The sequence below is a fragment of the Cryobacterium sp. Y11 genome (assembly GCF_002929535.1).
Lineage (GTDB): Bacteria > Actinomycetota > Actinomycetes > Actinomycetales > Microbacteriaceae > Cryobacterium.
This window is the reverse complement of record NZ_PJJO01000061.1, coordinates 1-57671: the sequence shown is the minus strand read 5'-3', so window position 1 is coordinate 57671 and position 57671 is coordinate 1. Positions and strand designations below refer to the sequence as shown.

Sequence of the window (57671 nt, the reverse complement as noted above, 5' to 3'; positions counted from 1 at the left end):
GATCCAGCCTCGGCCACGAGCGTTCCAGAAAGTTCGGCGAGCCTGGTCACCACGGCGGCGCTGGCAACGTCTCCGGCCGAGTGCCCGCCCATGCCGTCAGCAACAGCAAATAGCGGCGGTGCGGCAAGCAGACTATCTTCATTGACCTCGCGGCGATGGCCAACATCGGTCAACGCAGCCCAAGCCAGCGTTAACGTCGTTGCGACGCTGGGTAGTTCAACGCGAAAACCGGTCGAACCTTGACCAATCTGGGTCACGGGCGGTGCCTTCCGAATGTGGGGCGCCAAGTCGGCCCCGCCGTTCCAACGTTCACCGAAGGACTTGAATCATAATATCGTCACCGTTCGTTGACACCGTACCGGCCTAGTGTCCGATATAACTCATCACGTGCTTGATCCGGGTGTAGTCCTCGAAGCCGTACATCGAGAGGTCCTTGCCGTAACCGGAGTGCTTGAAACCACCGTGCGGCATCTCGGCAACGATCGGAATGTGCGTGTTGATCCAGACGCAGCCGAAGTCGAGGTGTTTGGCGAAACGCATCGCCCGCCCGTGATCGCGGGTCCACACCGACGACGCGAGCCCATATTGCACGTCGTTGGCCCAGCGCAGCGCCTCCGCCTCATCGGTGAACCGCTGCACGGTCATCACCGGGCCGAAGATCTCCTGTTGTACCGCCTCATCGGTCTGCAACAGCCCACTCACGATGGTTGCCTCGTGAAAATAGCCGGTCATGCCGATGCGATCGCCGCCGAGACTGAGCACAGCGTGGTCGGGTAGCCGGTCAATGAAACCGGTGACCTGGGCAAGCTGGTTGGCGTTGTTGACCGGTCCGAACAGGATTCCTGCCTCACTAGGCGCTCCGGTGCGCGCGTTGTCCCGGGCATAGGCGGCGAGCGCGGCGACGAATTCGTCGTGAATTCCGGCTTGCACGAGCAGCCTGGTCGCCGCCGTGCAGTCCTGACCGGCGTTAAAGAAGCCCGCCGCGACAATGCCGGCCACGGCGAGGTCGATATCGGCATCGTCGAACACAATCACCGGTGCCTTGCCGCCGAGTTCCAGGTGCACGCGCTTGAGGTCGTGGGAGGCTGCCGCGGCCACGGCCATTCCGGCCCGCACCGAACCGGTGATCGACACGAGCTGTGGAATCTTGTGGTCGATCATGGCGGCGCCGGTCGAGCGATCGCCGGTGATCACGTTGAGCACGCCGGCCGGCAGAAATTCCGCCGCAACCTCGGCCAGCAGCAGCGTCGCACTCGGGGTGGTGTCTGAGGGCTTGAGCACGGTCGTGTTTCCCGCGGCGAGCGCTGGAGCGAACTTCCAGACCGCCATGTTCAACGGGTAGTTCCACGGTGTGACCTGACCGACGACGCCGATTGGCTCGCGGCGAATGAAGGAGGTGTGGTCGGTCATATACTCGCCTGCCGCGCGGCCCTCGAGGTTGCGAGCGGCTCCCGCGAAGAACCGAATCTGATCGACCGAGAGCAATATCTCGTCCTCGACCAGGGTGGAGCGCGGTTTGCCGGTGTCGAGCGACTCGGCATCGGCAAATTCCTCGGCGCGCGCCTCGATCGCATCCGCTATGCGAAACAGTGCCAGCTGCCGAACAGCCGGGGTCGTCTCACCCCAAATTTCGAAAGCGGATGCCGCAGCCCGGTAGGCCGCATCGACATCTGCCCGGTTCGACACCGGACTACTGCCGTAGACCACCTCCGTCGCGGGGTCGACCAGGTCGAATCGCTCTGCCCCGATCGACTCGGCGTAGCGGCCATTGACGAAGTTGCGTAGTTCGGGGGCGCCCATGCGGCCCAGTGTACCTATTTCGGTTTCATGCGCATTCAGATTCACAAATGAAATCCGCAGTAATTTGTATTATGTGCGACGGATTCACTTGCCGAAGTACATTTTGACTGACACAATCGATGCATGAATGGTCAACGGCGAAGCCACCCGCCCAAGCCGGCCCAGCTCGACGATGTGTCAAAAAAGATCATCGAACAGCTGCAGGTCGACGGACGTCGGTCCTACGCGGAGATCGGCAAAGCCGTCGGTCTCAGTGAGGCCGCTGTGCGGCAACGCGTGCAGAAGCTCACCGACTCCGGCGTCATGCAGGTCGTCGCCGTCACCGATCCGATGCAGCTCGGCTTTTTTCGCCAGGCCATGATCGGCATTCGGGCGTCCACCGACACTCGCATTCTCGCCGAGCAGCTCGCGGCAATTGACGCCGTGGACTACGTCGTTCTCACGGCCGGCACCTTTGACATTCTCGCCGAGGTCGTCTGTGAAGACGACGACGAGCTGCTCGAACTGCTCAACTCTCAGATCCGCAACCTCGACGGAGTCCTCTCCACCGAGACATTCGTTTATCTCAAACTCCACAAACAGTTCTATAACTGGGGAACACGGTAAAAAATGACGCTCACCACACCCACCGAAGCCTCGACCGCTTTCAGTGACGCTCACAATGCCGAGCTGCAGCAGAAGGCCAAGGACCACCTCTGGATGCACTTCTCTCGTCAGTCGGTGATGGAATCCGGTGCGGGAGTTCCCATCATCGTCAAGGGCCAGGGCCACCACATCTGGGATTCCCAGGGCAAGAAGTACATCGACGGCCTGAGCGGTCTGTTCACGGTCAACGCCGGACACGGACGCAAGCGCCTGGCCGAGGTCGCCGCGAAGCAGGCCGAGGAACTCGCCTTCTTCCCGATCTGGTCGTACGCGCACCCGAATGCAATCGAACTCGCGGACCGCCTCGCCAGCTACGCCCCCGGCGATCTCAACCGTGTCTTCTACTCCACCGGAGGCGGCGAAGCCGTCGAGACAGCGTTCAAGCTCGCCAAATACTACTGGAAGCTGATGGGTCGACCCACCAAGCACAAGGTCATCTCGCGCAACGTGGCATACCACGGCACTCCGCAGGGCGCGCTGGCCATCACCGGCATTCCCGCCATGAAGGAAATGTTCGAGCCGGTCACCCCCGGTGGTTTTCGCGTTCCCAACACGAACTTCTATCGCGCCGACGAGATGAGCCCTGGCCTCGGCCTCGGCGACAACCTCGAAATGTTCGGGCAGTGGGCTGCGAACCGCATCGAAGAAATGATTGAGTTCGAGGGCCCGGAAACCGTCGCCGCCGTATTTCTGGAGCCGGTGCAGAACTCCGGTGGCTGCTTTCCGCCGCCGCCCGGCTACTTCAAGCGCGTGCGCGAAATTTGCGACAAGTACGACGTGCTCCTGGTAGCCGACGAGGTCATCACGGCATTCGGTCGCATCGGCAATATGTTTGCCTCGACGACCTATGATATTCAGCCCGACATGATCACCTGCGCCAAGGGCATGACGAGCGGATACTCGCCGATCGGCGCGACCATCATCAGTGACCGCATCTACGAACCGTTCAAGCACGGCGACACGACGTTTTATCACGGCTACACCTTTGGCGGCCACCCGGTTTCCTCGGCTGTCGCCCTGGCTAACCTCGATATCTTCGAGGAGGAAAAGCTCAACGAAAACGTGCGCGAGAACTCGCCATTGTTCCGCAAGGAGCTCGAGAAGCTCCTCGACCTGCCGATCGTCGGCGACGTGCGCGGTGCCGGCTACTTCTTCGGAATCGAGCTGGTCAAGGACAAGGGCACCAAGGAGACGTTCAACGATGACGAGTCCGAGCGTTTGCTCCGCGGTTATCTGTCGAAGGCGCTGTATGAGGCCGGACTGTATTGCCGAGCGGATGACCGTGGCGACCCGGTTGTTCAGCTCGCTCCCCCGCTGACCATCGGCCCGAAGGAATTCGCCGAGATCGGTGAGATTCTGCACGGTGTGCTCTCGGACGCGCCGAAGTACATGTAGACCATTCGCCGCGACCCGCCCCTGCATCCAAACGGATGCCGGGGCGGGTCGCGTGTGGTCGTTACTAGGTCAACCACCCACGGCGCGCTCGTCTTCGTCGTCGTCTAGGTCGCCTTCTAGATCGTCGTCGTCGTTCTCGTCGTTCTCGTCGTTAAAACCGTCGTCCACGTCGAGGAAATAGTCGTCCTCCTCGAAACCATCAACAGCGTCGTCAGCCTCGAACCGAAGCTCCTCATCGCCCGCTGATTCATCGTCATCGCTGCGCGGCACCGCGAACGCCCACTCCGGCAGGTGTCCCGAGGCGAACAGCAGCTGAAGTAGGTTCGCCATGCTGTACCGCGAGTCGATGGCGAGTGCCTGGTCAACGAAGAATCCGGCCACCGAACCGCTGCCGAGCGCCCAGGACAGCCAGGCCAGCATGCAGAGCGGCGCCGGCCTGGCCGACCGCGGAGCCATCGCGACCACGGTGCGCAGCAGGGTGATGGCAATGCGAATACGGTCGACATCTGGTCTGTCTCGTCGGAGGCCAATCATGATGTCGCTGGTGTGCTGCGCACCGGGATCACCCAAGTTGATCTCATCGGTGACGATATCGTCGAGGCTTCGACCGGTTTCGTGTTGGAGCAGAGCGTAATGCTGGTTGATCTCCTGGGCACGCACACCCTCCTCGCGTCCAAAGGCAAATTGCACCATGATCTGGTCGCGATTCGGCGGTGATTGGACGAGCACCAGCAGCGCTGCCGCATCATCTTCGGTCGGCGGAGTGCTCCAGGTCAATGCGGCCTCGGCGATCGCTACCGGGTCGAGCAACACACCGAGGGTCGGAAACAACGTCGGAGCATTCTCGGCCCGAGCGAGCAGGTGGCGGTACCGCCGATAGATCCGGGCCAGGCGTTCCTTGGACGCCAGGTTGACGCCGACAGGATCCGCGCCGTTTTGCAGCGTACCCAGCGGGCGTTCGGGAAACGTCGCCGGCTGCTCGTTCACCGGTGACGCAGCAATATCACTGAGCGGATGCCCGCCAGCCGGGCACTCCGGGTCGAGGTAGCTGCCCCAGGCATCCGCTGCCACACACAGCGAGTCACGCAACAGAAATCCGCTGAGTTCGAGCCGTCGATTCAAAATATCCGCAAAACGCTCACCCGGAATTCCACGGACTCCGACGAAGGATTCGTCGGAATACATGACGGGTACAACAGCGTCGACGCCAGGAATTTTACACAGCATCCCGGCCAGCGTCGTTGCAATGCGTTTGTACACCTTCTGCGATGCACCGTCTTCTGGCAGGTTGAAGCGCAACGCGCCGCAGGTGCGGTTGCCGCGAAACGCGACGAGGACCGCGCTGGTCTCGGGCAGAAAACCGAGCAGCTGGGGAACGAGTGCCAGAAAGTCCTGGGCCTTCTGGGCTTTGACGATGGTTGGTTGCATGCCGACACTGTGCCCGGTTCCGGCTCAGCTGCGTCACGGGCGGCCGGGATCTGTAGAATTCTGGCCGAAACCGTTCCGGTGGAGGAGCCGTTACACCTCGTCGGCGACCGGCGCCGCGAACTGCGCGGCGTACAACGCGTGGTACGCACCATTCGCGGCGAGCAGTGCCACGTGGTTGCCCTGCTCCACAATGCGTCCTGACTCCATGACGAGAATCACGTCCGCGTCGCGAATCGTCGACAACCGGTGCGCGATCACGAAGCTCGTGCGCTCCGCCCGCAGCGCGCTCATCGCCTTCTGCACGAGCACTTCCGTGCGCGTATCGACCGAGCTGGTCGCCTCGTCGAGGATGAGCACGCTCGGCTTGGCCAGGAACGCCCGAGCGATGGTGAGCAACTGCATCTCGCCGGCGCTCACGTTGCTGCCCTCATCGTCAAGCACGGTCTCGTAGCCATCGGGCAGGGAATGCACGAAGCGGTCAACATAGGTGGCCTTGGCGGCGGCGAGAACGTCGGCCTCCGTCGCATCCGGTCGGCCGTAGGCGATATTGTCGCGGATCGTGCCGCCGAACAGCCAGGTATCCTGCAGCACCATACCCATGCGGCGACGCAGGTCATGCCGGGTCATGGTCGACACGTCGACACCGTCGAGCAGGATGCGCCCGGCATCGATGTCGTAGAACCGCATCATGAGATTGACCAGGGTGGTCTTGCCGGCCCCGGTCGGTCCGACGATAGCGATGGTCTGCCCCGGCTCAGCGATCAGGCTCAGTTCCTCAATCAGCGGCTTGTCCGGCGCGTAGCGGAACGACACGTTCTCAAAGACCAGACGGCCGTGCACCTCGGCTTGGCCCGTGGTTGGCGCAGTTGCAGGTTCTGGGTCTTCGCTTTGCTCGTCGGCGTCGAGCAGGTCGAACACCCGTTCAGCGGATGCGACGCCCGACTGCAGCAGGTTCGCCATCGACCCCAGCTGTGCGAGCGGCTGGGTGAACTGGCGGGAATACTGAATGAACGCTTGAACGTCACCGAGCTGCATAGCACCGGAGGCGACCTGCAGACCGCCGACAACCGCGATGGCAACGTAGACGAGGTTGCCAATGAAGGTCATCGCCGGCATGATCATGCCGCTGATGAACTGCGCGCCGAAGCTCGCTTCGTACAGCTCGTCGTTCTTCGCCCTGAACCGCGCGTCGACCTCTTTCTGCCGTCCGAATACCTTAACCAGGGCGTGGCCGGTAAACGTCTCTTCAATCTGCCCGTTCAGCTCGCCGGTGTTGGCCCACTGTGCCACGAACAGCTTCTGCGACCGCTTCGCGATGACGGTGGTGATCACCAGGGTGATCGGCACCGTGACGAGCGCAATCAACGCGAGCAGCGGCGAGAGGATAAGCATCATCACGATGACGCCGATCACGGTGAGCAGGCTGGTCACCACCTGGCTGAGCGACTGCTGCAGGCTCTGCGAGATATTGTCGACGTCGTTGGTGACCCGGCTGAGCAGCTCGCCGCGCGGCTTCTTGTCGAAGTAACTCAGCGGCAGGCGGTTGATCTTCGCCTCGATCTCCTCGCGCAGCCGGTACACCGTTCGTTGCACGACACCGTTGAGCACGTAGGCCTGCATCCAGCTGAACACGCTCGAGAGTACATAGAGCGCGAGCGCCCACAACAGCACGGTAGAGAGCATGGCGAAGTCGATGCCGAGGCCAGGGGTGAGCGTCATACCGCTGAGCATGTCGGCCTGGGTGGTATCACCGGATGCCCGAAGACCAGCGATCACGTCGGCCTGGTTACTGCCGCTCGGCAGGGGCTTCGAGATGACGCCGGAAAAAATCAGGTTGGTGCCCTCGCCGAGCAGACGCGGGCCGAGCACCGAAAACGTGACGCTAATCACGGCGAGGGCGAAGACGAGGGCCAGCCAGAGGCGTTCCGGCCGCAGTTTTCCGAGCAGTCGTTTGCCGGAGGCGGTGAAGTTCATCGATTTCTCGACCGGCAGGTTCATGCCGCCGAAGGGGCCCCCGCCGCGCTGCGGACGCGCAGCCGGCTTGTCGTCGGCGTGGGTCTCGCTCATGCTGCGTCCTCCGCGGTGAGCTGGGATGACACAATTTCTTGGTACGTGGTGTTTGACTCGAGTAGTTGTTCGTGAGTTCCCCGACCGACGATGCGGCCGTCTTCGAGCACGAGAATCTGGTCGGCCTCGATGATGCTCGACACTCGCTGGGCGACGATGACCATCGTCGCCCCGTCGGTGCTCTGTTTGAGGGCGAGCCGCAGGCGGGCATCCGTTACCAGGTCAAGCGCCGAGAACGAGTCGTCAAAAATGTAGAGTTCTGGCCGTTTCACCAGGGCTCGGGCAATAGCGAGGCGCTGGCGCTGGCCGCCAGACACGTTGGTGCCGCCCTGGGCAATCGGTGCGTCGAGTCCGCCGTCCATCTCCGCGACAAACTCCCGCGCCTGCGCGATGGTCAGCGCCTGCCAGAGTTCGTCGTCGCTCGCATCCGGTTTGCCATAGAGCAGGTTGCTGCGCACGGTGCCAGAGAAGAGGTACGGCTTTTGCGGGACGAGACCGATACTTCCCCAGAGCAGGTCGGGGTTGAGCTCACGCACGTTGACGCCGTCAACCAGCACGGAACCGCTCGTGGCGTCGAACAGTCGCGGCAGCAGATTGACCAGCGTGGTCTTGCCGCTGCCGGTGCTGCCGATAATCGCGGTGGTTTCACCGTGGCGGGCGATGAAGCTCACGTTCTGCAGCACCGGCTGTTCGGCGCCGGGGTAGGCGAAGCCCACGTCGAGCAGTTCAAGCTCACCGTGGCCGACTATCACGTTCACCGGGTTCGCCGGCGGCACTACACTCGACGAGGTTTCGAGAACCTCGCCGATGCGGTCGGCTGAGACGGCGGCACGCGGAATCATGACGGCCATAAATGTTGCCATCATGACGGCCATGAGAATCTGCATGAGATAGCTGAGGAAGGCGATCAGGGTGCCAACCTGCATCGAACCGTCTTCGATGCGGAACGCACCGAACCAGATCACGGCAACGCTCGATACGTTCAGCACGAGCATGACGATGGGGAACATCAGCGCCATCAATCGGCCGGAGCTGAGTGCAACGTCGGTGACGTCCTGATTGGCCTGGGCAAATCGGGCGATCTCTTGCGTCTCGCGCACGAACGCCCGCACGACACGCATGCCGGTGAGCTGCTCCCGCAGTACCCGGTTGACGGTGTCGATGCGGGTCTGCATCTTGCGAAATAACGGCACCATTCTCACCACGATGAGACCCACCGCGATGAGCAGAATCGGCACGCTGACGGCGATCAACCAGGACAGCTGCACGTCCTGACGGATCGCCATGATCACACCGCCGATGCTGAGAATCGGCGCAGAGACCAGCAGCGTGCACGTCGTCAGCACGAGCATCTGCACCTGCTGCACGTCATTGGTGGAGCGGGTAATGAGCGACGGCGCGCCAAAGCGGGCGACCTCCTGCTCGGAGAATTCGCCAACCCGGCTAAAGACGTCGCCACGCAGATCACGACCGACCTTCATGGCTACCTTGGCCCCGAAGTACACGGCCACAATCGCGCAGATGATCTGGCCGAGGGTGATGATCAGCATGACGCCGCCGACGCGCAAAATATAGCCGGTGTCGCCAGTGGCCACACCCTCATCGATGATGTCGGCATTCAGAGTGGGCAGAAAGAGAGACGCGATCGACTGAGCCAGTTGAAAGACGATCACCCCGGTCAGCAGCTGCCAATACGGCCGCAGATAACGCAGGAGCAAGGACCACAGCACGTAATTCTCCTCGCGAAACTGTCTAGATGCGTGAAACGGCCACGTGCCAGTCCGGATTAGTCGGCGCAGCTACCTCTGATGCCATCCTGCACTCTTTCTGCCGCCTCGTCGATCGAAACATTGCGCTCCTAGCAAAAAAATCGCTGACTATTGCACAACTGCACATCGAGCGTTCAGGCAAAGAGGCCCGAAATGTAGGCAACCTCATCGGCACTGGGCTGCCAGGCTGTTGCGGCCGTCGCGTTGTGAATGATCTGCTCTGGCTTGGTCGCGCCGGCAATGACGCTGGTCAGTCCGGGCTGGGCCAGCAGCCAGGCAAAGGTCGCCGTGAGCATGCTCACCCCGCGCGCGTCGCACCAGTCCTGATACTGCTCGATCACGTCCCACGGGGCGTCGTCGGCAAGATGGCGGCGAATCATCATGATTCTGCTGTCGGCCGGTCCACCACTGCGCGAGAACTTGCCGGTGAATAGTCCGTTGTAGAGGGGAAAGAATGGCAGAAAACCCAGGCCGAAGGCGTTGACGGCCGGAAGGACCTCTTCTTCGATATCGCGCACCAGCAGGCTGTACTCGTTCTGGCTCGAGATAAATTTGGGATGCCCATTCATTTGCGCGGTAAATTCCGCCTCAGCAATCTGCCAGCCGGCCAGGTTGGAATGGCCGATGTAGCGAATCTTGCCCGCGGTGATGAGGTCGTCGAGCGTCGCGAGGGTTTCCTCGATCGGCGTCGACGGATCGGGCGCGTGCAGCTGGTACAGGTCGATCCAGTCGGTCTGTAGTCGACGCAGCGACGCCTCAACGGCCAAACGGATGTATCGGCGCGAGCCACGCGCGTTCCAATCGGGCCCGTTGCGCCCACCCATATCCATACCGAATTTGGTAGCGAGCACGATTTGATCGCGCTTGCCGCGCAGCGAGTGCCCCATCAGGGTCTCACTCAGTCCCCGTTCGGCACCATAGATGTCGGCCGTGTCAAACAAGGTCACCCCCGCTTCGAAGGCCGCGTCAATGACGGCCGTCGTACCATCCTGCCCCTCCGTCGCGGTGCCGGTGCGCCCGAAGTTGTTGCACCCGAGTCCAATCGTCGACACGGTCAATCCGGAAGAGCCAAGTCTGCGATATTCAATCTGAGCCATCCCTACAGAATAGGGCCGTTCCGGCGGCTCGACGCCAACCTGCACCCTCCTCCACACCCGCACGGCCGTCGACCTTATGCACCAACGTCCGAACCCCGCGAGGTCAACCGGGAGTGCGCGGCTACAGTCGAAGTATGACCTCGATTTCTCCCGCTCTTCTTCGTCTGCCGAGCCCGCTCGGGCGGATCGAGCTCACGGCCGACGATGACGGCATCCTCTCGCTCTCGATCGAAACCGACGGGCACCTTCCGCTGGACGAAACCGCCGAGGCTCCCTCACCGGTGCTACACCGCGCGGCCGAGCAGTTGGCCGAGTACTTCGCCGGTACCCGACACTCTTTCGATCTTCCCGTGCACCTGACCCGCGGTACCGAGTTTCAGCGCACCGTCTGGGCTCGCCTGGCTACCGTAGGCTTTGGAGAAGTCATCTCCTACGGAGCCCTCGGCAGCCAGATCGGTCGCGCCGGATCGGGTCGCGCTATCGGTGGTGCCGTCGGCGCCAACCCGGTGCCGATCATCATCGGCTGCCACCGGGTGCTCGCTACCAGCGGTCAGATCACTGGGTACAGCGCCGGCCAGGGAATCCCCACCAAGGCCTGGTTGCTCGATCACGAAGGAATCGTGCACCACTAGCCGTCCCTCTCGTAATGTACTAGCGCACCGTATAGATTGTCGACGTGGCCGGCTGCCCCTTGCTGGCCAGGTGCTGCTCAACGAGAAGCTGCAGTTCACCAGGCACGCCCGGTTGCACCTGTATTCCCACGGATTCTGCCCACTCGATCAGTTCGCCAACGGTCGAAAAGTTTTGTCCGTTGTCGATCAAGGCCCGCGTGAATTCGCCCTTGGACTTCTTGTTGAAGTGGTTGAGCGCGCGTTTCTGGCCATCTCCGGCGTCGGCGACAACCCGCAGATAGATCGAGTTAGGGCGCACCGGGCGGGGCCCCAGGGCGACGTAGGCTTCGGAACGCAGGTCAAGCAGCAGGCCGTCGGTGTGGCTGAGCAGCTTATGCACGTCGGTGCTCCAGTGCTGCCTCAGCGAGTGCGTGTTCAACGTCAAGTCCGGCACCCTCGAGTCGTGCGACAGTCGATACGCCGGAATCGGATCTAGAGCGGCGAGCGGTCCAAGCAACGCCGAATGCACCACCACGTGGGCGTTCGCGAACTCACGCTGCGCCGCCGACAGGGTCGCAGCATCCAACCCGTCAAAGAGCACCCCGGTGTAGCGGTCGATGACCGGCAGGGTTGGCGACCGCAACAGCTCGAGGTTGCGGTCAATTTCGAACAACTGGGTGCGACCGAGTTTGAGGGCGGCTATGGCAGCTTCCGGATGCCGCGACAGGGCAACCAGCGCCCGCGCGAGCGTTCGACGTTTCGCGTTCAGGGACGGATAGGCCAGTAAAGACCAGCTGAGGGGTACAGCTTCGCCGCCGGAGCGTTTCGTCTCCGACGGCGGTAGCAGTATCAACAACGGTATGGCTAGGCTTTTTTACAAGGAACTAACGAGCTCAGCCTTGCGAGCGACGACGGTCACGATGTCATTGTCGACGGACAGAAAGCCATCTTCAGCCTTCGCGATCACCTTGGAACCATCGGCCAGGGTAACGCGAACGTCGCCAACGGCCAGAATTGCCAACATCGGCTCGTGACCGGCAAGAATACCGATCTCGCCCTCGACGGTCTTGGCGACAACCATCGTCGCCTCGCCGGTCCAGACCTGCTGGTCGGCCGACACAACGCTGACGGACAGCGACTTTGCCATGGTTAGTCGTTCTCTTTCTGAATCTGAGCCCACTTCTCTTCAACGTCGTTGATGCCACCGACGTTGAAGAAGGCCTGCTCAGCCACGTGGTCGAAGTCACCGTTGGCAATAGCCGTGAATGACTCGATGGTGTCCTTGAGCGGAACTGTTGAACCCTCAACACCGGTGAACTTCTTCGCCATGTAGGTGTTCTGCGACAGGAACTGCTGAATACGACGAGCACGAGAAACCGTGACCTTGTCTTCTTCAGACAGCTCGTCAACACCAAGAATCGCAATGATCTCCTGGAGTTCCTTGTTCTTTTGCAGAATGGCCTTGACGCGGACGGCCGTGTTGTAGTGATCGGCACCCAAATAGCGGGGGTCGAGGATACGACTGGTCGACGTGAGCGGGTCGACGGCCGGGTACAGTCCCTTCGACGCGATCTCGCGCGACAGCTCAGTCGTAGCGTCAAGGTGAGCGAACGTGGTCGCCGGAGCCGGGTCGGTGTAGTCGTCGGCGGGAACGTAGATCGCCTGGAGAGAGGTGATCGAGTGTCCACGAGTCGACGTGATGCGCTCCTGCAGGATGCCCATCTCGTCGGCCAGGTTCGGCTGGTAGCCCACAGCAGACGGCATGCGACCGAGCAGGGTGGAGACCTCTGAACCGGCCTGCGTGAACCGGAAGATGTTGTCGATGAAGAGCAACACGTCTTGCTTCTCAACGTCACGGAAGTACTCAGCCATGGTGAGGGCCGAGAGCGCAACGCGCAGACGCGTTCCCGGCGGCTCGTCCATCTGTCCGAAGACTAGGGCGGTCTTGTCGAAGACGCCAGCTTCTTCCATCTCGGCGATGAGGTCGTTGCCCTCACGGGTACGCTCACCGACTCCGGCGAACACCGACACTCCACCATGGTCCTGCGCAACGCGCTGGATCATTTCCTGGATCAAAACGGTCTTGCCGACTCCCGCACCACCGAACAGGCCGATCTTTCCGCCGAGAACATACGGAGTGAGAAGGTCGATGACCTTGATACCGGTCTCGAACAGCTGGGTCTTGGACTCGAGCTGGTCGAAGGGCGGTGGCTTGCGGTGGATGGGCCAGCGCTCGGTGATCTCGATCTTTTCGCCCGGCTTGGCGTTGAGCACATCGCCGATAACGTTGAAGACCTTGCCCTTGGTGACGTTTCCAACGGGAACCGTGATGGGGGTGCCGGTGTCTCGCACTTCCTGACCACGAACAAGTCCGTCGGTCGGGTTCAGCGCGATAGCACGGACGAGGTCGTCACCGAGGTGCAGAGCAACCTCAAGCGTGATCTCGTTTGACTCATCACCAATGGTGATCGTGGTCTTCAGGGCGTTGTAGATGCCGGGGATCGAGTCGTGCGGAAACTCGATGTCGACAACGGGGCCAGTGACACGGGCGATGCGGCCGACCGAGCCGGCCGTGTCCTCCGCCCGGACTGGCGCGATTGCGGTGTCAGTCATTGCTCTCTCTTCTCTGCCCATGGGACATGTGAACTACTTCTTGGCGGATGAGAGCGCATCGGCTCCACCCACGATCTCGGAAATCTGCTGGGTAATCTCGGACTGACGCGCGTTATTCGACAACCGCGTGTAGTCCGTGATCAGCTTGTCGGCGTTATCGCTGGCCGACTTCATCGCCTTCTGACGGCTGGCATGTTCTGACGCCGCCGACTGCAGCATGGCGTTGAACAAACGACTCTCGATATAGACCGGGAGCAGGCTGTCCAGAACGGTTTCCACGTCTGGTTCGAACTCGTAGAGCGGCAGAACCGCGTTACTGCTCGGTTCTTCAACACCCTCGACGACCTCGAGTGGAAGCAGCCGAACAACTTCGGGAACCTGCGTAACCATGCTCACGAAGCGGTTGTAGACGATGTGAATCTCGTCGACTCCACCATCGGCGTAGTCCGTAAGGAACGAACCGAGCAGGGCCTCACCGATTTCTTTGGCAGTTTCGAACTGGGGCTGATCGGTGCCGCCGGTCCACACTCGCTCCGACGCGCGCCCCCGAAAGGTGAAGTACGCGATGGCCTTGCGTCCGACCAGGAAGTAGACGATGTCTTTGCCCTGGCCACGCAACAACTCGCTGAGCGACTCCGCTTCACGAAGAACCTGCGAGCTAAACGCGCCAGCCAGACCCCGGTCGGAGGCAAAGATAACGACCGCTGCGCGCTCAATTTTCTCTGGCTCAGTCGTGAGCACGTGCTGGACGTTCGAGTACGTGGCCACTGCCGAAACGGCACGTGTCACTGCACGCGAATACGGGGTTGACGCAGCGACTCGCGCCTGCGCTTTCTGGATGCGCGAGGCGGAGATCAGCTCCATGGCCCGAGTGATCTTCTTGGTCGTCTGGGCAGACTTGATCTTCTGCCGGTAGACGCGAAGTTGCGCTCCCATGTGTCTGCTTCCTTGTCTTTCAGTTTGGTGTCGTCATTTGTAGTGCGAGTCGCGTGAACGACTAGCGGCGGTGCTTGACGATCTTTTCCTGGTTGACGTCTTCGGCAGCGATGGCCTCAAACTTTTCCTTACCCACCGAGGCGAGCGGCTTGCCCTCGCCGGTTTGGAACTCAAGCTTGAACTTGTCGACACCAGCAGTCAGCGCGGCAACGGTCTCGTCGGAGAGAACGTTCGTCTCGCGCAGGTTCTTCAGAATCTCGGTGTTGCGACCCAAGAAGTCGAGCAATTCGCGCTCGAATCGCAGAACGTCGGGAACCGGTACCTCGTCGAGCTTGCCGTTGATGCCGGCCCAGATCGAAACGACCTGGTCCTCAACGGGGTACGGCGAGTACTGCGGCTGGCGCAGCAGTTCGGTCAAGCGAGCACCGCGCGCGAGCTGACGACGACTGGCCGCGTCGAGGTCGGAGGCGAACATCGCGAAGGCTTCAAGCGAACGGTACTGGGCGAGCTCAAGCTTGAGCGTTCCGGACACCTTCTTGATCGACTTAACCTGCGCGTCGCCACCGACACGAGAGACCGAGATACCCACGTCAACAGCTGGGCGCTGGTTGGCGTTGAACAGGTCGGACTGTAGAAAAATCTGGCCGTCGGTGATCGAGATCACGTTAGTCGGAATGTAGGCGGCAACGTCGTTGGCTTTGGTCTCAATGATCGGGAGACCGGTCATCGATCCGGCGCCGAGGGCGTCGGACAGCTTGGCACAACGCTCGAGCAAACGGGAGTGCAGATAGAACACGTCGCCGGGGTACGCCTCGCGTCCCGGCGGGCGACGCAGCAGCAGCGAAACAGCACGGTAAGCCTCCGCCTGCTTGGACAGGTCATCGAAGACGATGAGTACGTGCTTGCCGGCGTACATCCAATGCTGGCCGATGGCCGAACCGGTATACGGTGCGAGGTACTTGAAACCGGCCGGGTCGGAAGCGGGCGCCGCAACGATGGTGGTGTACTCCATCGCTCCGGCATCTTCGAGCGCACCCTTCACCGAAGCGATGGTGGAGCCCTTCTGTCCGATGGCGACATAGATGCAGCGCACCTGCTTGTTCGTGTCGCCGGACTCCCAGTTGGCCTTCTGGTTGATGATGGTGTCGATCGCGATCGCGGTCTTGCCGGTCTGACGGTCACCGATGATGAGCTGACGCTGGCCGCGGCCGATCGGGATCATGGCGTCGATGGCCTTGATGCCGGTCTGCATGGGCTCGTGCACGCTCTTGCGCTGCATAACGCCGGGAGCCTGCAGCTCGAGGGCACGGCGTGCTTCGCTGACAATTTCGCCGAGGCCGTCGATTGGTGCGCCGAGCGGGTCGACGACGCGACCGAGGAAGGCATCACCAACGGGAACGGAAAGAACCTCTCCGGTGCGGTGCACCTCCATACCCTCAACAACGCTAGCGAACTCGCCGAGCACGACGACTCCGATCTCGTCTTCGTCGAGGTTCTGGGCCAGGCCCAGCGTGCCGTCGGCGAATTTGATGAGCTCGTTGGCCATCACGCCGGGCAAGCCCTCAACGTGGGCGATACCGTCGCCGGCCGTGGTGACATAGCCGACCTCCGTCGTTGACGTCTTGTTCGGCTCATAGGACTTCACGAAGTCCTGGAGAGCGCCACGGATCTCATCGGGGCTGATCGTTAGTTCTGCCATCATCTTCCCTTTTCTGTACGGCTGCACAGGTTCTGTCTCTTCCAGGACGTTGCCGCCCTGCGTCTTCTTATCGTGCTGTGATTGTGGTGTTACTGATCGCGCTGGTACCGCATCAGCAGTGCTTAGCGAACGAGCTGCAGTCGCAAATCGGCGAGGCGAGTTGAGATGCTGCCATCGATGACCAGGTCACCGATTTGTACGCGAACCCCGCCAACCAATGCCGGATCAACGATCTGGTTGATGCTGAGTGAGCGTCCGTGACGTTCTTCAAGACTCTTCTTCAAACGGTCTAACTGGACAGGCGAAAGAACACTCGCCGACGTGATGGTGGCAATCGCACTGCCAGACTGGTCCGCTACAACGGATGCCGCCTGTCGCAGCAACTCGCCCATGCGGCGGCCGCGAGGCTGCTGCACCAGGTGCCGAACGATAGCAAGAGTTTGACCGGATACCTTGCCGGCCAGAAGTTTCTCGACCAGGGCGGCCTTGGCGTCACTCTTGCCGAGTTTGCTGGCCAGGGCCAGTTCCAACCCTGCGTCTGACGACACTGCTGTGCCGAATTCAAACAGTTCACTCTCGATCGATGTGCCGGTAGAAACAGACAGGGCGGATACCCGCAAGCCCAATTCTTCAATTCCGGCCAACAGATCATCGTGGCTGGACCAGCGCTCGGAGACGACGCCCGCAAGCAGGTCGAGCGCACGAGGTGTCACGCCCGCACCGAAAACGGCGCGAACGAGGGTGACCTTAGCTGCCGTATCCGCTGCCGCGTCGCCGAGCGCCGACAGAAGTTGCGACGACGAACCGATAACGCGCCCGGCACCGAACAGGCTTTCAGCCGTCGCCAGATCAGTCGTGACCCCCGGGACGGACAGTGCCGCCCTCGATGTGGCGAGTGCTTCTCTGGTGGCGCTTCCCATGTGCTAAATCTTTCCGGCTGTAGGAGCTGCTGCTTGCGACGGCACTTCGCTGGCTTCGAGTTCGGCCAGGAAACGCTCGACAATGGCGCTCGCCTTAGCATCGTCGGACAGGCTCTCACCAATGACACCCGAGGCGAGGTCAATGGCGAGGGTGCCTACCTCGCTGCGGAGGGACACAACGGCGGCCTGACGTTCGGCTTCGATTTGCGTTTTGGCACTGGCCGCGATGCGGCCGGCTTCGACCGCAGCCCGCTCCTTGTGCTCAGCGACAATACGCTGGCCGTCGGTGCGGGCCTGGTCACGAATGGCACCGGCTTCCGCACGAGCGTCAGCGAGCTGAGCCGTGTACTGCACCAACATAGCTTCAGCCTTGCGCTGGGCGTCGTCGGCCTTGGCCATGTTGCCTTCGATGGCGTCTGCGCGGTCATCGAGGAGCACCTGCATCTTCGGTAGTGCGATCTTCCAGAAGAAGAACAGAATGACAAAGAAGCAGACCGCCGACCAGATAATGTCGTACAGCTCCGGGATAAGCGGATTCTTCTGCTCAGCCGCGGCAGCGGCAATCACGATGTGAAGCAACATACCTCCATGTTAGAAGTGAAAAAGGAGGACTAAGCGAAGATGAAGTACGTCGCGATACCGATGAACGCGAGCGCCTCGGTGAATGCGATACCGATGTACATCAGAACTTGGAGGCGGCCGGCGAGCTCCGGCTGGCGAGCGACACTCTCGACGGTCTTGCCGACAAGAATACCGATGCCAATACCCGGACCAATGGCAGCCAGGCCGTAGCCGACCGTAGCAATGTTTCCGTTGATTTCTGCAAGAACGGTGATTGCGTCCATGTGTGTTTCCTTCCGTGATGGCGAATAAGGCAAGTGCCGAATTCGTTGTTAGTGCTCCTCAGCCAGCGCGAGCTGGATGTAAACAGTGGTGAGAATGGCGAAGATATAAGCCTGCAACACGGCTACCAGCAGCTCGAAGAGCGTGAAAGCCAACCCGAAGACCAGAGTCCCGCCGCCTAACAGCTTGAGGCCCCCATCTGCCGTGAAGAAGAAAAACTGTGTGGCAGAGAAAAGGATGACCAGCAGGAGGTGACCCACGATCATGTTCATCAGGAGTCGAAGTGTAAGCGTGACCGGACGCACGATGAACGTGGAGATGAACTCTACGGGCGTGAGGATGATATAGAGGAACTTCGGAACTCCGGGCGGGAAGAGTGCGGTGCGGAAGAACCCAATGCCGCTCTTCTTCACACCGGCGTAGATGAACGCGACGTACGCGACACCGGCGAGAAACAGAGGCACGCCGATAACGGAGGTTCCCGCGATATTCAGACCGGGGATAATGCCGGTGATGTTCATGAACAGGACCATGAAGAAGACGGTCGTGATCAGTGGCAGAAAACGCTTGCCATCTTTTTTACCCAGCAGGTCTTCGGCAATACTGACGCGAACAAAGTCGAGTCCCATTTCGGTCAGGCTTTGGCCGCGGGTCGGGATGATCTTCATGCGGCGAGTACCGAGCCAGAAGACCAGCATCAGCGCCGCGACGGCGAGGAACCGAATCAGCATGATGCGATTGATTTCAAAGTTCGTACCCGCGAAGAAAATAACCTCGGGGAAGAACTCATTGATGGTAGGACCGTGGAATTCACCGTCGCCGGTGGCAGACGGAACCATCAGGTTTACGGCGATTTCTAGCAGCGCTTTCTCCTGTTTCGGGGCGGTGAGCTCTGCTCGCGCATCGACGAATATGGACAGGTTTACGACGCAGTGAAGCGTCTGCAAACCGGGGTGGGATCAGTATTTACTGTAGCAAAGATCAGGCGCTGAGCCGAATCGAGAGCAGGATCCAGAGGTGCATGGGTTGACGGGTTAGTCCTCGACCGGCGCGGCGGGCAGGATGGCATCACTGGCATAGGTCATACGGCTCTTCGCCACAACGACGGCATCAACTACGAGGGAGCCGATTACTCCGGCAATGATGCAGCAGAACAGCACTATTGGGTGGATCCACGCCCGGTCTTGCAATAGCATCGTCAGCGCCAGAAACACCACGAATTTAAGCAGCCATCCGCCCAAGATGATTCCGAAGAAGCCGCCGATGGCTGACTCACTGCCTGCCACACGATTGGCCAGCAGGATGCTGCCGGCGGTGATCCCCATGAAGGCGACCGACATGACCGTTCCGATCAGGGCGCTCAGCACCCCGGTGCCGCCGTCGACAGCGAAGCCGATGACGGAACCAATCATGGCGATGGCGATGGCGACCCAGGCGCCGTAAATCAGGATGCGCCGCAGCACCGGAACGGACGACGGCGTGATTCGGGCGGGCGGGTTGGTGCTGGTCATGCGTTCTCCTCGGCAGGCGCCGCCGTTGGGCGGTCGCTCGTGTTGGTTGGATGGCTTGTGGTGGTGCCACCGCGGGACTCGTCGTGATCTCTTGCGCTCTGATCGAGCGGGTCGAGGAGCGAGGTTGGCGTTGGGACGGGCGCTGACTGGCTGATCCACTCGGCGGCCTTGCGGCGTCCGAGCGGTGCGAGCGTGACGATCGTGCAGATGAGCAGTGATACGACCAGAAAGATTGTCGCATAGCCCGTTGGAAGACCGAGGTAGACCGGCAGGAGGTAGTAGAGCAGGCATCCGATCGATGCTGCCGCGCTCCAGCCGTAGAAAATTAGCACGGCATGCAGGTGGGAGTGTCCCATATCGAGCAGGCGATGGTGCAGGTGTTTTCGGTCGGCGCTGAACGGTGATTTGCCGGCGTGCACGCGACGGATCACGGCGAGTCCGAAGTCGAGCAGCGGGATGATCATAATCGCCACAGGCAGGAGGAGAGGGATGAAGGCCGGGAAGAGCTGGGAACGATCGATCGCCGTGACGTCGATCTGCCCGGTGATGGCGATCGCGCTCGTGGCCATGAGCAGGCCCACTAGGAGTGCACCGGCATCGCCCATGAACATCTTGGCCGGATGCCAGTTCAACGGAAGGAATCCGACGCAGGCACCGACCAAAATGGCGGCGATCAACGAGGCGAGGTTGAAGTAGTTGGTCGGCGAGGTGTCTCGCACGAGCAGGTAGCTGTAGAGAAAGAACACTCCGTTGGCGATCAGGGCGACGCCGGTGACCAATCCGTCGAGGCCGTCGATGAAGTTGATCATGTTCATCACGACGACGATGGCGACGACCGTGACAACGATCGACGTCCGGCCGCTCCAGAGCGTGAGACCTCCGATCGGCAGGGAGTAGATCTGCACGCCCTGCCACGCCACTAGGCCGGCGGCAATGAATTGGCCGGCAAGTTTGGTCATCCAGTCGAGGTCCCAGATATCGTCGGCCACCCCGACGAGCACGATCAGCAGCGCCGCGCCGAGGATGGCCAGGATCTGTTGCGGGTCGGCGAAGACCAACCGCATCGGTGCGAATGCCCCGGCAGTGAGGTAAGCAACGCCGAAGGCGACGAGGATGCCGAGGAACATGGCGATGCCGCCCAGGCGCGGCGTCGGGCGGGTGTGCACATCACGTTCGCGAATCTTCGGGTAGAGCCGGTACTTGTGGCTGAGCTTGTAGACGATGATCGAAAACACGAAGGTGACGATTGCCGAGACGAGTGCGAGCAGAACGAATAGGGTCATGGACTACCGGTCAGTGTCGCGTTCGTCCGGCCCAGGAGCGACGAGGGTGGGAGCGGCATCCGTGTTGACGGCCGGCGCTGCGGCAAGTACGTCGCCGATGACGGCGGCGATCGCGTCGCGCGTAATGACCCCGGCACGCACAATGTGTAGCAGACCGCCGTTAGCCTCAAAACCGGTCGCGTCGACGATGGTCGAGGAACCATCTCCGGTCTGACCGAACACGCTGGCATAGGTTTCACCGGACTTGCCGCCGTCGAGATAGATCTCGACGCTCTCGCCGAGTGCCGCTTCGGCCGACTGTGCGTCGAGAGCGGCCGGCATACCACTGAGGTTCGCGCTGGAGACGGCGAGCGGTCCGGTTACAGCCAGTAGGTCAAGCGCGATCTGATTGCTCGGCATACGCAGGGCCACCGTGCCTCGGGTTTCGCCGAGGTCCCAGACCAGTGATGGCTGGGCGTTGACGATGACTGTCAAACCACCAGGCCAGAATGCGGCGACCAGATCGCGCACCGGCTGCGGCACGTCCACTGCGAGGGCGTCGAGGGTGGGGATGCCGGGAATGAGAACGGGTGGCGGCGACTGGCGACTGCGTCCCTTGGCGTCGAGGAGCAGCTGCACCGCCTCGGCGTTAAAGGCATCGGCCGCGACGCCGTAGACGGTGTCGGTGGGAATCACGACGAGGGCACCGCTGCCTATGGCCGTGCGCGCCAACGCGATGTGCTCTTGGTAGCTGGACTGGCTCGTGTCTGGCTGACTCGTGTCCGAGTCGCTCGTGCAATCGTAGATACGTGTCATTTCCGACAATTCTATCTCAGCGAGGTTGTGAAGAGCGGATGCCGTTGCCTCAGGGTGCGAATTGGCGCTTTCAGGGATGCAGCGCAGTCGTGGCACGATCACGGCTGGTGTAGTCGGGGTGGGTTGCGGGTGCACGCCAGCCATCGTCGGCCAGCAGTGCACGAATGGCTTCCCCCTGCTGTTCCCCGTGTTCAATCACAAGCACGCCGCCGGACCGCAGCAGTCGGAGGCCGGTGGCGGATACCGCACGAATAACGTCGAGGCCGTCCGGTCCGCCGAACAAGGCGTGGGCGGGATCGAACAGGCGCACCTCTGGATCACGCGGTATGGCATCCACTGGGATGTAGGGCGGGTTGGAAATGACGACCGCGACGGTGCCGTTGAGTTCGACGAATGCGTCGGCGAGGTCGCCGAAGGCCAGGGTGAGGTTGTCGGCGGCGACCTCGGCAAAATTGCGGGTGGTCCACGCGTATGCCTCGGGCGAGTTCTCTACCGCGAAGATGCGGGCATGCGGCACCTCGGTGGCCAGGGCGAGGGCAATGGCGCCGCTGCCCGTGCCGAGGTCGACGCCGATCGGTTCAGCGTCGGGCATCCCGCGCAGGGCATCGATGGCCAGTTGGGCGACCTGTTCGGTTTCGGGGCGCGGCACGAAAACGCCAGGTCCCACGTTGAGGTCAAGCGCCCGAAACGGAGCACGGCCTGTTATATGTTGCAGGGGCTCGCGGGCGCTGCGGCGGGCCAGCAGGAGGTCGATGGCGGCAGCATCCGCTGCACTGATTGGTTTGGCCATGATGCTGGCGGCCTGTACCTCGCCGCGACTCTGGCCGAGCACGTGACCGATCAGCAGATCTGCATCAACCTCCGGGTCGGTGATTCCAGCGGCAGTCAGCCGGGCAATCGCCTCATTTCGCAGGGAAGTGACGGTCGTGGGTGGGGCAGAGTCTGAAGAGGTCACGTAGTGAAATGTAACGCACCCGGGCGCTAGTGGTCGAGGGCCATAGGCTGGACAACGCCCACCTACCCAATTTTATTTGAATTCCGCTGAATTTCACCGAACGAAAGTTGCTCACGTGCCCAAGATCTATTCCGACATCACCGAAGCCGTTGGTGGAACCCCCCTCGTCAAACTGAACCGTTTGACCGCTGGGCTCGGCGCTACCGTTCTGGCCAAGCTCGAGTTCTACAACCCCTCGAGCAGCGTGAAGGACCGCATTGGCGTCGCCATCATCAACGCGGCCGAGAAGGATGGCTCGCTGAAGCCGGGCGGAACCATTGTTGAAGCCACCAGCGGGAACACGGGCATCGCCCTCGCCATGGTCGGCGCGGCCCGCGGCTACACCGTCATTCTGGCCATGCCGGAGACGATGAGCAAGGAACGCCGCGTCATGATGCGCGCCTACGGCGCCGAGATCGTGCTGACCGCGGGTGCCGACGGCATGCGCGGTGCGGTCGAGAAGGCCGCCGAGATCGTTGCGAACACTCCCGGCGCTGTTTTGGCGAGCCAGTTCACAAACCCGGCCAATCCGGCCATTCACCGGGCCACGACCGGCGTGGAGATCTGGAACGACACCGAGGGCGCGGTGGACATTCTCGTTGCCGGAATCGGAACCGGCGGCACCCTGTCGGGTGCTGGAAACTATCTCAAGGAGCAGAAACCGGGCCTCAAGGTCGTCGGTGTTGAGCCCATCGACTCCCCCATCCTCTCCGGAGGCAAGCCCGGCCCACATAAGATTCAGGGCCTCGGCGCGAACTTCGTGCCCGAAACCCTCGACCGCAAAGTTTATGACTCGATCACCGACGTGACCCTGGCCGATTCGCTCGCCACCGCCCGTGTCCTCGGTACCGCCGAGGGAATCCTCGGCGGTATCTCCGGTGGCGCAGCCGTCTGGGCCGCGCTCGAGCAAGCGAAACTACCCGAAAATGCGGGCAAGACCATCGTCGTCATCGTTCCGGGATTCGGTGAGCGCTACATCTCGACCGTGCTGTACGAAGACCTGCTGGACTAAGCGAAGGCCGTCTGCCCTTTCATGAATCCCACGTTCCTATGACTGTATTCGGGCGTATCCGTGAAGACATGGCTGCCGCGCGCACCCACGATCCCGCAGCGCGCAGCAACACCGAGGTGTTTCTTGCCTACAGTGGGCTGCACGCGGTCTGGTCGTATCGCATCGCGCACCGTCTCTGGCGCAGCGGACTGCACCTGCCCGCACGCCTGCTGTCACAGCTGACCCGGTTTCTGACCGGAATTGAGATTCATCCGGGGGCAACCATCGGGCGCCGCCTCTTCATCGACCACGGCATGGGTGTTGTGATCGGTGAAACGGCGGTGCTCGGCGATGATGTGATGCTCTACCACGCGGTAACGCTGGGCGGGAAGAGCCGTCACGGGCACGCTCGTGGTGTGCGGCGGCATCCGCATCTCGAAGACGGCGTCACCGTGGGCGCCGGAGCCAAGGTGCTCGGCCCGATCACCATCGGGGCCTGGAGCACGATCGGCTCGAACGCTGTCGTGACGAAGAATGCTCCGCCCAGGTCGCTGCTCGTTGGCGTTCCAGCAACAATTCGCCCGCAGTCCTCCGCGACGGTCGAGTCCGCGCGAGGAGGAACCCTCGAACCCGAGTATTACCTCTAATCCGCCCCACTCCAACACTATGGACGGGGCCTGGGCCGCGTCCATAGGCCCAGTTTATAGACTGGGCCCGTGGACGGGGCCTGGGCCGCGTCCGTTTAATGGGATTACTCGGGGTCGCCTAGCTCGGCTAGGCGGGTTTCTTCGTCGGCGTGGATGCAGGAGTCGATGACCGGGCCGAGAGCGCCGTTCATGACGGCGTCGAGGTTGTATGCCTTGTAACCGGTGCGGTGGTCGGCGATACGGTTCTCGGGAAAGTTGTATGTTCGAATACGCTCGGAGCGATCCATGGTTCGAATCTGACCCTTGCGCACCAGCGAGGCCGCCGCGTCGATCTCTTCCTGCTGACGAGCCAAAACGCGCGCCCGCAACACACGCATGCCCGCTTCCTTGTTTTGCAGCTGCGACTTCTCGTTCTGCATCGCGACGACGATTCCGGTCGGAAGGTGGGTGATGCGCACGGCAGAGTCGGTCGTGTTGACCGACTGGCCACCAGGACCGCTCGACCGATACACGTCGATCTTGAGGTCGTTCGGGTGCAACTCAACCTCTTCAGGCTCGTCTACCTCGGGAAAAACGAGCACGCCCGCCGCTGAGGTGTGGATGCGTCCCTGCGACTCGGTCGCCGGCACCCGCTGTACGCGGTGCACGCCGCCCTCATATTTGAGGTGCGCCCATACGCCCTCTGCTGGATCGCTTGAGTTGCCCTTGATGGCGAGCTGAATGTCTTTAATGCCGCCCAGGTCGCTCGAAGTCTGCTCAATGATCTCGGTCTTCCAGCGATTCGACTCGGCGTAGTGCAGGTACATGCGCAGCAGATCGGCGGCGAACAGTGCCGATTCCGCGCCGCCCTCCCCCATCTTGATCTCCATGATCACGTCGCGCGCGTCGAGTTCGTCGCGAGGAATCAGCAGGCGGCGCAGCTTCTCAGCCGTGACATCTAGCTGTACAACGAGACCCGGAATCTCTTCGGCGAAAGCAGCATCCTCGTCGGCGAGTTCGCGAGCGGCCTCAAGGTTATCTTCAACCTGTTTCCACTCGTGGTACGCGGCGATGATGCGGCTCAGCTCGGCGTAACGCCGGTTGACTTTCTTCGAACGGGCCGGATTCGCGTGTAGCTCCGGATCCGCCAACTGCGACTGTAGGTCGTCGTGCTCGGCCAACAGCGTGAGGACGGATTCGAACATTATTTGTCCTTGTCTGACCCGTTCAGGGTCGGCATCGACTTCTGAACCTGCATGAGGAATTCCACGTTCGAGGAGGTCTCCTTGAGGCGGCCGAGAATGAGCTCGAGTGCCTGCTGCTGCTCGAGCCCGGCGAGGGCGCGGCGCAGCTTCCAGGTGACCTTGACTTCATCCGCGCTCATCAGCATTTCTTCGCGGCGCGTGCCGGAGGCGTTCACATCGACAGCCGGGAAAATGCGCTTGTCGGCCAGCTGGCGCGACAGACGCAGTTCCATGTTGCCGGTGCCCTTGAACTCTTCGAAGATGACCTCGTCCATTTTGGAACCGGTCTCTACCAAAGCAGAGGCGAGAATGGTCAGCGAGCCACCGTTCTCGATGTTACGGGCAGCACCGAAGAAACGCTTCGGCGGGTACAGAGCGGATGCGTCGACGCCACCGGAGAGAATACGACCGGATGCCGGGGCAACCAGGTTGTACGCACGGCCCAGGCGGGTGATCGAGTCGAGCAGCACGACGACGTCGTGGCCCAGCTCAACCAGACGCTTGGCGCGCTCGATGGCGAGCTCGGCGACCGTGGTGTGGTCTTCGGCCGGACGGTCGAAGGTGGAGGCGATGACCTCACCCTTCACCGTGCGCTGCATGTCCGTGACCTCTTCGGGACGCTCGTCGACCAGAACAACCATGAGATGAACCTCGGGGTTGTTGGTGGCGATGGCGTTGGCAATCTGCTGCATGACGATGGTCTTGCCGGCCTTGGGCGGTGCGACGATCAGGCCGCGCTGGCCCTTGCCGATCGGGGCGACGAGGTCGATGATGCGCTGAGTGAGCTTGCCGGGTTCGGTCTCGAGGCGCAGTCGTTCCTGCGGGTACAGCGGCGTGAGTTTGTGGAAATCGACGCGGGTAGCGGCCTCGTCAACGGTCTGGCCGTTGATCGAGTCGACCTTGACGATGGCATTGTACTTTTGACGACCGGACTGGTCGCCCTCGTGCGGCTGGCGGATGGAGCCGACGACGGCGTCACCCTTGCGCAGGTTGTATTTCTTGACCTGGCCGAGTGAGACGTAAACGTCGCTCGCACCGGGCAAGTAGCCGGAGGTGCGCACGAACGCGTAGTTGTCGAGCACATCGAGGATACCGGCGACGGGAATGAGGACGTCGTCGTCGTTGACCTCTGGCTCGAAGTCGTCACCCTGGTTCGGGCCGCGACGCTTGCGGTCACGGTATCGGTTGCGGTTTCCGCGACCGTTCATGTCGTCGTCCAGGCGGTCGGGGCCCTGGTTGCGGTCCTGACCCTGATTACGATCTTGGCCACGATCGTTCTGACCCTGGTTACGATCCTGACCACGATCGTTCTGACCCTGGTTACGATCCTGACCACGATCGTTCTGGGCCTGGTTACGGTCAGCCTGGGCCTGCGCACGTTCTTGATTGCGTTCCTGGTTGCGTTCGTTGCGCGCCTGGCGCTGGCTCTGCGCACGGGTCAGGCCCTCGTCGTTCGAGCCATTCTGGCCATTCTGGCCGTTCGAGCCGTTCTGATTCTGGCTGCGATCGGTGGCCGGGGCATTCTCAACCTGGTTACGATCAGCGCCGCCACGGCTACGGCTGCGGCTACGTCCCTGGCGCGGTGCGTTCGAGTCGTCGGTCGAATCGACGGATTCGCCGCCTGCCTCGACCGGCGGGGCTGCCACGTCGACGGCCGCATCGACCGGCGCGCTGTCGTCGGTGCCGGAATCGGTCGCCGCAGCGTTACGCTGCGATGACGCCCGGCGGGACGGACGGCGTGCCGCCGGTGCGCTCTCGGTCGCTGCAATCTTGGCCGGCGCAGTCTCAGTCGCTGCACCGTCGGTCGCTGCGCCGTCAGTCGAAGAGTCAGCAGCGTTGATGACGAAGGCGACAGCGCCCTCCGACTGAACGGGAGCGACCTGCACGCGCTTGCGCGCCTGGCGAACGGGCTTAGTGGTGGCCGAGTCGGTTTCAGAAACGGATGCCGCGGCATCCGTTGTCGGCGCACTGGCCGCAGCGCCGCGGGCATTGCGAGCAATACGGGAGCCAGCGGCCGGAGCGTCGGGAAGGATGATGCCGAATCCGGTGCTGGCGTCGGCATTGACGTGGGACTTGGCTGGAGCAGCGGTACCGGTGCTGGCACGACGCGGTGCACGCTTGCGCGGAGCAGCCTCGATAGCCTCGGCCAAGCTGTCGATCGGTGCAGTCTGGAGCGGGGCACTCTCGATCGCTGCGCTTTCGGGTGCAGGCTCAACAACTACGGACTCGGTGGGAGCAGACTCAGTGGGAGCGGACTCAGTGGGAGCGTCGGCGACCGGCGCGGCGTCGACGGGAGCGGCGGTCTCGGCCGGAGCAGCGGTGCTGACCTGGTCGGTGCTGACCTGGTCGGTTGTGGCCTGGTCTGTGGTGGCCTGCTGCGTGCCGGAACGAGCCGTGGTAATTGCTTCCACGAGTTCTCCTTTACGAAGTTTGGACGCACCGGAGATGCCCAGTTCAAGGGCCAGAGCTTGAAGCTCGGACACGCGAAGGGTACTCAGGCGGGGAAGTTCCGAGCCAGTGGCGCGGAGGTTGACATCAGTCACGAAGGGGATTCCTTTCCCCTGCCGAACAAAAATTCAGGTCAGGAGAGATGTATGCAGCGAGAATGCGCTGCGGGTGATCCAATCCGACAATGGAGGGGATTGGTGTAAACACCCACCGCTACGCAAAAAATCGCAAAAGCAGTGAGGTACAGGGAATGCACCGGAGAAGATGTCGCGTTGAGCGGTTTCTATCGGGTGCACAATAACCATAGCACTCCCCCGGCACCCGGCCCGCCACGAGCGGGCTGGTTAAGCCGCGCTCTGCTGGACGAGCGGCTGCACGGTAGCGCCCTGCACATCAACGGCAAGCATGAGCGCCCGCCACGGGGTATCCGAGTGCTTCGCCACGAGTTCTGCAGCGACCAGGCGCTGACCGGGATCGCTCGCGAGCACGAGAATGGATGGCCCGGCACCGGACACAACGGCGGCGAAACCGGCAGCGCGCAGCAGGGTGATGAGCTTGTTTGTTTCGGGCATCGCTGCGGCACGATAGCTCTGGTGCAGCTTGTCCTCGGTTGCAGCGAGGAGCAGCTCCGGGCTCTGGATGAGCGCTGCGATCAGCAGTGCCGAGCGCGACACATTGAAGACGGCATCTTCGTGCGGAACCGAAGCCGGCTGCAGGCTGCGCGCGAGCGCTGTCGACATCTCCTGCTCCGGCACAAAGACGAGCGGCTTGACGCCGCGGTGCACCATAAGCTTCTTGTGCCGCGGACCCTCTGGGGTAGTCCAGGCGATGGTCAGACAACCAAACAGGGCTGGCGCGACGTTGTCGGGGTGGCCCTCCATCTCGGTGGCGAGCACGAGCAGCTGCTCGGCGTCGATGTCGACGATGCCCTCGAGTAGCCCCTTGGCCGCCATGATGCCCGATACGATGGCCGCGCCGGAGGAACCGAGCCCGCGCCCGTGCGGGATGACGTTGTGCGCGACGATGTTGAGCCCGGGCAGGGGCTGGCCGACCGCTTTAAAGGTGTGCATGATGGCCCGCACGACAAGGTTGCTCTCGTCGGTGGGTACCTCACCAGCACCGACGCCGTGTACCTCGACAAACACGCCGGGAGCACTGCGCACCGTGACCTCGAGCTGGTCATACTTGGCCAGCGCGAGGCCGAGCGTATCGAAGCCGGGACCAAGGTTGGCCGTAGTGGCCGGAACCTGCACCGAGACGGCACGCCCCATCAACGAGACAGGAGCGGTCATGCCTTGCCCAAGCCGAGCACACTGGCGATTTCGGCGGTGTCTACCGGAACAATGGTCGGCACGACGTCGGAACCATCCGCGGTGCGCAGCGCCCACTGCGGATCCTTCAGGCCATGGCCGGTGACGGTGATCACGACGGTCGAGCCCTTCGGAATGAAACCCGCCTCTGCCCGCTCAAGAAGACCGGCGACGCCGATAGCGGATGCCGGTTCCACGAAAATTCCAACCTCAGCCGAGAGGATGCGGTGGGCTTCGAGAATCTTCTCGTCGGTAATCGCGCCGAAGTAACCGTCGCTCTGCTCGCGTGCGCTCAGCGCGAGATCCCAGGACGCCGGGTTACCGATGCGGATGGCGCTCGCGATGGTGTCTGGTTGTTCGACGCGGTGGCCGAGCACGATCGGGGCGCTGCCGGAGGCCTGGAAGCCGAACATGCGCGGCAGCTTCGTGGTGGCGCCGCGGGCGACCTCTTCACTGTAGCCACGAAAATAGGCGGTGTAGTTGCCCGCGTTGCCCACCGGAACGAACTGAAAGTCGGGGGCGTCGCCGAGCACCTCGACGACCTCGAAGGCCGCGGTCTTCTGGCCCTCGATGCGGTCGGGGTTGACCGAGTTGACCAGGTGCACCGGGTAGTTGGTGGCGAGGTCACGCGCAATATCGAGGCAGTCATCGAAGTTGCCCTGCACCTGCAACAGCTGTGCGTTGTGTGCCACGGCCTGGCTGAGCTTGCCCATGGCGATCTTGCCCTCTGGCACCAGCACGGCGGCCGTAATGCCGGCGTGGGTGGCGTACGCGGCGGCGGATGCACTGGTGTTTCCGGTCGAGGCACAAATGACGGCCTTCGCGCCGTCTTCCATGGCTTTGGAAATGGCCATGGTCATGCCGCGGTCCTTGAACGACCCTGTCGGGTTCATGCCCTCGAACTTGATCCAGACCTTGGCTCCGGTGCGTGCGGAGAGCGCTGCGGCGGGAATGAGCGGCGTACCACCCTCGCCGAGTGTGATGATGGGGGTTGCGGCAGAGATGTTCAGCCGATCGGAGTACTCGTTCAATACTCCGCGCCACTGACGGCTGACAATTGTGCCGGTATTCGTCTGGCCGGGACTGGTCTTGCTTGGGCTGAACATCAGACTCCTTCAACTCTCAGTACGGATGCAACTTCGGTGACAACGCTGTTGGTGGCCAGGTCATGCACGGTGGCGGCGAGTGCGGCCTCCGTTGCGTCGTGGGTTCCTATTACTAGGGTAGCCGTGGCCGAGCGTGCTGCACGACTCTTCGTCGCCATCACCGCCGGCGTCATGGACTGCTCCACGAGTGCCAGAGACACCTTGCGCTGGCCGAACACGCTCGCGATGGTCGCGAGCACGCCGGGCTCGTCGGTGACTTCGAGGGTCACGGCATAGCGGGTGGTGACTCGGCCAATGTCAAACACAGGTAGGGCGGCGTGGCTCGACGCGGCAACTCCTGGTCCGCCAGCAACATGGCGCCGCGCGATCGAGACAACGTCGCCGAGCACGGCCGAGGCCGTTTCAACTCCCCCGGCTCCGGCGCCGTAGAACATGAGGCTGCCCGCCGCTTCGGCCTCGACGAAGACGGCATTGTTCGCGCCGTGCACCGCGGCAAGCGGATGACTGCGCGGCACCATCGCCGGGTAGACCCGCGCCGAAACGCCATCCACACCGTTCTCATCGGTGACCCGTTCACAAATCGCGAGTAGCTTCACGACATAGCCGGCCTTGCGGGCCGATTCGATCTGCGCTGATGTGATCGAGGTGATGCCCTCCCGGTAAACGGATGCCAACGGCACCGTCGTGTGAAAGGCCAGACTCGCCAAGATAGCCGCCTTTTGCGCCGCGTCATAGCCACCAATGTCTGCGGTCGGATCCGCCTCGGCGTAACCGAGCGCCGTAGCCTCGGCCAGCGCGTCTTCGAGACTGGACCCTTGGGTATCCATCCGGTCAAGAATGAAGTTTGTGGTGCCATTGACGATGCCGAGGATGCGTTGCACCTGGTCACCGGCGAGGCTTTCGCGGAGCGGACGCACAATGGGAATGGCCCCGGCCACTGCGGCCTCATAGTTGATCTGCGCACCGACCTGGTCGGCTGCACTGAACAGCTCGGGGCCGTGCAGTGCGATGAGCGCCTTATTGGCGGTGACGACATCCGCTCCACTGCTGATTGCGAGCAGAATGTGGCTGCGAGCCGGCTCAATGCCACCCATCAGTTCAATCACGATGTCGGCGCCGAGAATGAGTTCTTCGGCGTCGGTCGTGAATAATTCGCGCGGCAGGTCGACGGTGCGTTCGGCCTCGAGGTCGCGAACCGCGATGCCGACCAGTTCGAGGGTGGCGCCGACCCGATTGGCCAGTTCCGGGCCCTGTTCCAGTAGCATCCGGGCCACCTGGGCGCCAACAATACCACCACCGAGCAGCGCGACGCGCAGGTTGCGGTATTCGATCTTCAAGATTCTCCTCCGATAAAAGGCTGCTGTGCCCCGGTGTCCCGCGCGAGCAGGTCGGCAATCGTTTCGCCTCGTATGAGCACACGCGCCGTTCCATTGAATACGGCAACGACGGGCGCGCGGCCCTGATAGTTGTAGTTGCTGGAGAGTGCCCAGCAGTAGGCGCCGGTGGCTGGCACGGCCAGCAGGTCGCCGGGGGCGACATCGCCGGGCAGGTAATCGGCGTCGACGACGATGTCACCACTCTCGCAGTGCTTACCGGCGATGCGCACGAGCGCAGGCTCGGCCGAAGACACCCGATCGGCAATACGCACCGCATAGTCGGCGCCGTAGAGTGCCGGGCGCACGTTGTCGCTCATGCCGCCATCGACGCTGACATAGAGGCGCTCAGTGCCGGACACGTCGACGGCCTTGGTGGTGCCGACGCGATACAGGCTCACGCCGGCGCGACCGATGATGACGCGGCCGGGTTCGAACGCGACGACCGGAAGCGGGATGTTGAGTCGCGCACATTCGGCGGCGACGATATCGGCCAGGGCAACGGCGAGCTCTCGAATTGGGGTGGGTTCGTCGGCGCTGGTGTATGCGATGCCGAAACCGCCGCCGAGGTTCAGCTCGGGCACCGGGCCGTCTCTAAGCAAGGTGGCGTGCACGTCGAGCAGCCGGGCTGCCGACTCGGCGAATCCGTCTGCACCGAAGATCTGGGAGCCGATGTGGCAGTGCAGGCCAACGAAGTTGAGCGCGGCTTCGGCGCGAATGAGCGCGACCAGCCGCGGCGCGTCGGTGAGCACGATGCCGAATTTCTGGTCTTCGTGTGAGGTCGCCAGAAAATCGTGGGTGTGCGCGTGCACGCCGCTGTTCACGCGCAGGCGCACGTTTTGCACCCGACCGTTGCGCGCCGCGGCTTCGGCAACGCGCCCGATTTCGATCTCACTGTCGATCACGATCGTGCCGACACCGACCCGGGTGGCCTGGTCGAGTTCGGCGAGTGACTTGTTATTGCCGTGAAAGCCAAGCCGCGCGGGGTCGGCACCGCCGGCCAGCGCGACGGCGAGTTCACCGCCGCTGCAGACGTCAATGTTGAGGCCGGCTGCGGTGACCCAGCGCACGATCTCGGTGGAGAGAAATGCCTTGCCGGCGTAGTACACCGTGGCGCTGGTGCCGATGCGGGCGAACTCGGCCTGGAACACGGTGAGCAGCTCGGCTGCGCGAGCGCGAGCATCCGCTTCGTCGATGACATAGAGAGGAGTGCCGAATTCGGCGGCGAGGGCTGAGGCGCGCACCCCGCCGATACTGAGATCGCCGCTGCCCGTGCGGATAGCCTCGCGTGGCCAGAGACCGGGAGCGAGCGCGTTGGCGTCGGCGGGTACGCGCAGCCAGTCGGGCGCCAACGGATTGGGCGTGCGTTCTAGGGGATCACGTGTCACAGGAACTACCTCACGAGAGTCGAAGGGGAATCTCAGCGAGCGAACCCGGATTGGTCCCTGAAGCCGGAAAATGGGCCTGCCCGACAGAAGGGCGTGCCTGACATCATTCTACCGCCGCAGATGGTGGCGGTTCGAATTAGCCGGCGCAGCTGCCGAGGGTGGTCAGCGACTGCACGGTGAGCATAAGAGTGCTCGACTCCAGCGTAACGCGTGCCCGCTCTGGCGAAATGTCAACGCCGCTCAGCTCGACGCCCGCCGGCAGGTAGCTTGCAACGCAGACGCCGATCGGCGCCTGCTGAAGTATGAGATTCACCAGCGGTGTTGCGTCGATGTCACCGACGCCGCTGGTGACGGTGGCTTCGGTCGGCGTGAAATTCAACGTGTCACCGGCGGCGCTGGCAGTGGCCGTTGCGCTGTAGCCGACATTGAACTCGAATAACTTCACCGTGCCGGTGTACGTCACCGTCTCGTCCCCGAGCGTCATCACAACGTCTGCGGGGGCGTTGCCGGAGGCCACCACGAGCTGGTTCAGTGCGGCCTGGTCAACGTCAAGCGTCGCGCTGAGCGAGCCGATGGCCTTGGCCGTGTTGGTCGACACGTCGCGCGCAATGACATGAACGGATGCCGGCACGCCGTCAACGGTGAGCTTCGGCGCGGTCAGTTCCACCTGCTCGAAATTGCCGGCAATGAACTGGGCGATCACCGAGGTACCGCCGACGGTGACGGTGACGTCGCCGGTGACGGAAGAAGGCATCCGCTGGCTAATTTCGGCTTCGGCGCGGTCTTCCGCGAACGAACGCAGCCCGCTGTCGACCAGAAAGAACGCGACGACAAGCAGAACGGCGAGGGAGCCGAGAATAATGAGCGGTACGAGGCCGCGACGTTTCTTCCTGGCCATCGTCACATGCGCTCCGGCGCGGTGACGCCGAGCAGGCCGAGGCCGTTGCGGATCACCTGGCCGGTTGCGTCGTTCAGCCAAAGGCGGGTGCGGTGCAGGTCGGTAACGGGTTCGTCGCCGAGCGGGATGACCCGGCAGTTGTCGTACCAGCGGTGGTAGTAGCCGGCAACCTCTTCGATGTAGCGGGCCACGCGGTGGGGCTCGCGCAGTTCGGCGGCCTGGGCGACGACCCGGGGAAATTCCTGCAGCACGCCCAGTAGCGCGGATTCACTGTCGTGCACGAGCAGTTCCGGGGCGAACACTGAGCGCTCGACGCCGCTCGCAAGAGCGTTGCGGGCGACCGAGCAGGTGCGGGCGTGAGCATACTGCACGTAGAAGACGGGGTTGTCGTTGGTGCGTTTGCCGAGCAGGTCGAGGTCGATATCGAGCTGTGAGTCGCTGTTCGAGCGCACCAGGGCGTAGCGGCCGGCGTCGACACCGACGGCGTCGACGAGGTCGTCGAGGGTAACAATGGTGCCGTTCCGCTTGGACATGCGCACCGGTTCGCCGTCTTTTAGCAGGTTGACCATCTGGCCGATCAGAATCTGCAGGTTCACGCCGGGCTTGTCGCCGAAGGCGGAGACCATTGCCATCATGCGGCCGACGTAGCCGTGGTGGTCGGCGCCGAGCATGATCAGACACTGGTCGAATCCGCGTTCGCGCTTGTCGAGGTAGTAGCCGAGGTCACCGGAGATGTAGGCCGGTTCGCCGTTCGAGCGGATGATCACCCGGTCACGATCGTCACCGAAGGTGGTCGTGCGCAACCAGATGGCGCCATCCGCTTCGAAGATGTGCCCCTGTTCGCGCAGGCGGTCGATGGCGCGGTTGACGGCGCCGGACTCGTGCAGGGAGTCTTCGTGAAAGTACACGTCGAAGTCCACGCCGAAGCCGTGCAGTTTGTCTTTGATCTCGGTAAACATGAGGTCGACGCCGATCGAGCGGAACACTTCTTGCTGCTCCTCGCGCGGCAGGGCGGCGACGTCGCCGTCGTACCTGGCGAGCACGTTGGCGGCTATTTCTCCGATGTACGCTCCGCCGTAGCCGTCTTCGGGGGTGGGTTCGCCGAGGTAGCTGGCGAGCACGCTGCGGGCGAAGCGGTCGATCTGCGAACCGTGGTCGTTGAAGTAGTACTCCCGGGTCACGGCGGCGCCCTGGGCCACCAGCACGCGAGCCAGGCTGTCACCGACAGCGGCCCAGCGCACTCCGCCCATGTGGATCGGGCCGGTGGGGTTGGCCGAGACGAATTCGAGGTTGATCTTGAGACCGTCGTAGAGGTGGCCGGTGCCGTACCCGTCGCCCAGGTTGACGATGGTTTGCGCCAGTGCGCCGGCTGCCGCAGCTTCTAGACGAATATTGATGAAGCCGGGACCGGCGATTTCAACGGATGCGACATCGCTCAGCTGCTCGAGACCGGCCGCCAGCTCCGCGGCGATTTCACGTGGGTTGGCGCCGAGGGGCTTGGCGATCTTGAGCGCGATACTCGAGGCCCAGTCACCGTGATCACGGTTACGTGGGCGTTCGACGGCGACGTCGGCGAGGGTGAGTCCGAGGTTCGGTACGACCATCCCTGTGCCAGCGTCGGCCCCGCGTCGGCGTTCGCTGACGCCCTGGATGAGATCAAAAAGGGACTGGGAGAGTTCGGCAGGAGTCACTGAACAATCGTACCGGCCCCTCATGTTGGTAAGGTCAACGCGTGACTGATACACGCGTCTACCCCTCATCTACCCGTACTGCTCCTCGCTCCGCACGGCGTCGGGCCGGCCTGGTGCTCGCCGGTGGCGCGCTGTTCGCCCTTGTTGTGAGTGGCTGCGCCCCAGCCAACGAGCCAACGTCGACGCCGACGAACTCGGCGACCGCGACCAGCACGTTATCCGCTGAGCCGACCGAGAGCGCAGCACCATCGTCGTCGCCCACCCCGACGCCGGAGGCGACCGGCTCCCCTATCGCACAGGGCTGCGATGAGCTGCTCACCCTGCAGGATGTCTACGATTTCAATCCGAACTACGGCACCGCGGCCGCCTATTCGCCGACCACTGGCAGTCTGGCCGAGACCGCTGCGACCTACAACGGACTGACCTGCGGATACTCGAACCAGTCCAGCGGTGAACTCATCGAACTCTCGGTAGTGGCACCCAACGACGTCTTGATGACCACGCTCAAGCAGCAAGCGGATGCCGCCAGCCAGGCCGTGCCCACCTACGGAACCCCGCCGACCGTCGACGGCTTCTTCGCCTACCTCGGCGCCAGCGGGCAGGCGCAGGTGTTCACCGGAACGTACTGGGTCACGCTGAGCTCGCCGGCCTTCTTCAACGAGCCCGGGGCCGCCGAGGGCCTCATGAGTGCGGTGCTCGGACACCTCGGCTAGCACGGTTCTTGGTGGCCAGTCATGATGCTAACCTTGAACCACCCTGGCCCCCATAGCTCAGGGGATAGAGCACTGCCCTCCGGAGGCAGGGGCGGCAGTTCGAATCTGCCTGGGGGCACACCTGACATTTGTCGGGATGTACGACGCCAACGTCAACTAATAGGCTGGCGAGCATGCGCCCAATCGAAACGGTCCATGCGGAGCCACGTGACTGCGTCGAATCACCGTGCTACCGCGTGAACTTTTGGCAGCGATCCGGGCAGGCCTGGGCACTGGATGCGTACGCACTGACCGGCGTCGAGGACATCACCGAGGTGCTCCGTTGGGTGGACGAGCACGCACTCGGGCGGCGCTTTGAGCTGTTCGCCGAGATGGATGACGAACCTGAGCGCTCGTTCCAGAACCCGCGAAAGACCGGGCTCATCCGCTTGCTCGGGACCAACCCAAATCTTGGCGAAACCGTTGAGATCGGCCGCTTTGTCAAAATTTAGGCGACTGACACTCCTCGCGGGGTTCGAGCCGGGCTGTCGGGACGCGCTGTGAATCGGCATCGCCTCGCTGGAATCGGAGCGATCACCGCGACGTCCATCCTGTGGGGCACAACCGGAACCGCGGCGACATTCGCGCCGGGCGCGGGCCCGCTCGCGATCGGCTCGGCAGCTCTCGGTATCGGTGGAATTCTGCAGGCCGTCATCGCGATTCCCGGGCTGCGCGCCGCCCTGCCCGCCGTGCGCGCCAATCTGCGGCTGGTCATTCTCGGGGCGGTCGCCGTCATGATCTATCCCCTCGCCTTCTACAGCGCTATGCACTTGGCGGGCGTCGCGATCGGGTCCGTGGTGTCGCTCGCCTCCGCGCCCCTCGCCTCTGGCCTGCTCGAACTCCTGCTCGAACGCAAACCGCTGAGCCGCTGGTGGGCCCTGGCTGCAGGCCTCGGAATCATTGGCAGCACGCTGCTGTGTCTGTCCACGATGACGGATGCCGCCGAATCGACCGGTCAGACCATGGCCGGTATCGCACTCGGCCTCATCGCCGGGGCAACCTATGCCACCTACTCCTGGGCAGCGCGTCGCCTGATGAACCGAGGCATCAGCCGCGCAGCATCCATGGGCTCCGTGTTCGGGCTCGGCGGTGTGCTCCTGTTGCCCGTGCTCATCGTCACCGGCGCCCCCCTGCTCGCATCCGCTCAGGCATTCAGCGTTGCCGTATACATGGCAATCATTCCAATGTTTCTCGGCTACCTTCTGTTCGGCTTCGGCCTCACTCGCGTCTCGGCCAGCACTGCCACCACGATCACACTCACGGAACCCGCGATCGCCACCATCCTTGCCGTGCTCATCGTCGGCGAGCAACTCACAACAGCCGGATGGGTCGGACTGGCGGTCATCGCCGGCGTCCTCCTCATCCTCGCCATCGCACCGACCAACGACATCGAGAGTACGTCGGCACCTTCGCCCGAGAAGGCCCTCAAGACATGATCCGCAGCATTTGAACGTCAGTCGGTAACCAGGAACACGCCCTGGGCCCCCTTTTCGGCATCGGACATGATGTGGCTCACGAAGGGGTAGCTACCGGCTTCGGGAAAGGTAATCTCGACGAAGCCGCCCTGTGCTGGCAGCAATGAGAGGGCCTGTGATCCGCCGGTTCCGGTGCTGCCGCCGTCCTTCAACCGATAGTCGCCCTCGGCGAAGACGGTGTCGAACTGGCCGCCGACGACGTGAAACGAGCTGCTCGTGTTCGGTCCGGCATCGAGCACCCAGATGCGAACCTTGTCGCCGACGCGTGCCGTCAGCGGCGCATGCACATACTGGTTCGCGTAGCCGTTGAAGGTCACCAGGTCCGGCAGCTGCGTCTGCACCTTTGCCGTGTCGACTTCCCCGCCCTGCTGGCCCAGGTAGAACTCCGACTGGATCAGCAGGTATTCCCGGTCAACCACCGGCAAACCGGCCGGGTCAATGATGACCGCGCCGAACATACCGTTGGCAATATGAGCCGCCATCGGCATTGTTGAGCAGTGGTACAGCCAGATTCCCGATCGAGTCGCGGTGAATCGGTATATCAGGCTCTCCCCGGGGTCGATGGTCTGCATCGCCTTGTCTGGCGCGAGCGATCCGGCGTGAAAGTCGAGTGAATGGCCAACCGTTCCCTCGTTGACGAAGGTGATCTCAAACACATCACCGACCGTGCCACGCAGCACGGGCCCGGGCGCCGTGCCGTTATAGGTCCACAGCATTTGGGTGACGCCCGGGGCAACCTCCGTTTCGACATTGCTGACGGTCATCGTGCTCTCGTGCACGGTAGCGGATGCCGCCGGCGCCACCGCCGCATCGCGTGCGACAAATCCGTTCCCCGGCTCAGCCATCACATCAATGTCCCCCGCAGCCCAGCTACTTTCGGGTTCACCATTCATCTCGCCATGGTCCATCGCTGCGGAGTCGCCACTACTCGCCGGAGCCGCGCCAACCGCGTTCACCGTCAACACCATTCCGAGCATGCGGTGACCACCGAGGGAACACCAGCCGGTCAGATCGGCGTCGATCACACCAACGTCAACGGTGGTCGCCCCGCCCGGTTCGACCGACCCGGAGTCGACTCCGTTGTCGAGTACGAGGTCGTGCAGCATGCCGTCGGCATTGCTCAAGCTAATGACCAGAACATCGCCGACTGGAACGTCAATCGAGGCGGGGCTGAATCGGGTGTCGATCATCGTGACATCAACGGTTGTCGTGTGACCGGTAAACCACCCACCACTGGCGAGGCTCACCGACGGATCAAGGGTCACACCGATGGCGAGCGTCAGCGCGAGAGTGGTTGCGGCCGCTACGAATATTCCACCGCGAGAATATGACAGTGCTGAAGGCTCCGCGTCGGTGTCGCGGGCCAGCGGAGGGAGCCCGGCGCCCGGCGGCGTGCGAGTCTGGCGATTGATGCGCAGCCCCCGCACCATCAGCACGATAAAGCAGGCGAGTGTAGCCAGAACAACCGCGGCGAGCGCGCCGGTGGCGAATTCAGCCAGCGGAAGCAGCATCAGCAGCAGGGCGCCGTTGACCACGGTCACCCGAAACAGGCCAGCCCGGTCGAGCTCCTGCGCGGTGGCCTTGGCCGCGCGCGGCCCGCCACCGAGCACCACCGGAATCAAAAAGCTCAACGCACCGATCATGATCTGGGCGCCAAAGCCCACCGCGAAATACGGGACCAGCCCTTCCAGGCTAGCCGCGGCATCCGCCCAATTGGGAGCGATCGCGACGGCTACGGCGAATCCGACCGCGCACAGCGCGAACCAGCACAGGGCCGCGGTAATGCTCCACCCGGCGTAGCTGACGGCGGGTGAGCGCCGCAGATGGCCGGCAAGCTCGATCAGCACGGGAACGAGCCCGACCAAATAAATCAGTACCCCGGCCGCCGTGATGAGGCGCGAGTCAGCGTAGGCCCCGGCGCCCAGAACGGTCAGGCCCGAGAGCAATATGGGCAGGGTTCGTCGCGCGGCCGCCTTCGGCGTCAACTTTACTCGGGCGTGCAGCACGGTCGGCAGCAGCAGCGGGACCGTTCCGATCACGGTCAGCCCCACCCAGCCGAGCAGGTTCAGCCCGATGTGGGCAATGTAGAGGCGTTCGTAGAGCCCGAGGGAACTGCCGGGGTGCGCCATCACGATGCCGAGAATCACGCCGACCACGAGGCATCCGGCGGCGGCAATGTAATAGCGCACCAAGGGGGCGAACCGGGCTGGAAGGGCGCCGCGCATCTGACCGATCAGAATCGCGGCATGCACGATGGCGTTCGTCCCGACCAGGATTCCGCCGACCAGCACCACGGGCCACCAGGCCTGAGTGATGCCGATCAGCACCAACGCTGCCCCGATCGTGTGAACGGTCAGCCGAACGCCGAGCCAGTACCGGCCGCCCGGCGCGGCATTCTTGAGCAGACTGTCAGCAAAGTGCTGGCTCCACACCAAAACCGCCGTCGACAGTGCGCCGAGCAGCAGCAGATGAACCATCAGCCACGGCCCGAACGACGATTCTCGATAGAGGATGACGCTGACAATTCCGAGGATCAGCCAGGTGGGAACGAGCATGCCGGTGATCTGGTGCCACAGCCGGCGTTTGAGGCTGGGTTTCACGGTGGTTCCTTGCAGTTGCCGAGTTTGAACCGTTACGCGTTACGCGTCAGGCGCAGGGTCCAGACCTCGGGACCCTCTTGTAGATAGCTGATCGTGAAGGCGTCGGGCTGATTACGCTGCAGTGTCGCGAGCAGCGGCAGCGGGTTGTGTGACGCGACCAGGTCGAGCGAGATGCCGGGCTGGATAGCATCCAAGGCACCGAAAATTGCGGCGTGGCGCACAGCGTGCGGAATGGTTCGGCTATCGAGAACGATCGCTTCGCTCGCGTCATGGCCGCAGTTGCAGGTCGCTGCGGCGTTCTCGGCGGTGGACGCGTGCTCGTGTGCGGACGGGCCTGCAGCAATGGTGATCGGTTCGGCGGTCATGGTGTCTCCTGTTCGGCGGTTACGGGCTTTTCTTTTAGAGTACTCCTTTCATTTTTATCAAAAGGACCGTTGCACGACACAGCCCCAGTCGGCCGACTGGGGCTGTGTCGTGCAGTGCGGGCTAGTGGCTGCTCAACGCCGGTTCCTCGAACTGGTTCATGGTGTTGTTCTTGCCGCCGGCCTTCAGCGCGGCTTCGCCCGCGAAGTACTCCTTGTGGTTATCACCCAGGTCGGATCCGGACATGTTCTGGTGCTTGACCGTGGCGATTCCCTCGCGAATCTCCCGGCGCTGCACGCCCTTGACGTAGGCAAGCATGCCCTGGTCGGCGAAGTAGCCCTTGGCCAGGTCATCCGTCGAGAGCGCTGTCGTGTGATACGTCGGCAGGGTGATGAGGTGGTGAAAGATGCCCGCCTCGGCCGATGCGTCGCGCTGGAAGGTGCGGATCTTCTCGTCGGCACGCTGAGCCAGCTCGGTCTCGTCGTAGACGACGCTCATGAGCTTGGCGCGGTCATAGGCCGACACGTCCGCGCCCTCCTCGACCAGCGTGTCGAACATTTGCTGGCGAAAGTTCAGGGTCCAGTTGAACGACGGACTGTTGTTGTAGACCAGCTTGGCGTTCGGGATAACCTTGCGAACCTCGTTCATCATGCCGGCGATCTGGCCGATGTGCGGCTTCTCGGTCTCGATCCAGAGCAGGTCGGCACCATTCTTGAGCGACGTGATGCTGTCGAGCACGCAGCGGGCCTCACCGGTTCCGGCGCGGAACTGAAACAGGTTGCTGGCCAGGCGCTTCGGGCGAAGCAGCTTGCCGCCCCGCTTGATGATTACATCGCCGTTGCCGAGCTCCGCTTCGGTAATCTCGTCCACGTCGAGGAAGGAGTTGTACTGGTCGCCCAGGTCGCCGCTCTGGTAGGTCACGGCGAGCTTCTGCGTGAGGCCAGCACCGAGCGAGTCGGTGCGGGACACGATGATGCCGTTCTCAATGCCGAGTTCGAGGAAGGCGTACCGAACGGCGTTGATCTTGGCGATGAAGTCTTCGTGCGGAACAGTGACTTTGCCGTCCTGGTGACCGCACTGCTTCTCGTCCGACACCTGATTCTCGATCTGGATGGCGCAGGCGCCGGCCTCGATCATCTTCTTGGCCAGAAGATAGGTAGCTTCAGGGTTACCAAAACCGGCGTCAATGTCGGCGATGATCGGCACAATGTGGGTCTCAAAGGCGTCAATCTGACCCAGGAGCGCGGCGGCCGCCTGGTCGTCACCGGCCAGGCGGGCGTTGTCCAACGCCGTGAAGAGAAGGTCCAGCTCGCGGGCATCGGCCTGACGGAGGAAGGTGTAGAGCTCCTCGACCAGCGCGGGAACGGCCGTCTTCTCGTGCATGGACTGGTCGGGGAGCGGACCGAACTCGCTACGCAGCGCTGCAACCATCCAACCGGAGAGGTACAGGTAGCGCTTATTGGTTGTCTTCAGGTGCTTCTTGATCGAGATCATTTTCTGCTGGCCGATAAAGCCGTGCCAGACGCCAAGGGACTGGGTGTAGATCGAGGAGTCAGCGTCGTACTCCGCCATGTCTGTGCGCATGATGTCGGCCGTGTACTGCGCAATCTCGAGGCCGGTCTTGAAGCGGTTCTGGGCGCGCATCCGGGCGACGGATTCGGGGTTGATGGCATCCCAGCTCGTTCCGTAACCCTGCTTGAGAGCTTCGATGGCCTCGGTATCTTCCTGATAGAGCGTCATGTGTTTTCCTTCGACGAGTGACGTGGGCTGAGCCAGGACTCCTGACTCGGCGGGCCGTTATCGGCTGCTGAAATCAAGGTTGGCGCAAAAACAACCGGTCTTCTCGGGAAGGTCGTGCAGAAGAAATGAGATTCTTCTGCAATTGAAAAGTTATACGCCGGGAACGGGGCTACTCCGGCAGGAGACCGGGCACGACGATGACCAGCCGACAAGAGGGACATCGATGGCAAGATTCGAGACCGTCGGCGGTATCGACGCCGTCCTCAATCATCTGGGCACCGCACGCGGGACAAATGAGGTCATCGTCGCTTTCGAGCATTGCTAAGTCTGACATCAGCTGGGCGACTTTAGGCCCGCGCCGCAGAGGGGCACGACCACCGAGTTGGCCATGAGCAGGCTCGCCGCCACCGCCCAGGTGGGGCTGGCGCCGTCGAACGTCTGGTCGACGGCGGCGCGCACGGCGGCGAAACACACGGCGGACGTCGGTTCGACAAAGAGTCCCTCGTCGGCGAGTTCTTGGCGAGCGGCCGCGGTCTGTTGGTCGGTGACGGAGACGATCGTGCCGCCGGTAGCGCGCACAGCCCGCAGGATCTGTTTTCCGCGCGGTGGCGAAGCAATGGCGATGCCCTCAGCGATGGTGGCGCCGCCGTCAACGGCCACCGGCGCCTCAAGTCCCTGAGCCATCGCCTGTTCGAGCGGCGAACAAGCGGATGCCTGCACCGCGACGATTCGCGGCATCCGCTCGGCGAGACCAGCGGCGACCAGCTCATCAAAGGCCAGGTAACAGCCGAGCAACAGCGTGCCGTTGCCGACCGGAACCACGACCGTCTCTGGCAGCGAGCGCCCGCGCTGCTCCCAGAGCTCGTAGCCGTAGGTTTTCACGCCGTGCAGAAAATACGGCTGGTAGACGTGGCTCGCATACATGACGCCGGGTTGGCCCGCCGCTTTGAGGGCCGCCGCTGAGGTATCCGCGCGCGAACCGGGTACCAGGACAACGTTCGCGCCGTGCGCGCGCATCTGCGCGAGCTTGCCGGGCGAAGTGGATTCGGGAACATACACCGTGCAGCCGATGCCGGCCCGCCCGAAGTACGCGGCCATTGCGGTGCCCGCATTTCCGCTGCTGTCGACCATGGCGTTCTCAACGCCGAGCCGCTTGGCGAGGGTTGCGAGCACGACGGCGCCACGGTCTTTGAACGAGAGCGTCGGCAGTAGAAAGTCGAGTTTAAGCTGCACGTTTGGCAATGCCCGGGAGGGCACGAGCGGCGAGAACCCCTCCCCCAATGTGATCGTCGGGTCAACCGCTATCGGCAGTGCCTCGGCATAGCGCCAGAGCGAGGCGGCGCGGCCGAGCAGCGCCGCGGCATCCACTTTCATGGCAAACTCGGCCACGTCGAGAAGGCCCCCGCAGGTGCACCGCCAAGCCAGGCTGCCGACCGGGTAGATCACGGCGCACTCGGAACAGACGAGGTCGGGGAGAGCACCTAATTGGCGCAGCACGGTCATCGTTTCAGCCTATCGGCCGGGCTGATCAGCTGCCGGTCGTGAACTTCCAGATGGTCGTCGATACCGGGTTGCCCGCCAGATCTCGCACGGCCGCAGTGCCGCCGGTGATCGTGACAGTGAAGTTGGTTCCGGCGGCGAGCGTGCTGCTCGGGTTCAGAATCCACTGGTTGGTCGTGCCGTTACGTGACACAACGCCAGCGATCGCACCGCCGGTTGCGGTGCGCTTCAGTGTGAAAGTGGATGCCGCCACCCCCGCCATTCCCTCACTGAACGTCGCCGAGACACTCGCGGTACGACTCGCGCCCGCGGCCCCGCTGGCCGGCGTGCGGGTCGTGATGGTCGGCGCAGGACCGGTCGTGAAGCTCCATCCCGTCGACACCAGCGGATTGCCCGCCGTGTCACGGATAGCGGCGGCTCCCCCGGTGAGGCTCACGCTGTATTTCGTGTCAGCCACGAGACTCGCACTGGGATTGAGGGTCGCGACCCGGCTGGTTGCGTCGTAGCTGACCGCGGCCGAGATGACCGTGCCGACCGGGTTTTTCAATCGCATCGTGGTCGCCCCGACGCCTTGCACGGACTCGCTGAACGTTGCCGTCGCGTTCGCTGTCTGCGCGACCCTGGTCGCCAGGCTCGTCGGCGACTTCGCCGCGACCGTTGGCGCGGTCCTGTCGGTTCCGAAGACGATCGGCGTGAGAAACCCGCTGTTGGCAGTGTTCCAATGGGTGGCCAGGTAGTTCGACGCGGGCGGCGTGCCCGGGAAGTAATAGTCCTCATCGCGACAGTCGATGGCCGAGGCTACGCTCGCGCAGGAGAAGGTCAGGACGCCTCCTCGGGCAAAGTACGGCCCACCGTCGTTGTAACACATCAGGTCGGATTCGTCGAAGCAATGGCCGGCCTCGCTGGAGTGCGGCGCCGAGTATTGCACCGCCCCCAGGTTGTGCCCGATTTCGTGGGCGATCACTGGCATATCGAGAAAGACCGACATCGAGTAGCGCGGCCGGGCGTCGTTGTTGACATTCACGGCGGGATTCGGCCGGTCGTCGATGGAGAGCTCACCCTGCCCACCAAACGGATAGGCCCCCTGCACCTGATCGATAAAGGCAATATAGAGGCGGTTGTTGGCGATGTAATCGACCGGCCCCAGGCCGTAGGCCACCTGGTTTTGCAGGCTGGCGACATAGTTATCGAACGTAAAAGAGGCATCGGCACCGACGGGCAGTAAGGTGACGTTGCGCACCGTGACGTCCGCACCATTTGCGCACAGAAAGCGGTAGTTTTGGCTGCTGGCGGCATCCGCTGCCTCAAGATTATTGTTCACCTGCCGCATCACGTCGCGCAGCGGTGCCAGAATCGTGCTGTACCGGTTGGGGCGATCCTGCGGAACCCCGTAGATCACCTCGATGCGCTTGCCGCTGACACCATCGGTGCTGCAGAGCGCGGTCAGCTCAGAAGCCGGCGCAACGGCCAGCGTGGTCTCCATGGCAGCGGATGTCTGCTTAAGCTTGGCCGCACCGCCAAAAGCACCGACGGGGTCGGGTCCGTGGCTGCAGAGCGAGGTCTTGGCGACCGTGATTTTCAACCTGGCGCACACCGTTGCCAGATTCGGGGTGGTCTGCACGACACGTGACGTTGGGGTGGCCGCCACAGCGGTCGGTAACAGCGTAAACGAGCTGGTGGCAATGGCGCCTACTACAAGCGCGGCAGCGGTGCGGCGAAGTAAGCGTGCAGAAACAAGTTGGGCAATGCGCATCATCGCATCCTTCCGATTCCCGGCCACAATTTGTCGTGAATTTTAGTGCCGTACGCCCTACACGACAAGGCTCAGCCAGCGCAAGAATGGTGGCGGTTGCTTTCGCCATTCGCGAAACAGTCATGAAGGGCCGGCAGTGTGCCGCCATCGATGCGATTGTTTTGCATTACGACAGCGACTTTGAGCACATTGCGACGGTCATGCCCAGTTCAGAAACGAATGGATCGTTTCCCGCGGCACACTCTGAGGCGCCTGACGTCACTGTGAAGGTTGCGGGCTGCCGATAAGGTCAATGGAAGCGAACGACAACGGGGGAATCGTGGAATTTACAGAACTAATTGAAGCACTGGCTCTTAAAGTACGTAACCAGCGCGAAGCGATTCAGACCGAAGAGGCCACGAAGAACGCATTTATTATGCCGTTTATCTCGACGATTTTGGGCTATGACGTTTTCAACCCACTGGAGGTCGTCCCCGAATTCACGGCTGACGTCGGCGTGAAAAAGGGCGAGAAAGTCGATTACGCGATTATGCGCGACGGTGAAGTACAGATTCTCATCGAATGCAAGAAATCCACGGAAGCACTAAAGATTGAGCATGCCTCACAGCTCTTTCGTTACTTCGCGGTAACCAATGCACGTATTGCCGTGCTCACAAATGGCGAGATTTACCAGTTCTACACGGATTTGGACGCACCGAACCGCATGGACTCGAAGCCGTTTCTGGTACTCGACTTGATGGACATCGACGAAACGCTGATCCCTGAGCTGAAGAAGCTTACTAAGGATGTCTTCGACCTCGACTCCATCATCAACTCGGCCGAAGAGCTCAAGTACATTGGCCAAATCAAGCGCACTATCGCCGCTCAGTTCATGGCGCCTGAAGATGACTGGATCCGCTTCTTCACCACACGCGTCTACGAGGGAGCCTTTACGCAGAAAGTCCGTGAGCAATTCACAACCTTGGTAACAAAGTCGACGAAGCAATTTTTGAATGATCAAGTCAACGACCGATTGAAAACTGCGCTTGGGGGTTCAAATTTCTCGGGGGCCGTGGCAGAAGCGGGCGGTGATGTTATCAACAGCCAAGACATTGTTGAGGTCGATCTCGCACGTGACACTGAGATCGAAACGACCCTCGAAGAACTGGAGGGATATCAGATTGTCAAGGCCATTGCCTGCAGCGAAGTAAAGCCGCCTCGAGTGACGCACAGAGACTCGAAATCGTATTTTGCCGTACTGCTCGACGATAACAATCGAAAGCCAGTCGCGCGGCTTCATTTCAATGGAAAGAAGCAGAAGTATCTCGGAGTCTTCGACGCAGCTAAGGTCGAGACACGACACGCCATCGAAAGCCTGGATGAAATCTATCTCTTCGCCAAAGACATCCGCGAAACGATCAAGAGTTACCAGGAGTAGCGCAAAAACGAAAGGTGGAATTCGCTTAGATTCAGCCTGACGAGTAGCGCATAAAGGTGGGAGCCATGATGATTCACCGGTATTGGCGCACCGCACTAATGGCGTCGAGGGTCGCGTTTCTGCTGGGTGGCGTCGTGTTCGGGTTGGCGACCATTACCGGTAATCCCCAGGCGCGAACCGGTCAGACAATCGGAGACTTCATTCGGGCGGTTCTGGTCTACGGCAGCGTGGACTCGCGGTCAGCGTGGCTGCTGTTCTCGACGGTATCATTCTGGTCGCCTTCGTCGATCGGCACCTAGCAAAGTCGTCCGGTTTGCGCGCGACCGCCGCAGCGTTTGGTGCAGCCGGCGGCGTGCTCATTCTGGGGATCGTATTTGCGACGTGGCGGTGGGCGATCGGAGTGGGCAGCTGTGCGTTCCTCATTGTCGGTTTCAGCGTCGCGTTGGCCGTCGCGGCCGGAATCGTGGCGGCGATTCTGGTGCATCGCGCCGAGAGGCGCAGCGAGCACGCGGGGCCAGAGCGGGTGGAGCATCCGCTGCCCAGCGCCTGGGCCGATTTCTAAAACATCGTCTGGACCCGACTCCATCTAAGCTGGATTGATGATAATTCGGCGGTATTGGCGTATCGCGGTATTCGCTCCCGTCGTGGGGTTTCTGATAGCGGCCGTCGTTGCCGTGGTGATGACCGATTTCGGCAGCGGGGAGACCGAATTTCGGTTCTGGTTCGTCCTGCGGTCAATGTCGAATTACGGTGTGATCGGGCTTGTTATCGGGGCGGTCGCATTGCTGGGCGGGCTGGCGCTGGTGGCCATGACGGATCGCCGCCTCACGAAATCACGGCGCGCCCGAGCGTTTCTGGCCGCGCTGGGAGCTACCGGCGGCGTGGTGCTGTTGGCCGGCATCATCGCCAGCGTGCTTGTCACGATGGACGACGCACTCTATGCCGGCATCACGATCGGATTCGGCGTGGTGCTCGGTCTGCCAGCCGGTGTCGTGGCTGCCGTCCTGGTGCGCTACGCGGACCGTCGAAGCCGCCACAACTAGAAGGAATCCAGGCCCGGTACGAAACTGCGAAGATTTCAGCTCACCGCACCCACAATCGGCTATCACTCGCCAATCTCCGAAGTTTTGAACGGCCGGTCGAATCAGGCTGCGACGAAGCGTTTCGCGGAGCGTGCCTTCGCCTTGTCGGCCTCAATTTCGCGGTTCTTGGGCGCGTGCTGGCTCAAAGTTGCTCAGGGTGTGAATGTTTCGGCACATGCACTGAGGGTAATCACGGCCCGCTCACCGTTCAACCCCACGGACGCGATAATGGCAGTGCCACCTGGTGACGGTTTTGCTCGCCGAAAGCCGCGCGCTGGATCGCGCCGCAGCATCCGCTTAAGTCTGTAATCGAGGGAGATCACAATGACGACTGCACCCCACACGGCACGCCCCGTTCGCGCCGCCCGCGGCACCGAACTGACCGCGAAGAGTTGGCAGACCGAGGGTGCGCTGCGCATGCTGATGAACAACCTCGACCCCGAGGTCGCCGAGCGCCCCGACGACCTCGTCGTCTACGGCGGCACCGGCAAGGCTGCCCGCAACTGGGAGTGCTTCGACGCGATTATACGTACGCTCGAGACGCTGGAGAAGGACGAAACCCTGCTCGTGCAGTCGGGCAAACCGGTCGGTGTGTTTCGCACCCACGAGTGGGCGCCGCGGGTACTCATCGCCAATTCCAACCTGGTCGGCGACTGGGCTACCTGGCCCGAATTTCGCCGCCTCGAGCACCTGGGACTGACCATGTACGGGCAGATGACCGCCGGATCGTGGATCTATATCGGCACCCAGGGCATTCTGCAGGGCACCTATGAGACCTTCGGTGCCGTCGCGACTAAGACGTTTGGCGGAACCCTGGCCGGCACGCTGACCCTGACTGGCGGAGCTGGCGGCATGGGCGGCGCGCAGCCACTGGCCGTCACCATGAATGACGGCGTCGTGCTCATCGTCGACGTCGACCCAGCGCGGCTGCAGCGCCGCGTCGACCACGGCTATCTCGACGAGATGACCGACGACATCGACGACGCCATTGCTCGGGTGCTCGCGGCCAAGGCCGAACGCCGGGCACTGTCGGTCGGCCTGGTCGGCAATGCCGCGACTGTGTTCGCCGAGTTGCGCTCCCGCAAGGTGCCGATTGACATCGTCACCGACCAGACCAGCGCGCACGATCCGCTCTCCTACCTGCCCGAAGGCGTCTCCGTTGAGAAATGGCACAGCTACGCGGCCGAGAACCCGGAAGAGTTCACCGTGCGTGCCCGCGCCGCGATGGCCAAGCAGGTCAAGGCGATGGTCGAATTTCAGGATGCCGGTGCCGAGGTCTTCGACTATGGCAACTCCATTCGCGCCGAGGCGAAGCTCGGCGGCTACGAGCGGGCCTTCGACTTTCCCGGATTCGTGCCGGCCTACATTCGCCCGCTGTTCGCCGAGGGCAAGGGGCCGTTTCGTTGGGTGGCGCTTTCCGGCGACCCGGCCGATATAGCAGCCACCGACCAGGCCATTCTCGAGCTGTTTCCCAACGACGCCGGGCTGCATCGCTGGATCACTAAGGCCGAAGAAAAGGTGCAGTTTGAAGGCCTGCCGGCCCGCATCTGCTGGCTCGGCTATAAGGAACGCCACCTGGCCGGACTCAAGTTCAACGACATGGTCGCCTCGGGTGAACTGCGCGCACCGATCGTGATCGGCCGCGACCACCTCGATTCCGGTTCGGTCGCCTCGCCGTACCGCGAGACCGAAGATATGAAAGACGGCTCCGACGCGATCGCCGACTGGCCGCTGCTGAATGCGCTGCTGAATACGGCCTCCGGCGCGACTTGGGTATCGATTCACCACGGCGGCGGCGTGGGAATTGGCCGCAGCATCCACGCCGGGCAGGTCATCGTCGCCGACGGCACCGCCCTGGCCGCCGAGAAGATCGAGCGCGTATTGATCAACGATCCCGGCACCGGCGTCATGCGTCACGTCGATGCCGGCTACGAACGGGCCGAAGAAGTGGCCCGCGACCGCGGCCTGCGCGTGCCCATGTGGGAGGAATAAGAATGCTCGCCGGCCTTTCCGAGATCGCCGATGTCGGCCGCGACCGCCGTGGCGGCTATTCGCGCCACCTCTGGCAGTCGGCCGACCTCGAGCTGCGCTCCTGGTTTATCGAGCGCGCGGAACGCCTGGATCTGCAGGTCGAAACCGACCGGAACGGCAACCTCTGGGCTTGGTGGGGCCAGCCGGGAATGGACGCCGTCGTCACCGGCAGCCATCTCGACTCCGTTCCCGGCGGCGGCGCCTACGACGGGCCGCTCGGCGTGGTCTCCTCGCTCGACGCGATCGCGCGGCTGCAGGCGAGCGGGTTCGTTCCGACCCGGCCGTGCGCGGTGCTGATGTGCGCCGAAGAAGAGGGCTCCCGCTTCGGCGTCGCCTGCCTCGGCTCGCGGCTGCTCACCGGCGCGATCGACGCCGATAAGTCCCGCGCGCTCCAAGACCGCGATGGCGTGACTCTGGCCGAGGCCGCCCGAAAAGTAGGCCTGAACCCGGCCCACCTCGGCGCCGACCCCGACGCTCTCGCCCGCGTCGGCCTGTTCATCGAGCTGCACGTTGAACAGGGCCGTGGCCTCATCGACCTCGACCAGCCGGTGGCCGTGGCATCGTCGATTCTCGCGCACGGCCGCTGGCGCCTTACGGTCACCGGCCAGGGCAATCATGCCGGCACGACCACCATGACCGGGCGCCGCGACCCGATGGTCGCCACCGCCCAGGCGATCGTCGGTGTGCAGACCGCCGCCCGCCTACTCCCGGGATCCCGGGCAACCATCGGTCGCATCGAAGCCATCCCCGGTGGCACCAACGTTATTGCCAGTTCGGTGGCTGCGTGGCTCGACGCCCGCGCCGAGACCAACGAAGAAACTCGCCTGCTCGTGGCGTCCATTGCGGCCAGCACCCAGCAGGCTGCCGAGCAGAACGGATGCTTCGCCACCCTCACCGAGGAATCCTGGGCCGGCGCCGTGCACTTTCACCCCGGCCTGCGCGAACGTTGTGCGCAGGCCCTCGGCCAGGTGCCGCAGCTATCGACCGGGGCCGGCCACGACGCCGGCGTGCTCGCCGCCCACGTACCGAGCGCGATGCTGTTCGTGCGCAACCCCACCGGAATCTCGCACGCGCCGGAGGAATTCGCCGAGGCCGCAGACTGCGTGGCCGGCATCGACGCACTGGTACTACTACTGAGGGACCTCCTGTGACGGCGTTCTGGTGCGAAACCCTGCTGGTCGACGGGGTCACCGTTGCCGGGGTGCGGCTGGAGGCTGACGTGGCGGGGGACATCTCGCGGGTTCAGGTTCACGCGGCCGAGGCTGCGGACATCCGTTTGGGAACGGTGCTGCCGGGTTTCGGCAATGCCCACTCGCACGCCTTTCACCGGGCCCTGCGCGGTCACACCCACGCGGAGGGCGGCGATTTTTGGCTCTGGCGTGAGCGGATGTACCGGGTGGCCGCGCAGCTCGATCCCGCGAAATATCAGGAACTGGCGACGGCGGTGTTTGCCGAGATGCTCGTGAGCGGTTACACGGCGGTCGGTGAGTTTCACTACGTGCATCACCGCGAGAATGGTGAGCCGTATGAGAGCGCGCACGCCATGGAACTGGCGCTTGCGGCGGCGGCGCGGGCCGTCGGCATCCGTTTAGTGCTGCTCGACACGGTGTATCTGCAGGGCGGAATCGGGCGGGAGCTTGCGCCACAGCAACTAGCGTTCAGCGATGGCAGTGCCGCCGGTTGGCTGGCTCGGTGGCACTCGCTGCGTGCGGCGCTTGCCGGCGATGATTTGTTGACACTCGGCGCGGCCCTGCACTCGGTGCGCGCCGTCACGCCCGACGCGATGCGCGACGTTCTCGCCGGGTTGCCGCCGGAGGTTCCGCTGCACATTCACCTGTCGGAGCAGCCGCAGGAGAACGTCGAATGCCTGGCCGCGTATGGCCTGACCCCCTCTGGTCTGCTCGATTCGCTGGGCGCTCTCGCACCGCGACTAAGCGTGGTGCACGCGACACACCTGAGCGATAACGACCGGGCGCTGCTCGGCGACGCCGGGGTGACCGTCGTGATGTGCCCGACCACCGAGGCTGACCTCGGCGACGGCATCGGTCCGGCGCTCGCGTTGACCTCGTCGGGCTGCCCGATTGCTCTTGGCTCCGATCAGAACGCCGTGATCGACCCGTTCCTCGAGATGCGCGGCCTGGAAATGGGTGAGCGGCTGGCCTCGCGGCAGCGCGGACGATTCACCCCGGCCGCCCTGCTGGCCGCAGCCGGGGCCGCCGGCTATGCCGCGCTCGGGCTGGGCCGGCACTCGCTCCAGCCGGGCGACCCGTGCGATCTGGTCGAGATCAACGCGGCCAGCGTGCGCACGGCGGGGTCTCATCCGGAGCAGCTGCCGCTGACGGCGACGGCCTCCGATGTGCTGCGGGTTATCGTCGGCGGGCGTCTCGTGGCCGAGTGCGGTCAACTGGTGGGCGGCGCGCGACCGGCGGCGCTGATGGCCGAGGCGCTCGGCAGGCTCGGCGAATGACTGCGACTGAACTGGTGACGGGCATTGGCGAGCTGACGACGCACGATGATTCCGGCGAGCGCCGGCACGACGCGGCCCTCGTGATCGGCGATGGCCGCATCCTCTGGATCGGCCCAGCCGACCAGGCTCCCGCTGCTGATCGGCAAACGGATGTCGGCGGCCGCGCCGTTCTGCCCGGCTGGGTCGACACGCACACCCACCTCGTCTTTGGCGGCGACCGCTCGGCGGAGTTTGAAGCCCGCATGGCCGGGCAGGCCTACGCCGCCGGCGGCATCAATACGACCGTCGCCGCCACTCGCGCCGCAACCGAGAAGCAGCTCGTGGCCACGGCTCTGAACCTCCGCCACGAAGCTGAAACCCAGGGCACCACCTTTCTCGAGACCAAAACCGGTTACGGGCTCGACATCGAGAGCGAAGCTCGTTCGGCTCGGGCAGCAGCACAAGTCGCCGACGTCGTCACCTTTCTGGGCGCCCACATCGTGCCTACCGAGCTGGATCGTCGCGACTATCTCGACTTGGTGACCGGGCCGATGCTCACGGCGGTGCTTCCGTATGTGCAGTTCATCGATGCGTTCTGTGAGAAGGGCGCGTTCGACGTGGAGGAATGCCGCGAGGTACTGCTCGCCGGTCGTGCCGCCGGCCTGGGGCTGCGCCTGCACGGAAATCAGCTCGGCTTCAGCGGTGGCGTGCGGCTCGCCGCCGAACTCGGCGCTCACAGCGTTGATCACTGCAACTATCTGAAGCCGACCGACATCGACGCCCTGGCCGCATCGACCACGGTCGCTACCCTGCTGCCGGCCTGCGATCTGTCGACCCGACAGCCTTTTCCGCCGGCCCGGCAGCTGCTCGACGCCGGCGTGACCATTGCCCTGGCCACCAACTGCAATCCGGGCACCTCCTACACGACCTCAATGCCGTTCTGCGTGGCGACCGCCGTGCTGCAAATGGGCCTGACCGTGGGCGAGGCCGTCTGGGCCGCGACCCGCGGTGCGGCGATGTCGCTCGACCGCGATCAGGGAGCGGATGCCTTGGGGCGTCTCGTTGTCGGCGGCCGGGCCGACCTGCAGGTACTGAACGCCCCATCGATCTCGCACCTGGCCTACCGCCCCGGAGTCCCCCTCACCGCCGCCGTCTATCGCCACGGGGCACGCGCTGTTCCATTCCGTGCCGCGAGTGCGGGAAAATAGCTGCTTCAGCAGGCCCGAAGCAACCATTTTCCGCTCTCGCGAGGCAGGCAGACGTGGGAACTACGCTGGGGGAATGACCTCTGGCCCGATCACACCTCCCCTGACCGCCCCCACCGCCGCCAAGAAGCCGCAACGTCGCGAACACCACGGCGACGTCTATATCGACGATTATGAGTGGCTCCGCGACAAGGACAGTCCAGAGGTCATCGCCCACCTCGAGGCGGAAAACAGCTACACGGATGCCCGCACCGCCGATCAGGAAACGCTCCGGCAGCAGATCTTCAACGAGATCAAGAACCGTACCCAGGAGACCGACCTCAGCGTTCCGGTGCGTCGCGGCAGCTACTGGTACTACACCCGCACCGTCGAGGGTCAGGAATATGGCATCCACTGCCGCGCGCCGATCAGCGGCCCCGACGACTGGGCTGCGCCCGTGCTCGCCACCCCGCCGCTGATCAAGCCCGCCGACGATGGGACCGCACCGCCCCTCGAAAGCGCCGACCAGTCTGCCTCCGCGAACCCGGCCACGGCGCCCGGCCTCCCCGGCGAGCAGATCCTGCTCGACGACAACGTCGAAGCGGCCGGTCACGAGTTCTTCTCGCTCGGCAGCTTCGACCTCAGCGACGACGGCACCCAGCTGCTCTACGCCGTCGACGTCGAAGGCGATGAGCGCTACACGATTCGTGTGCGCACCATTGCTACCGGCGAAAATCTGCCAGACACCATCAAGAACACGAGCGCCGGCGCCCTGTTCGACCCGAGCGGACGCTATCTTTTTTACACAACCGTCGACGACGCCTGGCGCCCGGACACCGTGTGGCGGCATGAAATCGGCACCACGCCAGACGCTGATACCAGCATCTTTCACGAACCCGACGAACGGTTCTGGGTGGGCGTCGGCATTACCCGCAGCCGCAAATTTCTTATGATCGAGGCCGGCTCCAGCGTCACGACCGAGTCCTGGCTACTCGACGCGAGCGACCCGACCGGCGACTTCACCGTAGTCTGGCCCCGGCAAGACAACACGGAATACGACGTCGAACACGCCATCATCGACGGTGACGACCGCCTGCTAATCGTGCACAACGGCGGAAACGCCGTCAATTTCGAGCTGGTCAGCGTCGCAGCCCACGACCCGCAGGGCGCCAAGCGGATGCTGCTGCCGCACGACCCGCAGATCCGTCTCGAAAGCGTCGACGCCTTCTCCGACTTTCTCGTCGTGGAGTACCGCCGCGACGGACTTACCCGCCTCGCCATCGACCGGCACGACGCCAGCGGACTGACCGAGCTGGACTTCGACGAGCCATTGTTCGCCGTCGGCTCGGCCGGAAACCCCGAGTGGACCCAGCCGACCATTCGGTTCGGCTTTACGAGCTTTATCACTCCGTCAACGGTCTACGACCTCGTCGTGGCGACCGGTGAGCGACGCCTGCTCAAGCAGCAGCCGGTACTCGGCGGCTACGACCCGGCGCTCTACGAACAGCGCCGGGAGTGGGCCACCGCCGCCGACGGCACGCGGGTGCCGATCTCGCTGGTCTACCGCCGCGACCTCGTCACGCCCGGCACCCCGGCGCCGACCCTGCTCTACGGCTACGGCTCCTACGAACACAGCATCGACCCCGGATTCGGAATCGCCCGCCTCAGCCTGCTCGATCGCGGCATGATCTTCGCCATCGCGCACGTGCGCGGCGGCGGCGAACTCGGCCGCACCTGGTACTCAATGGGCAAAACCACCACCAAACGCAACACCTTCACCGACTTCGTCAGCTGCGCCCGGCACCTGATCGACGCGGGCTTGACCACCCCGCCCCAGCTGGTCGCCGAGGGCGGCAGCGCCGGCGGACTACTGATGGGCGCCGTCGCCAACCTCGCCCCCGAGCTGTTCTCCGGCATTCTCGCCGAGGTTCCGTTCGTCGACGCGCTCACCTCGATTCTGGATCCGTCACTGCCGTTGACCGTGATCGAATGGGACGAATGGGGCGATCCCCTGCACGACGCCGAGGTCTACGCCTACATGAAGTCTTACTCCCCCGTCGAAAACGTGCGAGCCGTCACTTACCCGTCGATTCTGGCCGTGACCAGCCTGAACGATACTCGCGTGCTCTACGTCGAGCCGGCTAAGTGGGTGGCGAAGCTGCGCGAGGTGGGAGCGGATGCCCTGCTCAAGACCGAAATGTCGGCTGGCCACGGCGGGGTGTCCGGTCGGTACAGCGCCTGGCATGAACGCGCGTTCAACTACGCCTGGGTGCTGGGCGCCGCCGGCCTGAACGCCGCCGATTGAGCGAACCGGCGCGCATTTCAAGGTGAAGGAGCGCACATCGACCTTCCGAGGTCGGTTGTAGGTCGATGTGCGCCCCTCACGCGCTCCGACCGGAGGCAACACCGTGAGAAAATAGGGGAATGTCGCATTCTGAGGATGCCCCGACCAACGGGCTCGAGGGCACCCCGGCCTGGAAGCGGCTGGTGCTGCCGCCCAAGCAGCCGGCATCCGTTCTGCCACGGATGGGCAATTTTGGGCAACCGCGACCGATTCCGACAGGCCCGAAAGTGCCGATGGGACTGCAGTTTGAGTTGCGGGAGCAGACTCCGCGCACGAACGACCGCTGGCGGGGGCCGACCGCCAAACCGGTGAAGACGCTCGTGGCCGGGCACGGCGAATACCGGCTCGGTGTGCGGCCGGTCATTCACAATGCGCAGGGCAACTGGGTGCGCAGCAACGTCACCTGGAGCCACCTCACCTTTCAGCTGAACCGGTTCAACCTCGATCCAGAGCATCACCGCTGGATCTCGCAGTTCGCCGCCCTCTACCGGGCCGTGCGCGAGGTCTACACGAGCCAGGAAACCGACTGGATCTACCTCGACAACTTCACCAGCCCGTTGCTCTGGCCGCTGCTGGCCGAGGCAGAGCAGCTGGGCATCGGTCTCGTCGGCAGCAAAAAAGACGTGATCGTGCGGGTCGCTTCGCTCGCCGGCATCAGTCTCGACGCCTCCCAAACGGATGCCGCCGGCCCGCTTATCCTGCAGGCCCGGCTACACATTGACGGCTTAAACCACCCGCTCGAGGCCGCCGGGGTCATCTCCGGCCACGGGATCTACAGCGTGCGCTTCGGCAGTCCGACCGTGTTCACACTCGCGCCAATGGCCGGACCGGTCAGCGACGAGCAGCGTCACCTGATCACGCAACTCGATGCGGCAACCGTTCCCCCAGCCGACACGGCCGAGTTTCTCGGCACCGTCTATCCGGCCCTGCAGTGCACGGTCACCGTCACCAGCACAGATTTATCGGTGCACTTTCCCGAGGTACTGCCCGACAACTTTGAGCGCACCGAAGTGCCCCACCTCGTCATCACCACCGTGGAAACCGACCAGCGCGACTGGTTCGACCTCGGCGTCATCGTCACGGTCGGCGCCATCACGGTGCCGTTCGGCCCACTGTTCAAGGCCCTCGCGACGGGCCAGACCCGCCTGAAACTGGTCGACAACAGTTATCTCTCGCTGCAACAGCCCGAATTCGAGCAGCTCCACGAGCTCATCAATGAAGCCCGTGCACTGCAAGAATGGGAGACGGGCCTGCGCATCAGCCGCTATCAGGCCAGCCTGTGGAGCGATTTCGAAGATCTCGCCGATGAGACCGTGCCGGCCGTGTCGTGGCGAGCGGCCGCAGCTGGCCTGAAAGATCTCGCCGGAATCGACGCGGTCCCGCTGCCTGCAGGTGTGCACGCGACGCTTCGCCCCTACTGTTGAACGTCTCGCGGGGTGACGATGTGGGCGTCTTCCCCGGTGACGATGGGTTTTAGCGCGGTCGGATTTGGTGTCTGGTCGT

The 57671-nt window shown here is 63.2% G+C and carries 50 protein-coding genes and 1 tRNA gene (1 of these 51 running past the window's edge); 19 read left to right on the top strand and 32 right to left on the bottom strand.

Annotation, left to right across the window (positions count from 1 at the left end; all coding sequences use genetic code 11):
* Together CXY75_RS16955 and CXY75_RS16950 are read right to left on the bottom strand one after the other, a co-directional pair.
* Positions 1-257, bottom strand: the 5' portion of a protein-coding gene (locus CXY75_RS16955) for a PP2C family serine/threonine-protein phosphatase (RefSeq protein ID WP_369826745.1). The gene continues 547 nt to the left of window position 1, outside the view; 257 of the gene's 804 nt are visible here — the first part of the coding sequence; the start codon lies at positions 255-257; the stop codon falls past the left edge of the window.
* Positions 258-363: 106 nt separating this feature from the next.
* Positions 364-1800 carry an aminobutyraldehyde dehydrogenase gene (locus CXY75_RS16950; protein WP_104083980.1) on the bottom strand — a complete coding sequence of 479 codons (1437 nt, stop codon included), beginning with the start codon at positions 1798-1800 and terminating at the stop codon, positions 364-366.
* Between the two features lie 123 nt (positions 1801-1923).
* Here CXY75_RS16950 and CXY75_RS16945 point away from each other — a divergent pair, with 123 nt between their 5' ends.
* Together CXY75_RS16945 and CXY75_RS16940 are read left to right on the top strand one after the other, a co-directional pair.
* Positions 1924-2406: an Lrp/AsnC family transcriptional regulator gene (locus tag CXY75_RS16945; protein WP_104083979.1), complete on the top strand. Its 483-nt coding sequence runs from the start codon at positions 1924-1926 to the stop codon at positions 2404-2406.
* 3 nt (positions 2407-2409) lie between these two features.
* The gene (locus tag CXY75_RS16940) at positions 2410-3840 is read left to right on the top strand and encodes an aspartate aminotransferase family protein (protein ID WP_104083978.1); all 1431 of its coding nucleotides are present in this window, start codon (positions 2410-2412) and stop codon (positions 3838-3840) included.
* Between the two features lie 69 nt (positions 3841-3909).
* On the opposite strand, the gene CXY75_RS16935 is transcribed toward CXY75_RS16940, so the two are convergent.
* From CXY75_RS16935 to CXY75_RS16920, 4 genes are all read right to left on the bottom strand, one after another.
* Positions 3910-5268, bottom strand: a complete 1359-nt coding sequence (locus tag CXY75_RS16935; RefSeq protein WP_104083977.1) for a DUF4192 domain-containing protein — start codon at positions 5266-5268, stop codon at positions 3910-3912.
* 90 nt (positions 5269-5358) lie between these two features.
* Positions 5359-7335 carry an ABC transporter ATP-binding protein gene (locus tag CXY75_RS16930; protein ID WP_104083976.1) on the bottom strand — a complete coding sequence of 659 codons (1977 nt, stop codon included), beginning with the start codon at positions 7333-7335 and terminating at the stop codon, positions 5359-5361.
* The gene (locus tag CXY75_RS16925) at positions 7332-9065 is read right to left on the bottom strand and encodes an ABC transporter ATP-binding protein (protein WP_104083975.1); all 1734 of its coding nucleotides are present in this window, start codon (positions 9063-9065) and stop codon (positions 7332-7334) included. The genes CXY75_RS16930 and CXY75_RS16925 overlap by 4 nt, the downstream gene beginning before the upstream one ends.
* Before the next feature lie 173 nt (positions 9066-9238).
* The gene (locus tag CXY75_RS16920; protein WP_104083974.1) at positions 9239-10201 is read right to left on the bottom strand and encodes an aldo/keto reductase; all 963 of its coding nucleotides are present in this window, start codon (positions 10199-10201) and stop codon (positions 9239-9241) included.
* A gap of 134 nt (positions 10202-10335) precedes the next feature.
* Between CXY75_RS16920 and CXY75_RS16915 the strand changes: the two genes are divergently transcribed.
* Complete coding sequence (locus CXY75_RS16915) at positions 10336-10833, top strand: methylated-DNA--[protein]-cysteine S-methyltransferase (protein WP_104083973.1); 498 nt, start codon at positions 10336-10338, stop codon at positions 10831-10833.
* 19 nt (positions 10834-10852) lie between these two features.
* On the opposite strand, the gene CXY75_RS16910 is transcribed toward CXY75_RS16915, so the two are convergent.
* The 13 genes from CXY75_RS16910 to prmC form a co-directional block, all read right to left on the bottom strand.
* On the bottom strand, positions 10853-11668 hold the full coding sequence (locus tag CXY75_RS16910; RefSeq protein WP_104083972.1) for a YaaA family protein: 816 nt from the start codon (positions 11666-11668) through the stop codon (positions 10853-10855).
* An 18-nt stretch (positions 11669-11686) separates the two neighbouring features.
* A complete protein-coding gene (locus tag CXY75_RS16905; RefSeq protein ID WP_104083971.1) occupies positions 11687-11959 on the bottom strand; it encodes a F0F1 ATP synthase subunit epsilon in 273 nt (90 codons plus the stop codon).
* A gap of 2 nt (positions 11960-11961) precedes the next feature.
* Positions 11962-13425 carry a F0F1 ATP synthase subunit beta gene (gene atpD, locus CXY75_RS16900; RefSeq protein WP_104083970.1) on the bottom strand — a complete coding sequence of 488 codons (1464 nt, stop codon included), beginning with the start codon at positions 13423-13425 and terminating at the stop codon, positions 11962-11964.
* Between the two features lie 33 nt (positions 13426-13458).
* Positions 13459-14361 (bottom strand): F0F1 ATP synthase subunit gamma, encoded by a 903-nt coding sequence (locus tag CXY75_RS16895; protein WP_104083969.1) that lies wholly within the window; start codon positions 14359-14361, stop codon positions 13459-13461.
* Positions 14362-14422: 61 nt separating this feature from the next.
* Positions 14423-16060: a F0F1 ATP synthase subunit alpha gene (atpA, locus tag CXY75_RS16890; RefSeq protein WP_104084380.1), complete on the bottom strand. Its 1638-nt coding sequence runs from the start codon at positions 16058-16060 to the stop codon at positions 14423-14425.
* Between the two features lie 122 nt (positions 16061-16182).
* A complete protein-coding gene (locus tag CXY75_RS16885; RefSeq protein WP_104083968.1) occupies positions 16183-16980 on the bottom strand; it encodes a F0F1 ATP synthase subunit delta in 798 nt (265 codons plus the stop codon).
* Between the two features lie 3 nt (positions 16981-16983).
* Positions 16984-17562: a F0F1 ATP synthase subunit B gene (locus tag CXY75_RS16880; RefSeq protein WP_369826744.1), complete on the bottom strand. Its 579-nt coding sequence runs from the start codon at positions 17560-17562 to the stop codon at positions 16984-16986.
* A gap of 29 nt (positions 17563-17591) precedes the next feature.
* The gene (gene atpE / locus CXY75_RS16875; RefSeq protein ID WP_104083967.1) at positions 17592-17825 is read right to left on the bottom strand and encodes an ATP synthase F0 subunit C; all 234 of its coding nucleotides are present in this window, start codon (positions 17823-17825) and stop codon (positions 17592-17594) included.
* Between the two features lie 48 nt (positions 17826-17873).
* A complete protein-coding gene (gene atpB / locus CXY75_RS16870) occupies positions 17874-18662 on the bottom strand; it encodes a F0F1 ATP synthase subunit A (RefSeq protein WP_104083966.1) in 789 nt (262 codons plus the stop codon).
* Between the two features lie 195 nt (positions 18663-18857).
* Positions 18858-19334, bottom strand: coding sequence for a hypothetical protein (locus tag CXY75_RS16865; RefSeq protein WP_104083965.1), 477 nt, complete (start codon positions 19332-19334; stop codon positions 18858-18860).
* Positions 19331-20617 (bottom strand): MraY family glycosyltransferase, encoded by a 1287-nt coding sequence (locus tag CXY75_RS16860; RefSeq protein ID WP_104083964.1) that lies wholly within the window; start codon positions 20615-20617, stop codon positions 19331-19333. The genes CXY75_RS16865 and CXY75_RS16860 overlap by 4 nt, the downstream gene beginning before the upstream one ends.
* A gap of 3 nt (positions 20618-20620) precedes the next feature.
* The gene (locus CXY75_RS16855; protein ID WP_104083963.1) at positions 20621-21412 is read right to left on the bottom strand and encodes an L-threonylcarbamoyladenylate synthase; all 792 of its coding nucleotides are present in this window, start codon (positions 21410-21412) and stop codon (positions 20621-20623) included.
* Positions 21413-21482: 70 nt separating this feature from the next.
* The gene (gene prmC / locus CXY75_RS16850; RefSeq protein ID WP_104083962.1) at positions 21483-22367 is read right to left on the bottom strand and encodes a peptide chain release factor N(5)-glutamine methyltransferase; all 885 of its coding nucleotides are present in this window, start codon (positions 22365-22367) and stop codon (positions 21483-21485) included.
* A 115-nt stretch (positions 22368-22482) separates the two neighbouring features.
* Here prmC and cysK point away from each other — a divergent pair, with 115 nt between their 5' ends.
* Positions 22483-23418, top strand: a complete 936-nt coding sequence (gene cysK / locus CXY75_RS16845) for a cysteine synthase A (protein ID WP_104083961.1) — start codon at positions 22483-22485, stop codon at positions 23416-23418.
* Positions 23419-23456: 38 nt separating this feature from the next.
* A complete protein-coding gene (gene epsC, locus CXY75_RS16840) occupies positions 23457-24044 on the top strand; it encodes a serine O-acetyltransferase EpsC (RefSeq protein ID WP_104083960.1) in 588 nt (195 codons plus the stop codon).
* Between the two features lie 104 nt (positions 24045-24148).
* Here epsC and prfA read toward each other — a convergent pair whose 3' ends face one another.
* From prfA to argS, 8 genes are all read right to left on the bottom strand, one after another.
* Complete coding sequence (gene prfA, locus CXY75_RS16835) at positions 24149-25228, bottom strand: peptide chain release factor 1 (RefSeq protein WP_104083959.1); 1080 nt, start codon at positions 25226-25228, stop codon at positions 24149-24151.
* On the bottom strand, positions 25228-27810 hold the full coding sequence (rho, locus tag CXY75_RS16830; RefSeq protein WP_104083958.1) for a transcription termination factor Rho: 2583 nt from the start codon (positions 27808-27810) through the stop codon (positions 25228-25230). Before rho ends, prfA begins: the two co-directional genes overlap by 1 nt.
* A gap of 249 nt (positions 27811-28059) precedes the next feature.
* Positions 28060-29007 carry a homoserine kinase gene (gene thrB, locus CXY75_RS16825; RefSeq protein WP_104083957.1) on the bottom strand — a complete coding sequence of 316 codons (948 nt, stop codon included), beginning with the start codon at positions 29005-29007 and terminating at the stop codon, positions 28060-28062.
* Positions 29004-30131: a threonine synthase gene (gene thrC / locus CXY75_RS16820; protein ID WP_104083956.1), complete on the bottom strand. Its 1128-nt coding sequence runs from the start codon at positions 30129-30131 to the stop codon at positions 29004-29006. Before thrC ends, thrB begins: the two co-directional genes overlap by 4 nt.
* Entirely contained in the window at positions 30131-31468 is a 1338-nt protein-coding gene (locus tag CXY75_RS16815; RefSeq protein WP_233201987.1) for a homoserine dehydrogenase, read from the bottom strand. Before CXY75_RS16815 ends, thrC begins: the two co-directional genes overlap by 1 nt.
* The gene (lysA, locus tag CXY75_RS16810) at positions 31465-32892 is read right to left on the bottom strand and encodes a diaminopimelate decarboxylase (RefSeq protein WP_104083955.1); all 1428 of its coding nucleotides are present in this window, start codon (positions 32890-32892) and stop codon (positions 31465-31467) included. The genes CXY75_RS16815 and lysA overlap by 4 nt, the downstream gene beginning before the upstream one ends.
* 136 nt (positions 32893-33028) lie before the next feature.
* Positions 33029-33790 (bottom strand): DUF2993 domain-containing protein, encoded by a 762-nt coding sequence (locus CXY75_RS16805; RefSeq protein WP_104083954.1) that lies wholly within the window; start codon positions 33788-33790, stop codon positions 33029-33031.
* Between the two features lie 2 nt (positions 33791-33792).
* Positions 33793-35481 carry an arginine--tRNA ligase gene (argS, locus tag CXY75_RS16800; protein WP_104083953.1) on the bottom strand — a complete coding sequence of 563 codons (1689 nt, stop codon included), beginning with the start codon at positions 35479-35481 and terminating at the stop codon, positions 33793-33795.
* 41 nt (positions 35482-35522) lie between these two features.
* Between argS and CXY75_RS16795 the strand changes: the two genes are divergently transcribed.
* The 4 genes from CXY75_RS16795 to CXY75_RS16780 all read left to right on the top strand — a co-directional run bounded on the left by CXY75_RS16795 (position 35523) and on the right by CXY75_RS16780 (position 37669).
* Positions 35523-36194 carry an iron ABC transporter ATP-binding protein gene (locus CXY75_RS16795; RefSeq protein ID WP_146069521.1) on the top strand — a complete coding sequence of 224 codons (672 nt, stop codon included), beginning with the start codon at positions 35523-35525 and terminating at the stop codon, positions 36192-36194.
* Positions 36195-36240: 46 nt separating this feature from the next.
* Positions 36241-36312 (top strand) — tRNA-Arg (locus CXY75_RS16790).
* Between the two features lie 55 nt (positions 36313-36367).
* Complete coding sequence (locus CXY75_RS16785; RefSeq protein ID WP_199182493.1) at positions 36368-36685, top strand: hypothetical protein; 318 nt, start codon at positions 36368-36370, stop codon at positions 36683-36685.
* A gap of 48 nt (positions 36686-36733) precedes the next feature.
* Positions 36734-37669, top strand: a complete 936-nt coding sequence (locus tag CXY75_RS16780; RefSeq protein ID WP_104083951.1) for a DMT family transporter — start codon at positions 36734-36736, stop codon at positions 37667-37669.
* A gap of 17 nt (positions 37670-37686) precedes the next feature.
* Here CXY75_RS16780 and CXY75_RS16775 read toward each other — a convergent pair whose 3' ends face one another.
* The 5 genes from CXY75_RS16775 to CXY75_RS16755 form a co-directional block, all read right to left on the bottom strand.
* Positions 37687-40308: a multicopper oxidase domain-containing protein gene (locus CXY75_RS16775; RefSeq protein ID WP_233201986.1), complete on the bottom strand. Its 2622-nt coding sequence runs from the start codon at positions 40306-40308 to the stop codon at positions 37687-37689.
* Between the two features lie 32 nt (positions 40309-40340).
* Positions 40341-40673, bottom strand: a complete 333-nt coding sequence (locus tag CXY75_RS16770; protein ID WP_104083950.1) for a DUF2249 domain-containing protein — start codon at positions 40671-40673, stop codon at positions 40341-40343.
* A gap of 121 nt (positions 40674-40794) precedes the next feature.
* Complete coding sequence (locus CXY75_RS16765) at positions 40795-42411, bottom strand: isocitrate lyase (RefSeq protein WP_104083949.1); 1617 nt, start codon at positions 42409-42411, stop codon at positions 40795-40797.
* Between the two features lie 333 nt (positions 42412-42744).
* On the bottom strand, positions 42745-43914 hold the full coding sequence (locus CXY75_RS16760; protein WP_104083948.1) for a threonine synthase: 1170 nt from the start codon (positions 43912-43914) through the stop codon (positions 42745-42747).
* Between the two features lie 25 nt (positions 43915-43939).
* On the bottom strand, positions 43940-45667 hold the full coding sequence (locus tag CXY75_RS16755) for an Ig-like domain-containing protein (protein WP_104083947.1): 1728 nt from the start codon (positions 45665-45667) through the stop codon (positions 43940-43942).
* A gap of 316 nt (positions 45668-45983) precedes the next feature.
* Here CXY75_RS16755 and CXY75_RS16745 point away from each other — a divergent pair, with 316 nt between their 5' ends.
* The 10 genes from CXY75_RS16745 (at position 45984) to CXY75_RS16705 (ending at position 57592) form a co-directional block, all read left to right on the top strand.
* Positions 45984-47081, top strand: a complete 1098-nt coding sequence (locus CXY75_RS16745; RefSeq protein ID WP_104084375.1) for a type I restriction endonuclease — start codon at positions 45984-45986, stop codon at positions 47079-47081.
* Between the two features lie 65 nt (positions 47082-47146).
* The gene (locus tag CXY75_RS19550) at positions 47147-47380 is read left to right on the top strand and encodes a hypothetical protein (protein ID WP_146069520.1); all 234 of its coding nucleotides are present in this window, start codon (positions 47147-47149) and stop codon (positions 47378-47380) included.
* A complete protein-coding gene (locus tag CXY75_RS16740) occupies positions 47326-47643 on the top strand; it encodes a hypothetical protein (protein ID WP_104083945.1) in 318 nt (105 codons plus the stop codon). The genes CXY75_RS19550 and CXY75_RS16740 overlap by 55 nt, the downstream gene beginning before the upstream one ends.
* A gap of 37 nt (positions 47644-47680) precedes the next feature.
* Entirely contained in the window at positions 47681-48124 is a 444-nt protein-coding gene (locus CXY75_RS16735) for a hypothetical protein (RefSeq protein ID WP_104083944.1), read from the top strand.
* A 363-nt stretch (positions 48125-48487) separates the two neighbouring features.
* Complete coding sequence (gene hutU / locus CXY75_RS16730) at positions 48488-50155, top strand: urocanate hydratase (RefSeq protein ID WP_104083943.1); 1668 nt, start codon at positions 48488-48490, stop codon at positions 50153-50155.
* Positions 50156-50157: 2 nt separating this feature from the next.
* Entirely contained in the window at positions 50158-51345 is a 1188-nt protein-coding gene (locus CXY75_RS16725) for an allantoate amidohydrolase (protein WP_104083942.1), read from the top strand.
* On the top strand, positions 51342-52661 hold the full coding sequence (locus tag CXY75_RS16720; protein WP_104083941.1) for a formimidoylglutamate deiminase: 1320 nt from the start codon (positions 51342-51344) through the stop codon (positions 52659-52661). Before CXY75_RS16725 ends, CXY75_RS16720 begins: the two co-directional genes overlap by 4 nt.
* Positions 52658-53848, top strand: a complete 1191-nt coding sequence (gene hutI, locus CXY75_RS16715; RefSeq protein ID WP_104083940.1) for an imidazolonepropionase — start codon at positions 52658-52660, stop codon at positions 53846-53848. The genes CXY75_RS16720 and hutI overlap by 4 nt, the downstream gene beginning before the upstream one ends.
* A gap of 73 nt (positions 53849-53921) precedes the next feature.
* Entirely contained in the window at positions 53922-56129 is a 2208-nt protein-coding gene (locus CXY75_RS16710; protein ID WP_104083939.1) for a S9 family peptidase, read from the top strand.
* A gap of 119 nt (positions 56130-56248) precedes the next feature.
* Positions 56249-57592: a hypothetical protein gene (locus CXY75_RS16705; protein ID WP_104083938.1), complete on the top strand. Its 1344-nt coding sequence runs from the start codon at positions 56249-56251 to the stop codon at positions 57590-57592.
* The last annotated feature ends 79 nt before the right edge of the window (positions 57593-57671 follow it).

Bases quoted from the DNA above. Each gene is read 5' to 3' on its own strand.
- CXY75_RS16785 (WP_199182493.1), top strand. From the start codon at position 36,368: ATGCGCCCAATCGAAACGGTCCATGCGGAGCCACGTGACTGCGTCGAA.
- CXY75_RS16725 (WP_104083942.1), top strand. From the start codon at position 50,158: ATGCTCGCCGGCCTTTCCGAGATCGCCGATGTCGGCCGCGACCGCCGT.
- CXY75_RS16710 (WP_104083939.1), top strand. From the start codon at position 53,922: ATGACCTCTGGCCCGATCACACCTCCCCTGACCGCCCCCACCGCCGCC.
- CXY75_RS16945 (WP_104083979.1), top strand. From the start codon at position 1,924: ATGAATGGTCAACGGCGAAGCCACCCGCCCAAGCCGGCCCAGCTCGAC.
- CXY75_RS16760 (WP_104083948.1), bottom strand. From the start codon at position 43,914: ATGACCGTGCTGCGCCAATTAGGTGCTCTCCCCGACCTCGTCTGTTCC.
- CXY75_RS16770 (WP_104083950.1), bottom strand. From the start codon at position 40,673: ATGACCGCCGAACCGATCACCATTGCTGCAGGCCCGTCCGCACACGAG.
- CXY75_RS16805 (WP_104083954.1), bottom strand. From the start codon at position 33,790: ATGGCCAGGAAGAAACGTCGCGGCCTCGTACCGCTCATTATTCTCGGC.
- CXY75_RS16950 (WP_104083980.1), bottom strand. From the start codon at position 1,800: ATGGGCGCCCCCGAACTACGCAACTTCGTCAATGGCCGCTACGCCGAG.
- hutI (WP_104083940.1), top strand. From the start codon at position 52,658: ATGACTGCGACTGAACTGGTGACGGGCATTGGCGAGCTGACGACGCAC.
- CXY75_RS16755 (WP_104083947.1), bottom strand. From the start codon at position 45,667: ATGATGCGCATTGCCCAACTTGTTTCTGCACGCTTACTTCGCCGCACC.
- atpE (WP_104083967.1), bottom strand. From the start codon at position 17,825: ATGGACGCAATCACCGTTCTTGCAGAAATCAACGGAAACATTGCTACG.
- CXY75_RS16895 (WP_104083969.1), bottom strand. From the start codon at position 14,361: ATGGGAGCGCAACTTCGCGTCTACCGGCAGAAGATCAAGTCTGCCCAG.
- CXY75_RS16930 (WP_104083976.1), bottom strand. From the start codon at position 7,335: ATGAGCGAGACCCACGCCGACGACAAGCCGGCTGCGCGTCCGCAGCGC.
- thrC (WP_104083956.1), bottom strand. From the start codon at position 30,131: ATGTTCAGCCCAAGCAAGACCAGTCCCGGCCAGACGAATACCGGCACA.
- epsC (WP_104083960.1), top strand. From the start codon at position 23,457: ATGACTGTATTCGGGCGTATCCGTGAAGACATGGCTGCCGCGCGCACC.
- CXY75_RS16920 (WP_104083974.1), bottom strand. From the start codon at position 10,201: ATGGCTCAGATTGAATATCGCAGACTTGGCTCTTCCGGATTGACCGTG.
- CXY75_RS19550 (WP_146069520.1), top strand. From the start codon at position 47,147: ATGATGATTCACCGGTATTGGCGCACCGCACTAATGGCGTCGAGGGTC.
- CXY75_RS16880 (WP_369826744.1), bottom strand. From the start codon at position 17,562: ATGTTGCTTCACATCGTGATTGCCGCTGCCGCGGCTGAGCAGAAGAAT.
- atpB (WP_104083966.1), bottom strand. From the start codon at position 18,662: ATGGTTCCGTCTGCCACCGGCGACGGTGAATTCCACGGTCCTACCATC.
- CXY75_RS16860 (WP_104083964.1), bottom strand. From the start codon at position 20,617: ATGACCCTATTCGTTCTGCTCGCACTCGTCTCGGCAATCGTCACCTTC.
- CXY75_RS16705 (WP_104083938.1), top strand. From the start codon at position 56,249: ATGTCGCATTCTGAGGATGCCCCGACCAACGGGCTCGAGGGCACCCCG.
- CXY75_RS16935 (WP_104083977.1), bottom strand. From the start codon at position 5,268: ATGCAACCAACCATCGTCAAAGCCCAGAAGGCCCAGGACTTTCTGGCA.
- CXY75_RS16885 (WP_104083968.1), bottom strand. From the start codon at position 16,980: ATGGGAAGCGCCACCAGAGAAGCACTCGCCACATCGAGGGCGGCACTG.
- CXY75_RS16915 (WP_104083973.1), top strand. From the start codon at position 10,336: ATGACCTCGATTTCTCCCGCTCTTCTTCGTCTGCCGAGCCCGCTCGGG.
- hutU (WP_104083943.1), top strand. From the start codon at position 48,488: ATGACGACTGCACCCCACACGGCACGCCCCGTTCGCGCCGCCCGCGGC.
- CXY75_RS16865 (WP_104083965.1), bottom strand. From the start codon at position 19,334: ATGACCAGCACCAACCCGCCCGCCCGAATCACGCCGTCGTCCGTTCCG.
- CXY75_RS16855 (WP_104083963.1), bottom strand. From the start codon at position 21,412: ATGACACGTATCTACGATTGCACGAGCGACTCGGACACGAGTCAGCCA.
- atpA (WP_104084380.1), bottom strand. From the start codon at position 16,060: ATGGCAGAACTAACGATCAGCCCCGATGAGATCCGTGGCGCTCTCCAG.
- CXY75_RS16765 (WP_104083949.1), bottom strand. From the start codon at position 42,411: ATGACGCTCTATCAGGAAGATACCGAGGCCATCGAAGCTCTCAAGCAG.
- CXY75_RS16940 (WP_104083978.1), top strand. From the start codon at position 2,410: ATGACGCTCACCACACCCACCGAAGCCTCGACCGCTTTCAGTGACGCT.
- prfA (WP_104083959.1), bottom strand. From the start codon at position 25,228: ATGTTCGAATCCGTCCTCACGCTGTTGGCCGAGCACGACGACCTACAG.
- CXY75_RS16735 (WP_104083944.1), top strand. From the start codon at position 47,681: ATGATAATTCGGCGGTATTGGCGTATCGCGGTATTCGCTCCCGTCGTG.
- atpD (WP_104083970.1), bottom strand. From the start codon at position 13,425: ATGACTGACACCGCAATCGCGCCAGTCCGGGCGGAGGACACGGCCGGC.
- thrB (WP_104083957.1), bottom strand. From the start codon at position 29,007: ATGACCGCTCCTGTCTCGTTGATGGGGCGTGCCGTCTCGGTGCAGGTT.
- CXY75_RS16905 (WP_104083971.1), bottom strand. From the start codon at position 11,959: ATGGCAAAGTCGCTGTCCGTCAGCGTTGTGTCGGCCGACCAGCAGGTC.